The 55,301-nt window shown below is 62.4% G+C and carries 52 protein-coding genes and 1 pseudogene (2 of these 53 running past the window's edge); 28 read left to right on the forward strand and 25 right to left on the reverse strand.

Going from position 1 to position 55,301, the window contains the following annotated elements:
• Nucleotides 1–209, reverse strand: the beginning of a protein-coding gene (locus OIU19_RS03625) for a histidine phosphatase family protein (protein WP_264233378.1). 502 nt of this gene lie to the left of the window's left edge; the window shows 209 of its 711 coding nt (coding positions 1–209); the start codon lies at nt 207–209; its stop codon lies off the left edge, out of view.
• A 250-nt stretch (nt 210–459) separates the two neighbouring features.
• Here OIU19_RS03625 and OIU19_RS03630 point away from each other — a divergent pair.
• The 3 genes and pseudogenes from OIU19_RS03630 to OIU19_RS03640 all read left to right on the forward strand — a co-directional run.
• Nucleotides 460–777 (forward strand): annotated as a pseudogene (locus tag OIU19_RS03630) (hypothetical protein); the annotation flags it as partial.
• 139 nt (nt 778–916) lie between these two features.
• Nucleotides 917–1,762: a DUF692 domain-containing protein gene (locus OIU19_RS03635; protein ID WP_264233380.1), complete on the forward strand. Its 846-nt coding sequence runs from the start codon at nt 917–919 to the stop codon at nt 1,760–1,762.
• Nucleotides 1,743–2,447: a DUF2063 domain-containing protein gene (locus OIU19_RS03640; protein ID WP_264233683.1), complete on the forward strand. Its 705-nt coding sequence runs from the start codon at nt 1,743–1,745 to the stop codon at nt 2,445–2,447. Before OIU19_RS03635 ends, OIU19_RS03640 begins: the two co-directional genes overlap by 20 nt.
• 14 nt (nt 2,448–2,461) lie before the next feature.
• Here OIU19_RS03640 and OIU19_RS03645 read toward each other — a convergent pair whose 3' ends face one another.
• Entirely contained in the window at nt 2,462–3,418 is a 957-nt protein-coding gene (locus OIU19_RS03645; protein ID WP_264233383.1) for a DMT family transporter, read from the reverse strand.
• Between the two features lie 102 nt (nt 3,419–3,520).
• Between OIU19_RS03645 and OIU19_RS03650 the strand changes: the two genes are divergently transcribed.
• Nucleotides 3,521–4,405, forward strand: a complete 885-nt coding sequence (locus OIU19_RS03650; protein ID WP_264233385.1) for a LysR substrate-binding domain-containing protein — start codon at nt 3,521–3,523, stop codon at nt 4,403–4,405.
• Nucleotides 4,406–4,577: 172 nt separating this feature from the next.
• Nucleotides 4,578–5,753 carry a GGDEF domain-containing protein gene (locus OIU19_RS03655; RefSeq protein WP_264233388.1) on the forward strand — a complete coding sequence of 392 codons (1,176 nt, stop codon included), beginning with the start codon at nt 4,578–4,580 and terminating at the stop codon, nt 5,751–5,753.
• Between the two features lie 56 nt (nt 5,754–5,809).
• Here the strand turns inward: OIU19_RS03655 and OIU19_RS03660 are convergent, their stop codons facing one another.
• On the reverse strand, nt 5,810–6,586 hold the full coding sequence (locus OIU19_RS03660) for an IclR family transcriptional regulator (RefSeq protein WP_264233389.1): 777 nt from the start codon (nt 6,584–6,586) through the stop codon (nt 5,810–5,812).
• A 167-nt stretch (nt 6,587–6,753) separates the two neighbouring features.
• On the opposite strand from OIU19_RS03660, the gene OIU19_RS03665 reads away from it, so the two are divergent.
• From OIU19_RS03665 to OIU19_RS03685, 5 genes are all read left to right on the forward strand, one after another.
• On the forward strand, nt 6,754–7,512 hold the full coding sequence (locus OIU19_RS03665) for an ABC transporter substrate-binding protein (RefSeq protein WP_186555115.1): 759 nt from the start codon (nt 6,754–6,756) through the stop codon (nt 7,510–7,512).
• Between the two features lie 63 nt (nt 7,513–7,575).
• The gene (locus OIU19_RS03670) at nt 7,576–8,232 is read left to right on the forward strand and encodes an amino acid ABC transporter permease (protein ID WP_186555116.1); all 657 of its coding nucleotides are present in this window, start codon (nt 7,576–7,578) and stop codon (nt 8,230–8,232) included.
• Nucleotides 8,229–8,972 (forward strand): amino acid ABC transporter ATP-binding protein, encoded by a 744-nt coding sequence (locus OIU19_RS03675; RefSeq protein ID WP_186555117.1) that lies wholly within the window; start codon nt 8,229–8,231, stop codon nt 8,970–8,972. The genes OIU19_RS03670 and OIU19_RS03675 overlap by 4 nt, the downstream gene beginning before the upstream one ends.
• Nucleotides 8,969–10,255 carry an FAD-binding oxidoreductase gene (locus OIU19_RS03680; protein WP_264233392.1) on the forward strand — a complete coding sequence of 429 codons (1,287 nt, stop codon included), beginning with the start codon at nt 8,969–8,971 and terminating at the stop codon, nt 10,253–10,255. Before OIU19_RS03675 ends, OIU19_RS03680 begins: the two co-directional genes overlap by 4 nt.
• A gap of 18 nt (nt 10,256–10,273) precedes the next feature.
• Nucleotides 10,274–10,621 (forward strand): cupin domain-containing protein, encoded by a 348-nt coding sequence (locus tag OIU19_RS03685; protein WP_264233394.1) that lies wholly within the window; start codon nt 10,274–10,276, stop codon nt 10,619–10,621.
• Nucleotides 10,622–10,742: 121 nt separating this feature from the next.
• Here OIU19_RS03685 and OIU19_RS03690 read toward each other — a convergent pair whose 3' ends face one another.
• Nucleotides 10,743–11,198, reverse strand: coding sequence for a transposase (locus tag OIU19_RS03690; RefSeq protein ID WP_264233396.1), 456 nt, complete (start codon nt 11,196–11,198; stop codon nt 10,743–10,745).
• A 125-nt stretch (nt 11,199–11,323) separates the two neighbouring features.
• Complete coding sequence (locus tag OIU19_RS03695) at nt 11,324–12,139, reverse strand: protein phosphatase 2C domain-containing protein (RefSeq protein ID WP_264233398.1); 816 nt, start codon at nt 12,137–12,139, stop codon at nt 11,324–11,326.
• 184 nt (nt 12,140–12,323) lie between these two features.
• Here OIU19_RS03695 and OIU19_RS03700 point away from each other — a divergent pair, with 184 nt between their 5' ends.
• Complete coding sequence (locus OIU19_RS03700; RefSeq protein WP_264233399.1) at nt 12,324–12,821, forward strand: VOC family protein; 498 nt, start codon at nt 12,324–12,326, stop codon at nt 12,819–12,821.
• Here OIU19_RS03700 and OIU19_RS03705 read toward each other — a convergent pair.
• Together OIU19_RS03705 and OIU19_RS03710 are read right to left on the reverse strand one after the other, a co-directional pair.
• On the reverse strand, nt 12,799–13,272 hold the full coding sequence (locus OIU19_RS03705) for a sn-glycerol-3-phosphate transporter (protein WP_264233401.1): 474 nt from the start codon (nt 13,270–13,272) through the stop codon (nt 12,799–12,801). The genes OIU19_RS03700 and OIU19_RS03705 overlap by 23 nt on opposite strands.
• Before the next feature lie 224 nt (nt 13,273–13,496).
• Complete coding sequence (locus OIU19_RS03710) at nt 13,497–17,702, reverse strand: autotransporter outer membrane beta-barrel domain-containing protein (protein WP_264233403.1); 4,206 nt, start codon at nt 17,700–17,702, stop codon at nt 13,497–13,499.
• A gap of 156 nt (nt 17,703–17,858) precedes the next feature.
• Here OIU19_RS03710 and OIU19_RS03715 point away from each other — a divergent pair, with 156 nt between their 5' ends.
• Together OIU19_RS03715 and OIU19_RS03720 are read left to right on the forward strand one after the other, a co-directional pair.
• Nucleotides 17,859–19,589, forward strand: coding sequence for a response regulator (locus OIU19_RS03715; RefSeq protein ID WP_264233405.1), 1,731 nt, complete (start codon nt 17,859–17,861; stop codon nt 19,587–19,589).
• Nucleotides 19,590–19,707: 118 nt separating this feature from the next.
• On the forward strand, nt 19,708–21,642 hold the full coding sequence (locus OIU19_RS03720) for an ATP-binding protein (protein WP_264233407.1): 1,935 nt from the start codon (nt 19,708–19,710) through the stop codon (nt 21,640–21,642).
• Here the strand turns inward: OIU19_RS03720 and OIU19_RS03725 are convergent.
• Nucleotides 21,612–21,773 (reverse strand): DUF2986 domain-containing protein, encoded by a 162-nt coding sequence (locus tag OIU19_RS03725; protein WP_264233409.1) that lies wholly within the window; start codon nt 21,771–21,773, stop codon nt 21,612–21,614. The genes OIU19_RS03720 and OIU19_RS03725 overlap by 31 nt on opposite strands.
• Before the next feature lie 182 nt (nt 21,774–21,955).
• Nucleotides 21,956–22,873, reverse strand: a complete 918-nt coding sequence (locus OIU19_RS03730) for a LysR family transcriptional regulator (protein ID WP_264233411.1) — start codon at nt 22,871–22,873, stop codon at nt 21,956–21,958.
• A gap of 129 nt (nt 22,874–23,002) precedes the next feature.
• Here OIU19_RS03730 and OIU19_RS03735 point away from each other — a divergent pair, with 129 nt between their 5' ends.
• From OIU19_RS03735 to OIU19_RS03750, 4 genes are all read left to right on the forward strand, one after another.
• Nucleotides 23,003–23,761 carry a 5-oxoprolinase subunit PxpA gene (locus OIU19_RS03735; protein ID WP_264233412.1) on the forward strand — a complete coding sequence of 253 codons (759 nt, stop codon included), beginning with the start codon at nt 23,003–23,005 and terminating at the stop codon, nt 23,759–23,761.
• A gap of 136 nt (nt 23,762–23,897) precedes the next feature.
• A complete protein-coding gene (locus tag OIU19_RS03740; RefSeq protein WP_264233414.1) occupies nt 23,898–24,770 on the forward strand; it encodes an allophanate hydrolase subunit 1 in 873 nt (290 codons plus the stop codon).
• Nucleotides 24,767–25,738, forward strand: coding sequence for a biotin-dependent carboxyltransferase family protein (locus tag OIU19_RS03745; RefSeq protein WP_264233416.1), 972 nt, complete (start codon nt 24,767–24,769; stop codon nt 25,736–25,738). Before OIU19_RS03740 ends, OIU19_RS03745 begins: the two co-directional genes overlap by 4 nt.
• A gap of 199 nt (nt 25,739–25,937) precedes the next feature.
• Nucleotides 25,938–26,222: a helix-turn-helix domain-containing protein gene (locus tag OIU19_RS03750; protein ID WP_264233419.1), complete on the forward strand. Its 285-nt coding sequence runs from the start codon at nt 25,938–25,940 to the stop codon at nt 26,220–26,222.
• A gap of 216 nt (nt 26,223–26,438) precedes the next feature.
• Here the strand turns inward: OIU19_RS03750 and OIU19_RS03755 are convergent, their stop codons facing one another.
• The 3 genes from OIU19_RS03755 to OIU19_RS03765 all read right to left on the reverse strand — a co-directional run bounded on the left by OIU19_RS03755 (nt 26,439) and on the right by OIU19_RS03765 (nt 30,851).
• Nucleotides 26,439–28,622: a TonB-dependent siderophore receptor gene (locus tag OIU19_RS03755; RefSeq protein ID WP_264233421.1), complete on the reverse strand. Its 2,184-nt coding sequence runs from the start codon at nt 28,620–28,622 to the stop codon at nt 26,439–26,441.
• 175 nt (nt 28,623–28,797) lie between these two features.
• The gene (locus OIU19_RS03760) at nt 28,798–29,640 is read right to left on the reverse strand and encodes a TIGR03915 family putative DNA repair protein (RefSeq protein ID WP_264233422.1); all 843 of its coding nucleotides are present in this window, start codon (nt 29,638–29,640) and stop codon (nt 28,798–28,800) included.
• A complete protein-coding gene (locus OIU19_RS03765) occupies nt 29,631–30,851 on the reverse strand; it encodes a putative DNA modification/repair radical SAM protein (RefSeq protein ID WP_186555132.1) in 1,221 nt (406 codons plus the stop codon). Before OIU19_RS03765 ends, OIU19_RS03760 begins: the two co-directional genes overlap by 10 nt.
• Nucleotides 30,852–31,137: 286 nt before the next feature.
• Here OIU19_RS03765 and mqo point away from each other — a divergent pair, with 286 nt between their 5' ends.
• Nucleotides 31,138–32,727 carry a malate dehydrogenase (quinone) gene (gene mqo, locus OIU19_RS03770; protein WP_264233424.1) on the forward strand — a complete coding sequence of 530 codons (1,590 nt, stop codon included), beginning with the start codon at nt 31,138–31,140 and terminating at the stop codon, nt 32,725–32,727.
• Between the two features lie 53 nt (nt 32,728–32,780).
• Here mqo and OIU19_RS03775 read toward each other — a convergent pair whose 3' ends face one another.
• Nucleotides 32,781–33,692, reverse strand: a complete 912-nt coding sequence (locus OIU19_RS03775; protein ID WP_264233426.1) for a LysR family transcriptional regulator — start codon at nt 33,690–33,692, stop codon at nt 32,781–32,783.
• Nucleotides 33,693–33,788: 96 nt separating this feature from the next.
• Here OIU19_RS03775 and OIU19_RS03780 point away from each other — a divergent pair, with 96 nt between their 5' ends.
• Nucleotides 33,789–34,094, forward strand: a complete 306-nt coding sequence (locus tag OIU19_RS03780) for a putative quinol monooxygenase (RefSeq protein ID WP_264233428.1) — start codon at nt 33,789–33,791, stop codon at nt 34,092–34,094.
• Nucleotides 34,095–34,108: 14 nt separating this feature from the next.
• Nucleotides 34,109–34,960 (forward strand): type 1 glutamine amidotransferase domain-containing protein, encoded by an 852-nt coding sequence (locus OIU19_RS03785; RefSeq protein ID WP_264233429.1) that lies wholly within the window; start codon nt 34,109–34,111, stop codon nt 34,958–34,960.
• Nucleotides 34,961–35,307: 347 nt separating this feature from the next.
• On the opposite strand, the gene OIU19_RS03790 is transcribed toward OIU19_RS03785, so the two are convergent.
• A complete protein-coding gene (locus OIU19_RS03790; RefSeq protein WP_264233432.1) occupies nt 35,308–35,811 on the reverse strand; it encodes a signal peptidase II in 504 nt (167 codons plus the stop codon).
• Nucleotides 35,812–36,066: 255 nt separating this feature from the next.
• On the opposite strand from OIU19_RS03790, the gene OIU19_RS03795 reads away from it, so the two are divergent.
• Complete coding sequence (locus tag OIU19_RS03795; RefSeq protein WP_264233434.1) at nt 36,067–37,113, forward strand: class I SAM-dependent methyltransferase; 1,047 nt, start codon at nt 36,067–36,069, stop codon at nt 37,111–37,113.
• A 53-nt stretch (nt 37,114–37,166) separates the two neighbouring features.
• On the opposite strand, the gene OIU19_RS03800 is transcribed toward OIU19_RS03795, so the two are convergent.
• Both OIU19_RS03800 and OIU19_RS03805 read right to left on the reverse strand, forming a co-directional pair.
• Nucleotides 37,167–38,411, reverse strand: a complete 1,245-nt coding sequence (locus tag OIU19_RS03800; protein WP_264233435.1) for a saccharopine dehydrogenase family protein — start codon at nt 38,409–38,411, stop codon at nt 37,167–37,169.
• 32 nt (nt 38,412–38,443) lie between these two features.
• A complete protein-coding gene (locus tag OIU19_RS03805) occupies nt 38,444–39,541 on the reverse strand; it encodes a carboxynorspermidine decarboxylase (RefSeq protein WP_264233436.1) in 1,098 nt (365 codons plus the stop codon).
• Nucleotides 39,542–39,801: 260 nt separating this feature from the next.
• Between OIU19_RS03805 and OIU19_RS03810 the strand changes: the two genes are divergently transcribed.
• The gene (locus OIU19_RS03810; RefSeq protein WP_264233439.1) at nt 39,802–40,074 is read left to right on the forward strand and encodes a PepSY domain-containing protein; all 273 of its coding nucleotides are present in this window, start codon (nt 39,802–39,804) and stop codon (nt 40,072–40,074) included.
• Between the two features lie 204 nt (nt 40,075–40,278).
• On the opposite strand, the gene OIU19_RS03815 is transcribed toward OIU19_RS03810, so the two are convergent.
• The 3 genes from OIU19_RS03815 to OIU19_RS03825 all read right to left on the reverse strand — a co-directional run bounded on the left by OIU19_RS03815 (nt 40,279) and on the right by OIU19_RS03825 (nt 43,808).
• Complete coding sequence (locus tag OIU19_RS03815) at nt 40,279–41,199, reverse strand: pyridoxal-phosphate dependent enzyme (protein WP_264233441.1); 921 nt, start codon at nt 41,197–41,199, stop codon at nt 40,279–40,281.
• Nucleotides 41,200–41,215: 16 nt separating this feature from the next.
• On the reverse strand, nt 41,216–41,926 hold the full coding sequence (locus OIU19_RS03820) for a transcriptional regulator (protein WP_264233443.1): 711 nt from the start codon (nt 41,924–41,926) through the stop codon (nt 41,216–41,218).
• 178 nt (nt 41,927–42,104) lie between these two features.
• On the reverse strand, nt 42,105–43,808 hold the full coding sequence (locus OIU19_RS03825) for an amidase (RefSeq protein ID WP_264233445.1): 1,704 nt from the start codon (nt 43,806–43,808) through the stop codon (nt 42,105–42,107).
• A 263-nt stretch (nt 43,809–44,071) separates the two neighbouring features.
• On the opposite strand from OIU19_RS03825, the gene OIU19_RS03830 reads away from it, so the two are divergent.
• Nucleotides 44,072–46,042 carry a choline BCCT transporter BetT gene (locus OIU19_RS03830; RefSeq protein WP_264233447.1) on the forward strand — a complete coding sequence of 657 codons (1,971 nt, stop codon included), beginning with the start codon at nt 44,072–44,074 and terminating at the stop codon, nt 46,040–46,042.
• A 39-nt stretch (nt 46,043–46,081) separates the two neighbouring features.
• On the opposite strand, the gene yghU is transcribed toward OIU19_RS03830, so the two are convergent.
• Nucleotides 46,082–46,921 (reverse strand): glutathione-dependent disulfide-bond oxidoreductase, encoded by an 840-nt coding sequence (gene yghU / locus OIU19_RS03835; protein WP_264233449.1) that lies wholly within the window; start codon nt 46,919–46,921, stop codon nt 46,082–46,084.
• Between the two features lie 243 nt (nt 46,922–47,164).
• A complete protein-coding gene (locus tag OIU19_RS03840) occupies nt 47,165–48,070 on the reverse strand; it encodes an AraC family transcriptional regulator (RefSeq protein ID WP_264233685.1) in 906 nt (301 codons plus the stop codon).
• A gap of 179 nt (nt 48,071–48,249) precedes the next feature.
• Between OIU19_RS03840 and OIU19_RS03845 the strand changes: the two genes are divergently transcribed.
• Entirely contained in the window at nt 48,250–49,302 is a 1,053-nt protein-coding gene (locus OIU19_RS03845; RefSeq protein WP_186555147.1) for an NAD(P)-dependent alcohol dehydrogenase, read from the forward strand.
• An 89-nt stretch (nt 49,303–49,391) separates the two neighbouring features.
• On the opposite strand, the gene OIU19_RS03850 is transcribed toward OIU19_RS03845, so the two are convergent.
• Complete coding sequence (locus OIU19_RS03850; RefSeq protein WP_264233452.1) at nt 49,392–50,708, reverse strand: hypothetical protein; 1,317 nt, start codon at nt 50,706–50,708, stop codon at nt 49,392–49,394.
• Nucleotides 50,709–50,908: 200 nt separating this feature from the next.
• On the opposite strand from OIU19_RS03850, the gene OIU19_RS03855 reads away from it, so the two are divergent.
• Nucleotides 50,909–52,114: a sugar transporter gene (locus tag OIU19_RS03855; protein ID WP_264233454.1), complete on the forward strand. Its 1,206-nt coding sequence runs from the start codon at nt 50,909–50,911 to the stop codon at nt 52,112–52,114.
• A gap of 18 nt (nt 52,115–52,132) precedes the next feature.
• Here OIU19_RS03855 and OIU19_RS03860 read toward each other — a convergent pair whose 3' ends face one another.
• Complete coding sequence (locus OIU19_RS03860) at nt 52,133–52,717, reverse strand: LysE family translocator (protein ID WP_264233456.1); 585 nt, start codon at nt 52,715–52,717, stop codon at nt 52,133–52,135.
• A gap of 50 nt (nt 52,718–52,767) precedes the next feature.
• On the reverse strand, nt 52,768–53,598 hold the full coding sequence (locus tag OIU19_RS03865) for an AraC family transcriptional regulator (RefSeq protein WP_264233460.1): 831 nt from the start codon (nt 53,596–53,598) through the stop codon (nt 52,768–52,770).
• 185 nt (nt 53,599–53,783) lie between these two features.
• On the opposite strand from OIU19_RS03865, the gene nfsB reads away from it, so the two are divergent.
• The 3 genes from nfsB (at nt 53,784) to OIU19_RS03880 (ending at nt 54,973) form a co-directional block, all read left to right on the forward strand.
• Entirely contained in the window at nt 53,784–54,434 is a 651-nt protein-coding gene (nfsB, locus tag OIU19_RS03870; protein ID WP_264233462.1) for an oxygen-insensitive NAD(P)H nitroreductase, read from the forward strand.
• Nucleotides 54,435–54,539: 105 nt separating this feature from the next.
• The gene (locus tag OIU19_RS03875; RefSeq protein ID WP_264233464.1) at nt 54,540–54,695 is read left to right on the forward strand and encodes a hypothetical protein; all 156 of its coding nucleotides are present in this window, start codon (nt 54,540–54,542) and stop codon (nt 54,693–54,695) included.
• A 68-nt stretch (nt 54,696–54,763) separates the two neighbouring features.
• Nucleotides 54,764–54,973, forward strand: a complete 210-nt coding sequence (locus tag OIU19_RS03880; RefSeq protein ID WP_264233466.1) for a hypothetical protein — start codon at nt 54,764–54,766, stop codon at nt 54,971–54,973.
• Between the two features lie 62 nt (nt 54,974–55,035).
• Here OIU19_RS03880 and OIU19_RS03885 read toward each other — a convergent pair whose 3' ends face one another.
• Nucleotides 55,036–55,301 carry the final stretch of a cysteine desulfurase family protein gene (locus OIU19_RS03885; protein ID WP_264233467.1) on the reverse strand. The gene runs 889 nt beyond the window's last position, so the window shows 266 of its 1,155 coding nt (coding positions 890–1,155); its start codon lies beyond the right edge, outside the window — the gene reads right to left on this strand; it ends in the stop codon at nt 55,036–55,038.

The raw sequence follows: 55,301 nt of genomic DNA on the forward strand, positions 1-55,301 counted from the left end.
GCGTGGCCGCTCATCGCGTGCAGGGCAAGACGCGCGGTGTCTTGCTGACGGCGCAGGCTGCCGGCGACGCAGCGGTCAAGGCGCAAACCGAGCTGGGCCAGGTGCTCGCCCAATGCTTGGCTTTGGCGCTCGCCTACCGCTGAGAGGACGTCATAGTCGTCAGCGCCGAAGGAGGCTTGGCCATGTCGGATCAGATAGAGGTTGCCCACAAAAGTGTCCGGCCCGGTGGAAGTTGCTGGGAGGTTAGGATGCGGCTGACGGGCTGTCAACGAAAAAACATACAAGCGTTTGAAAAGGTTGTTTGAACGGCAGCCAGGCCTGGGCCGATGCCTTTGTATCCCACTGTATCTTCTGTGGAGCGAGACCGACTTTCATACAAAACCGCGCCACTGGCGATACACCTGCGACACACCGTTGCGGCGAAATGGCTCCATCTCACAACCGAAGTGGAGCACCACCATGAAACAATCGAAAAATACCCTTGGTCTGCTGGGCGCTGCTCTGATCGGCGGCATGGTAATGGGCGGTAGTGCATTCGCCGTCGAGCCTCTGTCCCACGGCTACCAACTGGCTGCGGCCAAGACGGATGGCGAGGGCAAGTGCGGCGAAGGTAAATGCGGCGCTGATAAAGCCGGCAAGCACGCCGAGGGCAAAAACGCCGAAGGCAAGTGTGGTGAAGGCAAGTGTGGCGGCGATAAAAAAGCCGCCGACAAGAAAGCTGCTGAAGGCAAGTGCGGCGAAGGCAAATGTGGTGGTGAGAAGGCCGCTGAAGCCGACAAGGCCTGAGCCAATGCGCTGATGTTGGCGCAAGGTTAAGGGGGCTGCCGGAGCAGAGGATCGATCTGTCCGGCAGCGCTTGTTTGTCCTCTGCCGACGTTCTGCCCAGAGCGTCCCGTGCTCCTGGAGAGCGCTTACTATGAACCCTGCATCTTTACGTACCGGACTTGGCTTGCGTCGTGGTTTACTGCCGCAATTGCTGGCAATGGAGGTGGGCGCAGTCGATTTTCTCGAGTGCGCGCCGGAAAACTGGATCGGCGTTGGTGGGGCCTACGGCAAAGCGCTGGCGCAACTGGCCGAGCGTTTCCCCATTACCTGCCATGGCTTGTCGTTGTCGCTGGGCGCCAGCGCCCCGCTGGATCAGGCATTCCTTGGGCAAACCCGACAGTTCATCGAGCGTTTCGATGTACCGCTGTACAGCGAACACCTGAGTTATTGCAGCGACGACGGGCATCTGTATGACCTGATGCCAATCCCTTTTACCGAAGAAGCGGTCCGCCATGTCGCCACCCGTATTCGCCAGGCCCAGGATCTGCTGGGCAGACGTATCGCCGTGGAAAACATCAGCTACTACGCAGCGCCTTACCAGGCCATGAGCGAGCTGGCGTTCATCCAGGCTGTGCTGGAGGAGGCTGACTGTGACCTGCTGCTGGACGTCAATAACGTCTTCGTCAACGCCTGCAACCACCGCTATGACGCGGTGACGTTCCTTAACGGGCTGCCTCGGCAGCGAGTTACGTGCATGCACGTGGCCGGCCACTATGACGAAGCGCCAGACCTCAAGGTGGACACCCATGGTGCTGCGGTAAAAGAAGATGTCTGGGCCCTGTTCGCTTTGGCGTGTCAGCGTTTTGGAGTCCAGCCGACGGTGCTTGAGCGTGACTTCAACTACCCACCGCTTGCCGAACTGCTTGAGGAGACCGCACGTATTGGTAGCGTGCAGCACACGCACGGAGGTCTACATGATGGGCGAGCCGTTGCGTGACCAGCAATTCACCCTGTCCCGATACCTGCGTGACCCCGAGTACAACCCACCGCCACCGGGTATCGAAGCACGGCGCCTGAAGGTCTACCGGGAGCTGTTCTACAACAGCATCGAAGGCCTGCTGGCAGGAAGTTTCCCGGTCATGCGCCAGACCCTCGGTGACGTCCTTTGGCACGCCAGGGTGCGCGACTTCTATGCCAGGTACCGAAGCCAGACGCCATTGTTCACGGAAATCTCCGAGGCGTTCATCGATTACCTGCAGGGCATCGAAGCAGACGCGCCGTGGCAACTTGAGCTCGCCCACTACGAGTGGATCGAGGCGCAGTTGTACCTGAGTGATGCCGAGGATCCGCCCCATCTGTCTGGTGGCGATCTACTCGAAGGCGAGCCATTGCTGTCATGCGTGGCGCGCGTGCTTGCCTATCGCTGGCCGGTCGAGCTGATCGGCCCCGATTACCAGTCCCAGAGCGCCCCCCAAGCGCCAACCTTGCTGCTGGTGTACCGCGATGCCGATCTCCAGGTGCATTTCGCCCGTCTGGCGCCGATGGCCTATCAGTTGCTCGCAGGCCTTAGCGGAACGGGCCGCCAGCGCTTGCAGGCGCTGGGCGATGAAAACGTTCAACGCCAAGGCCTGGCGATGCTGGAAGGCTTGCGCGAGCAGGGGATCATCGTCGGGACGCGCTGAACGCCCAAGCCTGCTCAGGCTGCCGCCTCCTTGGCAGCGGGCAGGTCGGTTTTCTTCGCCGTGGGTTTCAAGCGCGTCACCCCGAACAACACCAACGCCAGCCCTAGCACCTGATACGTCGAGATTTCTTCGCTGAGAATCGCCCACGACGCCAGCACCGTCAGCACTGGCCCCAGGTTGCCCACCGCCGCCGTTTGCGTGGGCCCCATGCGCTGAATCGCCAGGGCCACCCAATAGATCGGCAGCACCGTGGAAAAGATCGCCATCAATCCCGCGTTGAGCCACACCGCCGCAGGCAGCTGCCACAGTTGGCTGATGTCCGCCACCCACAGGTAGTGAGCCAACACCATCAGCGACGACGCCGTACCGCACAAGCCCGCCATGCGCATCGAACCCATGCGTTTGAGCACAATGCCTGTGCCGGAGTAGTACAGGGCGTAGGTTACTGCGCTGGCAAACACCCACAGCGAGCCGAGAATCACTTGCTGGCCCACGCCGGAGACGCTCACGTCATGCACGAAGGCGATGCCCAGGCCCAGATAGCACAGGCCCATCGCCGCCAGGGTACGCGTGGTGGGTCGTTCGCGCAGGGCGATGGCCTGGAAGATCAGCACAAGGGTTGGGTAGGTGAACAAGATCAGGCGCTCCAACCCTGCGCTGATGTATTGCAGCCCGTAGAAGTCGAACAGGCTGGACAGGTAGTAACCCAACAGCCCCAGCAGGGTAACGCGCAGGGCGTCGGCGGGTGTCAGCCGAGAGGGGGATTGCCGGCCGCTGAACCACACCAGCCAGACGAACAACGGCAACGCCATGGCCATGCGCATGGCCAGCAGGCTGATCGCATCGACCGGCCCGGCCGCATAGGCGAGTTTGACGAAGATGGCTTTGAAGCTGAAACCCAAGGCCGCCAGTACGGCAAACAAACTGCCGCTGTGGATCTGGCGCGTGAGCAGGGTGCGCAAAGAGGTCATGGTAAATCCAGGCAGTTATCAATGGGCTTATTCTGTGCAGAACGCAATCCCCGTTAGAATCGCTTTTAATCGAACATAGCGTTCGCATTTAGAGAAAGCCCAATGCATTTCGATCTTGCGGATCTGCGTTTGCTTGCCGCGATTGCCGCTACCGGTAGCTTGAGCAAGGCCGCAGCGACGTTTCCGGTGGCCGTTTCTGCCGCCAGCAATCGCCTGCGCTTGTTCGAGCAACGCTGCGGCTTGAGCCTGTTCACCCGGCGCGCCGACGGTATGCAACTCACCCCAGCCGGCCGGCTGGTATTGGAAGCGGCGCGAGGAGTGCTGGGCGAAGCGCGCAAATTGCAGGACACCCTGCACGAGCTGGCCGGGCAACGGCGCATCACCTTGCACCTGGCCGCTTCCACAGTCACCAACAGCACCTTGTTGCCCGCCGTGCTCGGGCCGTTTCTAGCCGACTATCCAGAAGTCGACCTGCAGTTGGTCGAGCACAAAAGTGTCGATGTGCTGCGTGTGGTTTTGGCTGACGAGTGCGAGATCGGCGTTTATGATGGCAATTTGATAAGCGACGGTTTAGTGTCGCTGCCTTTTCGCACCGAGCGCTTGGTCTTGCTGGTGCCCGCTGACCACCCCCTGGCCGGGCGGGAGCTGCTGCGGCTGATTGACGCGTTGGGCTTTGCATTTGTGTGTTTGCCGGGCGAGCGGGCGATGCAGCGTTTCGTCGAAGAGCTGGCGATGAACCTGGCGATGCCGCTCAAAGTCCGCGTTCGCGCGCCCAGCTTTGAAGCCATCGCCCAATTGGTCGCCCAGCACGCAGGCATCGCCATTGTCCCGGAAACTGCGGCGCTGCGCGCCGAGCAAGAGCTGGCGGTACGCTGGGTCGCGCTTGAGGAACGCTGGGCGACCCTGGAACTGCGCGTGTGCTTTCGTGGCTGGGAGCGGCTCAGTTCACATGGTCGGCAACTGGTGAGTTTTCTCGCTGAGCAGTAATGCGCCAGGCGCTATTTTTCGCTTAACAGCGACAGGGTATTAGCCGCTGGTGCGGATGATGCATGGGCAGTAAGCCTCGACGGAAATCGTGGGCGTGCAGTACAGGCGCAGGGCCGCGCAAACTGGTTTTGAACATTTCTCCATTCTTAATTTCAGGCAGGCCCGTCATTCCATGGCGCTCGATCCACCTACCATGCTCACTATCACGATTGCCCTGGCCGCCGCTGCGGCGCTGTACCTGGCGGTCGAGTGGCGCACCGTGCGCGAATCATCATTGCTTTACTGGGCAACCGGTTTCGCCATCATCAGCGTGGGCAGCACCCTCGCTTTACTGCGCAGCAACGGCTTTTTGCTGATTGGCATCTGGTTTGCCAATGGCCTGTTGATCACTGCGCATTTCTGCTTTTTGCTGGGCGTTGCCCGCTTTACTGAAACCCGTCTGTCGCGGGCTTGGTACCTGGTGTTCATCACGTGGCTGGTGATGCTGCTGCTGCCGGAAGGGCCGCTGTGGTCAAAAGTGATGCTGCTGGTGCAATCGCTGCTGGTTGCGCTGCCGACACTCAGGGCTAGTTTTCTCCTACGCCCACATGGCATGTCATTGAGCGTAGGTGCGGTGCAACTGCGTTTTGTGTTGCTCGGCCACGGCCTGTTTTATCTGGCCAAAATGATCCCGCCGCTGGTGCCCGGGACGTTGATCGACCTGGCCGCTTTCCGAGGCGAAATCATTCAGGTCTCGCTGGTCGAAGGGGCCATGGCGATCATGCTGATCGCGCTGTCGATGACCGGCACCGAGCGCTACCGGCGTGAGCAGCAGATCGCCCGGCTGGCCGCGCGTGACCCGCTGACTGCCCTGTATAATCGGCGCGCCTTGGAAGTGCGGGCGCCGCGCCTGATCAATGAGGTGAGCGCGGCCCGGCCGGGCGCATTGCTGCTGATCGATATCGACAACTTCAAACTGGTCAACGACCTGTATGGCCACACTGCCGGTGACAGGCTGTTGGTCGGGTTGAGCGAAATGATCCGCGCCCTGTTGCCGGCCAGTGCGCTGGCCGCGCGCTTGGGCGGCGATGAGTTCGTGATCCTGCTGGGCAATGCCTCGCCTGCGCGGGTTCATGAGTTGGGCAGCAGTCTACGAGAGCAGTTCTTGCTGCTCACTTCGCAATCATTTGCCACGCCAGCAGCTGTCACCTTGAGCATCGGTGCCAACCTTTTCGACTGCCCCCCCGCGAGCCTGGCGGCATTGATCGAGCAGGGTGACATTGCCCTGTACGAGTCCAAGCGCGGCGGCCGCAACCGCATTCAGTTGGATGACCAAACCTTGGCCGCACCTTCTGCCCAGCAAGGATAATCGGCCCGGCAACGGCCTGTTTCACAGCAAACCACTGGATACAGGCCAGCGCTCACTCACAGCGTCCTGATCGATGTACTGATCGCACGAGCACACTCGATTGCCGCAGGTGCCAACCGCCGCTCAGCCTCTTCCAGCGACCAGCGACTGGTCGGTGCGACCACATGCACCGATGCCACTGGCCGGCCCTGACTGTTGCGCACCGGGGCGGCAACTGCCATGTCGCCCAAGAACAACTCTTCACTGTTGATGGCAAAGCCCTTGCGGCGGATCTCGGCAATTTCGCCGAGGATCTCTTCCAGCGATGTGCGGGTGTACTGGGTGTGCCGAGACAGATCGCTGGCGCGCAGCACGGCCATCGCCTCATCCTCGTCCAGAGCGCTCAAGTACGCGCGCCCCGAGGCGGTGCAATACATCGGGATACGACTGCCAATCGGCAAATGGATAGGGATGAACTTAGGCCCGACGAAACGCGCTACGTAGAGCATATCGTTACGCACGGGCTCGGTCAGGTTGGTGGTTTCCCCGGTAGTCTGCGCCAGCTCGGCGAGGAACGGGTTGGCGACGTCCACCAGGGTGTCGGCAGCCAGGTAGTTGTAGCCGATTTCCATCACATCAGGGGTGAGCTGGAAGCGCTTGGTCTGCGGGTGCTTGCTCACATAACCCAAGGCTTCCAGGGTATGGATCATGCGCTGCGCCGAGCTTTTATTGATGCCAGCGGCTTCAGCCACCTCGGCCAGGTTCATGGTGCGCCGGCGGGCGTTGAAGGCGCGCAGCACCGCCAGGCCCTTTTCCAGTGACTGGTTGAACAGGCTGTTGTCGTTATCGTTCATGGATCATCCCTTGGACAGGACCACTGGTTACTATCGATATGCGATATTTATAAATCTCTTTACGATTTTTGTAAATCAATTATATTGGGTCGCAAGGCCTCCTGCCGATACCCGAGGCATCCATAACGCATAACGACAACAAACCGCGTCAAATGGGAGTGTTCACCATGTATCCACGCCTTCGTGTGTTCACCTGCGCCCTGGCCCTGGCCGCCAGTTGCGTCACCTCCTTGGTCGCCCAGGCCGAGACGTACAAAGTTGGCGCCACCGCTACCGGTGTGCCGTTCACGTTTCTCGATGTGAAGAGCAACAGTATCCAGGGCATGATGGTCGACTCCGCCCAAGCGGTGGCCAAGGCCTCCGGGTTTGAGGTGGATATCGCCCAGACCACCTTCGCCGCACTGATCCCTTCGCTGACCGCGAAAAAGATCGACCTGATCTCCGCCGCCATGCTGCGTACCCCCGAGCGAGAAAAGGTCGTGCAGTACTCCGACCCGGTGTTCGAATACGGCGAAGGCCTGATCGTGCGCGCCGACGACGCCAAGGCCTACAGCCACATGGATGATTTCAAAGGCGAAGTGGTAGGCGCCCAGGTCGGCACCATCTTCCTCGACGAGCTCAACAAACGCGGCATTTTCAAGGAAGTGCGCGGCTACGATTCGCTGGCGGACCTGACCCGCGACCTGGCCCTGGGCCGGATCAAGGCCGGCTTTGGCGACCATCCGATCCTCGCCTACCAGATGGCCCAGGGCACCTTGAAAAAAGTCCGTCTGGTCGACAGCTATCAGCCGCAGATCAAGGGTGAAGTGTGCCTGATCATGCGCCAGGGCGATCCGCAGATGCTTGCCCGGGTCAATCAGGGCATCGCCAGCATCAAGGCCGACGGCACCCTGGCCGGCATCATCGACAAGTGGCACCTGGACTGATCGTCGCCTCACGGCGCCCGCAGCGGGCGCCTCTTCCCTGATTGCTCTCTCGCGGACTCGCTTATGTTCTTCCAGAATGCTCTGGACTTCCTGCCCATTCTCTTGAGTGGCGCGGTGGTCACCGTGCAGGTCACGATTGCCTCGTTCCTGCTCAGCTCCCTGATTGGCCTGGCCTTCGCCCTGATGATGGTGTCCAAGGTTCGCTCGGTCGCCCTGTTTGCCGTGTCGGTGGTGAACATCATCCGTGGCCTGCCGATCATCGTGCAGCTGTTCTATATCTACTTCGTCCTGCCGGAATTCGGTATCCAGCTCACTGCCCTGCAGGCCGGCATCATCGGTTTGGGCATCGCCTACTCGGCGTATCAGGCAGAGAACTTCCGCGCAGGTATCCAGGCTATTCAGCAGGGTCAGATCGAAGCGGCAGAATCACTGGGCATGCGCGGGCCGATGATCATGCGCCGGGTGGTGCTGCCACAGGCCTTCCGGATTGCCTTGCCGCCGTATGGCAACACCCTGGTGATGATGCTCAAGGACTCATCATTGGTCTCGACCATCACCGTCGCCGAGATGACCCGGGCCGGCCAGCTGATTGCCTCATCGACCTTTGAAAACATGACTGTCTATACCCTGGTGGCGCTGCTCTACCTGGCTTTGAGCCTGCCGCTGTCGTATGCCTTGCGCCGTCTCGAGGCGCGGATCGCCACGAGGAAGCACGCATGATCAGCATTCAGTCGCTGCATAAAAGCTATGGCAGCACCCGCGTTCTCGAAGGCATCGACCTTGAGGTCCAGAGCGGCCAGGTGGTGTGCTTGATCGGCCCATCGGGCTCGGGCAAATCGACCCTGCTGCGCTGCATCAATGGCCTGGAAACCTATGAAGGGGGCGACATCCTGGTCAGTGACGAGCGGGTCGATCGCAATGCCAAGACCATCCATGAGATTCGCACCCAGGTGGCGATGGTGTTTCAGCGCTTCAACCTCTTTCCCCATCGCACCGCGCTGCAGAACGTCATGGAAGGGCCGATCTATGTAAAGAAGGAAAGCCCCGAGGCGGCCCGCGAACATGCCAAGGCCCTGCTGGAAAAGGTCGGCCTGGCCCATCGCATGGAGGCCTACCCGGATGAGCTGTCGGGCGGCCAGCAGCAGCGTGTGGCCATTGCCCGGGCCTTGGCCATGCGGCCCAAGGCCATTCTGTTCGACGAGCCGACCTCAGCGCTGGACCCGGAGTTGGTCGGCGAAGTGCTGGCGGTGATGCGCAAGCTGGCCGAGGAGGGCATGACCATGGTCGTGGTCACCCATGAAATGGGCTTTGCCCGCGAGGTCGCCGACAAGGTGTGCTTCCTGTATGGCGGGCGAATCGTCGAGGAAGGCCCGGCGCGCGAGGTGCTTGGCGCGCCGCAGCAGCCACGTACCCAGGAATTCTTGCGACGCCTGCTGACCACTGATGGAGGCGTGGCATGAGTGCACGACCTTTGGCGCTACCGCCTTCCTTGTGGGCGAGTACTGCCGCACCGGGCGTCCACACCCCGCCGTTGGCCGAAGACAAGCAAGTCGATGTGGCCGTGGTCGGCGCTGGCTACACCGGCCTGGTTACCGCCCTGCACTTGGCGCGTGAGGGGGCGCGGGTCTGTGTGCTGGATGCCGGCGAGCCCGGCTGGGGCGCTTCCGGACGCAACGGCGGGCAAGTGATTCCGGGGCTTAAGCACGACCCCGACGAGTTGCTGCGCATGTACGGTGGCGAGCAAGCCGAGCGCTTGATCGAAGTGGCCGGGACTGCCGCCGATGAGGTGTTCGAGCTGATCCGCCACTACGACATTGCATGCGACGCCACCCGCAAGGGCTGGATCCAGCCCGCGGCAACCCCGGCCGCCATGCGCGCGGTCGAGCGCCGCGCACAGCAATGGCGCAGCCGCGGGGTGCCGGTGGAGATGCTCGACAAGGGCAGCGTGGCCCAGCGCATCGGCAGCTATGACTACCTGGGCGCCTGGGTCGACCCGCGTGCCGGTAGCGTGCAGCCGCTGAGCTACGCACGCGGCTTGGCCAGGGCAGCCATCGCCGAAGGCGCGCAGATCCATGGCCACAACCGCGTCACCGGCCTGCAGCGCGACAGCCGTGGCTGGACCCTCACCACCGATATCCGGCGCACGGTCAGCGCCGAGCGCGTGGTGCTGGCCACCAATGGCTATACCGACGATTTGTGGCCAAAGCTGCGTCAGACGGTGCTGGCGGCTAACAGTTTCATCGTTGCCACCCGGCCGCTGCCGGACGCACTGCGGCGCACGGTGCTGCCTGGCGGTGAGGTGTGTTCCGATGCGCGCCGCTTGCTGCTGTATTTCAAGCAGGATGCCCAAGGCCGACTGCTGCTCGGTGGGCGTGGGCCGTTTGCCGAGCCCAAGGCTGCCAGCGACTGGAACCACCTGCGTCGCTCGGTGCTGGGCTTGTTCCCGCACCTGGCCGGGGTCGAGTTCGAATACCAGTGGAGCGGGCGCGTTGCCCTGACCCAGGATTTCATGCCGCACCTGCACGAACCGGCGCCGGGTCTGAGCATCCTGCTCGGTTACAACGGTCGCGGTATTGCCATGTCGTCCGCACTTGGCCGGCACCTGGCACAGCGACTGCTGGGCCAGGCGCAGCAGTTTCCGTTTCCGCTGTCACCGATCCGACCGATTCCGTTCCATGGCCTGCAGCGTTTGTACCTGGGCGTGGGCATTGCCTGGTATCGCTTGCTCGATGCCGTTCTCTGACTTATTAGGAGGTAGTTGATGCAACCGGTATTGATCAAGGCGGTAACCGAGGCGCAGTTTTCGCAACCGGCGCCGGTGGCCCAACCCGTGGGCGAAACCATTGCCCAGGCGAGCACAGCAGGTGAGCACAGCCTGATTGGCGCTGCGGCTGAAACCGGTATTTGGCAGTGCACGCCGGGCAGTTTTCGGCGCGGGGTCAAGCAAGCCGAGTACAGCTACATCATCAGCGGGGAGGGGAGCTTTACCCCCGATGGCGGGGCGCCGTTGGCGTTTCGTGCGGGCGATACCTTGTGCTTCCCGCCAGATAGCCAAGGGACATGGGTGATTCGTCAAACTGTGCGCAAGAGTTATGTGATTTTTGGCTGAGGTCCGAGATTTAGGGGCCGCTCTGCGGCCCATCGCAGGCAAGCCAGCTCCTACAAAGATTGGCGTTGGACCTGTAGGAGCTGGCTTGCCTGCGATGGGCTGCAACGCAGCCCCAAAATGCTCAAACCCACACCGCATCCCAATGCGAATACTCTTTAATCGTACGGGCTAACCCCGCCCGAACAGGATTCATCACGATATAGCGGGCAATACCTTGCAACTCCTCCTCTCTACGCACAGCCCGGTCGTAATACCCGCGCTGCCAAAGCGCTCCATCCCTACCTAATGCGCTATTGATCGCACGCGTACTGCGTGACTTCATTCTGCCCATCAGTGTGCTGAGCGTCGCATCCTGTAACTGCACCAGCCAATGCACGTGATCAGGCATCACCACCCAGGCAAGCGATTGCGCGAGGTGCTCGGCCTGCGCCAGGCGCAACTGGGCGATGACCAACCTTGCCAGTTGCAGATCAACAAAGAGTGGCAGCCGATTCTTGACGACTGTAGTCAATGCATAAATACGCCCGGCTTCAGAAAACCGGCCCAGGCGAAGATGTACGGCGTGGGGACTGTCCATGTCCATGACCTCAGATATGAGTTCTCAAAGGTAGCCAATAGCATCTCATCGTACCCATGCCGATGTATGAGCAAGCTTTTCAGCGGATCTCTCGCGAACAGTGCTGGCCGCCCATCGATCGGCTATCAGGCGACCCGCAACCAGATCGCCGAGGCATCGTCACTGGCCTTGAAGCGCGGATAGCGCAGGCATGCTGCGTCCTCCTGTTCTATGGCGCGCAGCGTCTGAGCCAGAGCGGCCAAGCCATGCGCCTCGAGCTGCGCGATAAAACCTGCCGGGTCGTAGACATCATAGGTATCGAACAGCGCGGCGAAACCGTCGCTCATCAAGATCACCTCATCGCCCGCGGACACCGCACTGCGCACATAGCGCGTGCCCTCCCTGGCTTGCTGCGCATCGATGCTCAAGACGGCCTTGGGTCGCTCACGGGCAGCCCGGCGGTCGGCCACCACCGCTGGCGTGCGCACCCCGAATGCTCCGGTGCCCGGGCCCAGGGCTGCGGCTTCAGCACGTTCCGCCTCACGGTCAGGCTCGGGGGTGAGGAAGGCAATGCCCTGAGCACTGCGGTGCAGCACGACACAATCGCCCATGTAGGCACAGCTCAGTTCGCCACCCTCGAGGGCAACAGCGGCGAATGCAGCGCGCGGCAGCTCCCAGGCTGCGACCGGTTCGCGTCGCTGGGCCTGGGCGTAGTCGGTTGCGACAGCGACAAACACCGATTCACACACCTGCTGCAATGCGCCGGATGCCCCGTGAAAAGCCCGCTGCGCCGCTGCCGCCAGCCAGGCCGCACCACCGCGCTCACCGAGCAGCCCCGGTGGGCCCAGGTCTGTCGCGCCGTCGATGACCCAGGCATGCTGCTCGGCGCAGCCGATCCGGTCATCGTTGGGTACCTCTGGCTTCCCGGCCAGGCTCAAGCTTTGGATCAGGTCGAAATGCATGGTCGATGGGTCTTCTGGTCGCACATGGGAGCAGGTTGGACAGGCCTGTCGGCGCGGGGTTCGCTCAGCGCTCGGCCACCTCGATGATAGCGTTGAAACCGGCCCATGCGCGCGGCCTTAGCGCCTGGCTGCCGGACATCGAGCGACTAGACTAATGCCTCTGTCCCGATCGAGGAGTACCGCCATGACCAGCAAGAACACTATTTGCCTGTGGTATGAGGGGGCGGCGCAGGAGGCGGCCGAGTTCTACGCCAAGACCTTCCCGGACAGCAAGGTACTGGCCGTGCATAAGGCCCCAGCCGACTATCCCTCGGGGAAGGCGGGCGATGTGATTACTGTCGAGTTCAGCGTGATGGGCATTCCCTGCATCGGCCTCAATGGAGGGCCGGTGTTCAAGCACAACGAGGCGTTCTCGTTCCAGGTTGCTACCGACGATCAGGCCGAAACCGATCGTTTGTGGAATGCCATCGTCGGCAATGGTGGCGAGGAAAGTGTCTGTGGTTGGTGCAAGGACAAATGGGGTATTTCCTGGCAAATCACCCCAAGGATTCTCATCCAGGCCATTGCCCATCCTGACCAAGCCGCCGCCAAGCGGGCGTTCGAGGCGATGATGCAGATGGGCAAGATCGACGTCGCCAAGATTGAGGCGGCGTTGCACCCTAGAACCGAAGCCCCACGTTGACCATTCCCGCTGCCGCGCCGAGCACCACAAACTCTGCGGCCACCGGCCCCCAATGCGCACCGATGCCCGGAATGATTACCGGCGCAACGCCCAAATGGTTGAGCGGGATCTTGTCTTTGTATTCGCCTTTGTAGCCCTGGATCAGGCCTGCACTGAACTTGGCATGGAGCGGAAACCGCTCATGCTCCCAGACTTTGCCGACGTAGCCATAGTAGGAGCGCTGGTTGAACGAGTTCTTGAATGTCGCCCCGCCCCAGAGCAGCCCATCGCTGTACACCCGTTCGATACCGATCAGCCGTTGCTGATTGTTGTGCTCTGGGTCGGGGCTCCAGTGGCGGGTATAGGCGCTGGTCTGGATGTACCAGTAATCACCCTGTGGCTCGCTTTGCCCAGCGCTGGCTGCGGTGCTCCAGAGGAGGAGGGCAATAGCTAGCAAAAATTGTCTGCTCATGTTCAACACCTGGCGCAACGGGCGTTATGGACACTCGCCACGCCTGCATTGGAAACTTGTCTCTGTCGGCTTGGCTGATTGTGGGAAAGGGCGCGTATGGTAGGTAGCTGACTCGCTATCGAGTATCGGATTTGTCTGATAATGGCGGGTTGCAGAGGGGTATAGAGGCGCCTGCGCGATGAGGCCCTCGATAAAAAACGCCCGGCTGAGCCGGGCGTCGTCGATCAGAATTTGACCTTGATACCAATCATCCCTTCATAGCTTCTGCTGTCCTTGCCAAACGCCTTCTGATAACCCAACGAGCCAGTCACTGTGGTGCGTTCATCGACCTGGTAGTCGACACCCAGGTTCAGCTCACCCCAGGTCCCGCTCATGTCGGTGCCAAAGGGAATGTAGCCATCGGCCGAAGAAAACTCGGTTTTGCTCTTGCCCTTGAACTCGTGCCAGACGCTGGGGCGCACCCAGACGTTGGTGCGGTGCAGCTTGCCCTGGTCGTCTGCACGCAGGCTGTCCTTGTCGATGCGCACCCCCAGGCGGGCAGTCAGCGAGTCGACGTCTTCGAAGCGCACATCGGAGGCGTCGTCGTGGCTGTCATCGACCTTGATCTTGCTGACGATCACCTGGGCCTGCGGCTCGATGTGCAGGTTCTTGTCCTCATTGAGATTGAACGGATAGCCCCCTTCGAGCGAGGCGGTCACGCCGCGACCGCGGGTTTTCATGGTGTCCATGTCGCTAGGGTTGGCTTGCACGTCGAAGCGGTTGAACTGCAGCACACCGTCGAGGTACCAGCCTTCCGGCCCAAAGTGGGTCCAGTAGCCGCCGACCCCGTAGGCGCGGATCACGTCGTCGCCAGCGCTGTTGCCATTGGTGTGCTCGACGTCACCTGCGATACGCCCAACGTTGAGCGACAGACCGGCCTGATCGGTACTGCCATCGACGTCTTCGTGGCGATACAGGTCAGTGCCGACCTGGAAGGCCTGGATCCGGTAGTCGTAGCTGGCACCTTGGCCCAGCTCGTCCTCACCCTTGCGGTAGATCAGTCGGCCCCAGCCCAGTGACGGGCCGTATTGCTCGGCGGCCTGTGCGGGCAGTGGCTCGGTGCTGAGCCTGCGCTCTTCACCGACTCGCTCATGCAGGGTATCGACCATGGCGTGGCTGTAGTGCAGCAACATCGAAGGCAAGGCGCGGTATAGGGTCGTTTCCGGGCGATAGTTGGGCACTTGTGGCCGAACTGGAACGATGGGGTGCTCGGGCTCAGTCGGATCGACAGGGTCCACTGGGTCGACGGGTAGCACCGGATCTACAGGCTTCACCGGATCTACCGGCTTCACTGGGTCGACAGGTTTCACTGGCTTGACTGGATCAACAGGGTCAACCGGACCCACATCAGCAGTAGAGCGCAGGTACCAGGCCTGGCGATTGCTGCCATCCAGGCTGGCCCGGTGCAGGGTGTATTCATAAGGGCCGGCCTTGACCCGGCTGAGCAAGCGGAAGGCTTGAGCCTCGGTGGTCGCGCCATTGATGGCATCGACTACAAGAATCCCATTGCCTTGGGTCAGCGCGCCGGGGCCACCTGCGTTCTTGATCAACAGGTTGCTGCTGCCGTCGGCCTTACCGCCATCCACCACCAGCTTGTCCGAGGGCGAACCGTCGCTGTACAGGTACGTGTTCAGGGCAAAGGTGCCATTGGCGCCGTGGTAGTTGTTGACGGTCAGGTGCTTGTAGCTGCCGCCGACTGGCGCGCTGAAGTCGATCAGGCTGGCCTCGTTGCGCAGGGTGCTGAGGTTCGAGTCGCCGGTCAGGTTCCACAGGCTGCTGTCGCGCAGATTGACTTGGGCACTGCTGCCCGCAGCGGTACGCGCAGCGCCGTTGAGCACCGAGCCTGCGACATCGATGTTGGCGTTGCCGGCACTGGCCAGCGAGCTGCCGACACCTTGCCACTGGCCGGTGCCCATGTCTGGGATGCTGCTGCCATCGCTGGCCACGGCGCTGTCGACGTTCAACCATTGGCCGCTGCCACCGACGATACTGTCAGTCAGGCTGATGTCGGCGACGCCTGCGACAGCCACCGTGGCCCCGTCGCGGTTGTGCAGCACGCTGCTGTCGAGATTGGCCTGACCCTTGAGCAGTTCAGTGCCTTGCGCATAAAGCGCTGCGGCCTGGTCACCGCTGGCGTTGATCACACTGCGTTGGGCGTCGAGGCGCGCACCGTTCTTGGCCACGGCGGCGTGGGCCAGGTTGCCGCTGGTGTTGATCCCGACCTGATCGAGCTGAACATTGGCCTGGTTGTTTGCCAGCGCTCCCAGGGCACGCTCGCCGTAGGTAGTGACGGCGGTGTTGCTGGCACTTAGTAGCGCGGTGGATTCGGCCTGCAAACCATGGGACAACACCCCCCTGGTTGTGATACTCGAGTCGCTCAATTGCAGGCTGGCCGTATCGCTCTGATACTGCCGGCTGACCATGGCGCCGGTGGCTTGATCGCCCAGGGTCTCGACGCTGACATTGCGCGCTACCAGGCTGACCTGGCCTGGCTTGAGGGTGCCGATGCCGGCATACAGGCCCATGGAATACTGCCCCTCGGTCTTCACGCTCAACCCTTCCAAATACAGGCTGCCGCCATCGTCTACCGCAGCGCCGTAGGCCTGCGTGCCGGTGGTATGCACGGCGGTGCCGTAGACGTTGAGCACAGCCCCTGGATTGCGCGAGGCCAGGGCGTGCGGGAAGGTCAGGTTGGAACGTACCGGTGAGCCATTACCTGTGGTGGTTACCGAGCCGCCATACAGGGTGATGTTCGCACCGCCATCGGCGACCACGCCCATGGCGTTGTCGTCGCCCGAGGTGGTCACCGTAAGATTACGCGCCACCACCGTCGAGCTGCCTGCACTCAGGCCTGCTGAGTAATTGCCCTGGGTATCGATCAGGCCATTGTTGATTAGCAGCTCGGCGCCGCCCAGGGCCCGTACCCCGTAGCTGGTTTTCTGCGTGGTGTGCACTTGGCTGTCGTTGAGCAGCAGGCGTGAGCCACTACCTTCGACCAAGGCGCCGAGGCCCCAAGGGCCTGCTGCACTGCCTGCCGGGGCGAGGCGGATGGCACTGTCGCTGATCTCGGCAGTGGCGCCTGCATTGACGTAGAGACCGTGAGCGCGGTTACCGCCGACCTCGACCCGGCTGGCGCTGACATTGGCGTGTGAGCCGCTGCCTTCGACTGACACGCCGTGACTATAGGTGCCTTCGGCGCTCAGGGTGCTGTTGTCGATCAGCACGGCGCCGCCGCTCATGGCCCGCGCGGCTGAGGCGAAGTCATTGACGCTGCCCGAGCCTTTGACTGACACGCTGCTGTTGCGCAACGAAACCTGGCTGGCGCTGCCTTCGGCGCGGGCGCCGCCGATGTAGTTGCCGCTGGAACTGACCGTTACCGCATCGGCGTTGATGCTGGCGCCGCCGAGCGCATGCAACACGGCAGTACTGCTGGTGCTGGTGGCGGCGGAAGTATGGCTGAGGCTGGTGCGCTGCAGTTGAATCTGCGCGCCGTCATCTGCCCGGGCGCCGCTGGCGGCGACCGCGCCAGTGCGTATCTCGCTGTCGCTGACAGCGATCAGGCTGGCGTTGCCGGTGGCTTTCAGGCCATGGCTGGCGCTAGTAGGGCTGCTGGCGCCAGTGGTACTGATCACGCTGGCACCGCTGATGCTGATAGTGCCGCCGCCTTGGGCCAGCACGCCAACCGAACCTTTGGACAGGGTGCTGACCTCGCTTGCCACCAGGTCGATCTGGCTGCCAGCGCCAGTGGCGACCAGGCCCTGGTTGTTTATCCCGTTAGCGCCGCCACCGACGCTGATGGTGCTGTTGTTCAGCCTCACTTGGCCGGCATTCTTGGCGCTGACGCCGGTCAAGTTGCTGGCGGTGATCAGCGCACTGTTGGCCGCTTTGGGTATCAGCGTGACCCTCACTCCGGAGCCATTCAACTGGCCGCCATCGCTGGCCAGCCCAGTTTGGCCGTTGGCGTTGGCGGCCGTCAGGGCGCTGCTGTTGACGCTACCGCGCTCGAAGCCGACGCTGCTGCCCAACTGCGCATGCACCCCGGTGGTGCGGGCCGCGCCCAGGTTGACCGTGGCCTCGTCATGCGCACCTGCGCTGGAAACACCAATGCCATCGGCGCTGTTGACGTTGATTGGCGCGGGCGCCCCCAGCAGCCGGTTGGCAAATAAATGTGGGGCCTGCTGGCTGGCTTGCAGGGCGATCTGCAGGTAGTCAGGGGAGGGCATGGCACCCGCTGCCGAGGGCGGGTCGATAGCCATCAGCGGTGGGTCGAGGGCGCTGTCCTCGGCTTCGGCCTCGATCAGGCTGAAGCTGAACAGGCCCGCCAGAATCAGGCCAATGGCCCGGCCCAGACGAGTACGTTGGAAGTGTGCAGGACGCTTGATGGTGTTCATGGCAGCCTCTTGGGCATCTGAAGTGGGATGCCTGAAGTCTGCGCGGGACGCCTGCTGGCGAATGTCGGAGGCGTTGCAACCTACTTGTAGGAGTGACTCTCGTCCACGGCTCTGGTCTATGCTTGGCATCGGCCATTGCCGCAGAGGGAAGGCGCCATGAGCACGCTACTGTTGGTCGATCACCTGCCGATCGTGCGTGACGGCTTGCGGGCTGTGCTTGAGCGTGCTGGCCACCAGGTGCTGGGCGAAGTCGACAACGGCCTGGATGCGCTGGAGCAGTGCCGGCTGCTGCACCCGCAGGTGGTCATTATTGAGTTATTGGTGCCGCAGCTGGGTGGGCTGGATTTGCTGCGCCGGCTGCGCGCCAGTCATCAGGGCATCAAACTGCTGGTGTACAGCGTGCAGGAGGCCAGCCTGTATGCCGCCCGTTCCTTGCAGGCCGGCGCCGATGCCTATGTGTGCAAGAGCGAAGCGCTTGGCCAATTACACAGCGCCCTGCAGGCGCTCAGCCATGGACGCAGCTACTTCCCCCGCGAAGTCGCCCGCCAGGACCTCGACGGTGCAGGCGAAGATGACTTGACCCAGCTCTCCGGGCGCGAACTTACCGTGTTGCAGATGCTCAGCCAAGGGTTGAGTAACAAGGACATCGCCGAGCAGCTCAGCCTCAGTTACAAGACCATCAGCACCTATAAGGCGCGTCTGCATCAAAAGCTCCATGTCGGCAACGATTTCCAATTGCTCGAAGTCGCCCGCAGCCATGGCTTGGTTGTCGGCGACGAGGCGAGCAGGGCGCAGGCGTCTTCCAGCGACCCGCAGCTGCTACGCGAGCACGGCTTGTTACGGGCGCTGCTCGACGCTGCCCCCTACCCGATGTTCGTGCGCGACCTCGCAGGCCGCCTGCTGATGTGTAACCGCCGCTACCTGGCCTACGCCGGAGAAAGTTTCGAAGCGATCCACGGCTCTACCATCGACCAGGCGCTGTGGTTGCCAGCGCCATTGCGCGAGCGTTCACGGCAGCGCTTCGCCGAGGCGGTTGCGCGGCAAGAGCCGTTTCTGGCCGAAGCGGTAATCGAGCATCTGGGTGAAGTGGTTGCCATGCACATCTGGTGCACACCGTTTCGCGACCAGAGCGGTCAATTGGTGGCCATGCTGGGCGGCATGCGTGACCTCACCGAGCGCGATCGGCTGCTCTCGACATTGCGTCACGAGGGCGCCGAGGCGCGCTATGAAAGCCACCTGAAGAGCTCCACCCTGGCCGCTGTCAGCCAGGAACTTGGGCAAATGCTGGCGGTGTTTCGAACCACTGTGCAACGCTTGCTTGCGCCAGGCGATGAGCCCTTGCGCCCAGCTTTGCAAACCCTGGCAGAGCACGTTGAAGGCATGTACCAGTGCCTGGCCAAGGTCGATGCCCTGATGGATCAGGATGACCACCCAGGCCAGCCACAACGCGCCGCGCATGACCTGGGCAACCTGACCGAAGCGATCCTGGCACCGTTGCGCCTGCAACTGCAAGCGCGGGGCTGTGAGCTGGACCTGGGGCCAGGGCTGCGTGCACTGCAAAGCGCGTGGATCGACGCCCGCCACTACCGGCACTTGCTCGAGGGCCTGTGTACCTACCTGCAACTGCGGCCACTGCCGGCGTACCTGAGCTTGCGTCTGGCTACCCAGATTCAACCGCGAGGCTTGTTGCGCTTGAGCCTGGAGCTGGCGCCCTGGTCTCCACCGGCAGAACAAGCGCCGTCTGAAGTGTCGGCGTATGCCACTATCCAGCGCCTGCTTTTGCGCTTGCAGGGCCGCGCTCAGACCATCGCCGCTGATGGCGGTGACACGCTGGTGCTGCGAGTAGAAATGGACCTGCCACCTGTGCTCGCCGACAGCGCGCAATGAAACCAGGCGCTGGGCAAACCATCAAAGCCTCGAACGTCGTCGAAACGCCGGCTGTGTCGCACTACGGAGCCTATACTGATAGGCTTGATCCGTTAACCACTGCTCCCCAGGAGCCGTTATGACTGGCCACAACGTCTCCTTTCCAGTGGACTTTCCACTCCATGCCGGCGCATCGGATAGCGATCTTTGCGACATAGAGCTATTGCACAGCATCAGCGTCGCGCTGATCGGTGAGCAGGACCTCGAAGCGTTGTACGGCAAGATCGTCGATGCGGCGGTGGTCATTACCGGCTCGCAGTTCGGCACCATGCAGTTGCTGTGCCCTCAGGCGCATAGTTCTGGTCACGGCGGTGAACTGCAGCTGCTGTGCTCACGCGGTCTGCCCGCCGAAGCGGTCGGTTTCTGGCAGTGGGTACCGCCAACGGCCCACAGCAGCTGTACGCAAGCGCTCAAGCTGGGCAAGCGGGCGATCATCGCCGACTTCGAACAGTGGGCTGAGATCGCCGGTACTGAAGACCTGAACGCCTTCCGCCGCACCGGTATCCGGTCTGCCCAGTCGACGCCGCTACTGTCGCGCGATGGCAGGCTGTTGGGGATGATCTCGACCCATTGGAGTGCGCCCCATCAGCCCTCCCAGCGCGACTTGCGCTTGCTCGACATCCTCGCCCGCACCGCTGCGGACCTACTCGAGCGGACCATGGCCGAAGAAGCCCTGCGCGCCCGCGAGCAAGAGCTTGAACGTACCTGCGCGCACTTGCGGGCAAGCGAAGAGCAGCAGCGCAAGGCCAAAGCTCAGCTGCGTGAGTTGAATGAAACCCTTGAGCACCGGGTCGCCGCGCGTACCGCCGAGCTGATGCAGGCCGAAGAGAAACTGCGCCAGTCGCAGAAGATGGAAGCGGTCGGCCAGCTAACGGGAGGGTTGGCCCACGACTTCAATAACCTGCTCGCCGGCATCTCCGGCTCGCTTGAGCTGATCAGCATGCGCATCGCCCGTGGCCGCCTGGGCGATATCGACAAGTACTTGGTCGCCGCGCAAGGCGCTACCAAGCGTGCGGCCGCCCTTACCCATCGATTGCTGGCTTTCTCGCGGCGGCAGACCCTCGAGCCGCGACCGCTCAACGTCAATACCTTGATGTTCGGCATGAGCGAGCTGATCCAACGCACCGCCGGCCCCGGCATACAAGTCCAGACCCTCGGCGATGCGGACCTGTGGCCAGCGTTCGTCGACGCCAGTCAGCTGGAAAATGCGCTGCTCAATTTGTGCATCAACGCCCGTGATGCCATGCCTGACGGGGGGCGCATTACCTTGCACGCCAGCAATCAATGGCTGGACCCAGTGGCTGCCCTGGCACACGATGTCCCCGAGGGCGCTTATCTGTGCCTGAGCGTGACCGACACCGGCAGTGGCATGCCCGCGGACGTGATGGCGCACGTGTTCGAGCCATTCTTTACCACCAAGCCGCTCGGCCAGGGTACTGGCCTGGGCTTGTCGATGATCTACGGCTTTGCCCAGCAGTCTGGCGGCCAGGTGCGCATCTGCTCGACAGTCGGTGAAGGCACCACGGTGTTCATCTACCTGCCGCGCCACCACGGCGACGCCCCCGCCGAGGAGCCAGCACCCGGCACAGAGGCGGTGTCGATTGCCCAGCCTGGCGAGACCGTGCTGTTGGTGGACGATGAACCGACCATGCGTATGCTGCTGACCGATGTGCTCAGCGAGCTCGGCTATACCGTGATCGAGGCCGCCGACAGTGCCACCGGGCTGCAGCTGTTGCGCTCAGACGTGCATATCGACTTGCTGATCACCGATGTCGGCCTGCCCGGTGGCATGAACGGTCGGCAAATGGCCGATGCCGGGTTGCAACTTCGGCCAACCCTCAAGACCTTGTTCATCACCGGTTACGCCGAGCACGCGGTGATCGGCGAGGGTCAGCTGCAACCTGGCATGCAGGTACTGACCAAGCCATTTGCGGTCGACAGCCTGGGCGGGCGCGTGCGTGAGCTGCTGGCGTTGCAGCCGTATCAGCGCTCTGGGAGCGCGCCTGAGTCTTGATCGCCCAGGGCGGCCAACTTCGCCCGGTCAGCTTTGCAGATGTATTTAGGTTTGTTTTTGGGAGCCAGTTTGGCGCTGGCTTTTTTCGCGTGAGCCTTTAACAGCTGCTTGATTTTTTTCTGCCGATTCATGGTTTCAACTCGATTCGTGACTGGGTGGGATATCAACCCGATCCCAGGGTTCGGTCGAACGGCTGACTAGCCGGCGTCCGCGATGGCGAAATTCTACTCCATTGCTGCGAGATCGGTATCGATCTGCGTGGCGCGGACAAGCACCGCCGCTGACTGAGCAGCCTTCGAGCACCTCGACTCGCCTAGCGTCGAGCCACATGTTGCTGCGGCGCCATGAACGCTGCATGGAAGTAGCTGCGCAGCGCTTGCATCGCCGGGCTTAATTCGCGCTCGCGATGCCAGGCCAGGCCAACGCTCATGGGCGTGACCTGATCGCTGATCGTCACCGTTTCGATCCGCTTGCCTTCCAACGACCACGGACGGTGCACCAGATCCGACAGAATCGCCACGCCGCTGCCGTTGGCTACCATGCTGCGCACCGCCTCGACGGAGCTTGTGCGCACGCGCACGTCTGGTTGCTGCCCGGCTTGTTGCCAGTAACGCATCGCGCTTTGTTCGGCTTCATCGACTGTAAGCAGGATGTAAGGTTGCTGGGCGACATCGGCCAGGCTCACCGCCGAGCGTTCGCACAGTGGGTGATGGCTGGGCAGCCACAGTCGACGTTCGGAGTTGAACAGCGTCTCGGAAACGATATCCGGGTGGGTAAGGTTGGCGGTCAATACCACCGCCATGTCGAAGCGACCTTCGAGCAACCCCTGCTCGATGGCGCTGCGTTCCTGTTCATGAACCTCGATCAGCACATCGGGGTGCCAGTGCTCCAGGCGTTGCAAGTGATGCGGCAGAAAGTAACCAATGACCGTGTAGCTCGCCGCCAGGCGCAGCAGGCCGCTGGCGCGTACATCCGGCAGCGGGCTGTTCAGCGCATCGTCGACGCTGCGCAGGATCACGTAGGCGCGGTTGAGAAAATGCCGGCCAGCGTCGGTCAGGCTCATGCCTTGGGCCGAGCGCTGGAACAGCAGCGCGCCGAGCATGGCCTCCAGCTCCTTGATCGCGGTGGTCACCGCCGACTGGGAAATGTTCAGGTGCAGCGCCGCCTGGGAGATCTGACCGATCTCGGCGGTGGCAACGAAATAGCGCACCTGGCGTAGGGTCAGCGACATTTAGGCTCCGGTGAGGGGTATCTGTTTTTCAGAAGACAGCCCATCTGTTTATAGATCTTCCCAAGGGGTGCTGGGGAATTTAACGTGGGCTGCAGCAACCCACAAGCAGGCACCGTAGGAGAGCGCACAATGCAGGTCGTGGATTTCAACTCGGACATGGGCGAGGGCTTTGGTCCCTGGACCATCGGCGATGGCGTCGACCATGAGCTGATGGCCTTCATCAGTTCGGCCAACATCGCCACGGGTTTTCATGCCGGCGACCCCGGCACCATGCGCCGTACGGTGGAGCGGGCCAAGGCGGTGGGCGTGGCTATCGGTGCTCACCCAGGCTTTCGCGACCTGGTCGGCTTTGGCCGTCGACACATCAATGCCCCGGCCCAGGAGCTGGTCGATGACATGCTCTACCAGCTTGGCGCCCTGCGTGAGATCGCCCGCGCTCAAGGCATTGCCCTGCAGCACATCAAGCCCCATGGCGCGCTGTACATGCACTTGGCGCGCGATGAAGAGGCCGCACGCTTACTGGTAGAAAACCTGCAGCGACTGGAGCCTGAACTGCTGCTGTACTGCATGCCCGGCTCGGCGATCTGCCGCATTGCCCAAACGCTTGGCCAGCCAGTGATTCGCGAGTTCTATGCCGACCGCGAATATGACCTGAGCGGCTCGATCGTGTTCACCCGTAACGTTCGCGGCTATGAGCCAAGCCATGTCGCCGAGCGGGTCTTGCGGGCCTGCCAAGAGGGGGTAGTGCGCACGGTCGAAGGCCAGGACCTGCCGATCAGCTTCGATTCCATTTGCCTGCATAGCGATACCCCAGGCGCCCTGCAACTGGTCGAGGCCACACGCAAGGCCCTGGATGCTGCCGGAATCAGCGTGCGCGCGCCGCGCTGACGTCAACGGGCACCTGGCGCATACAGACCAGGGTCCGCAGCGTTGTTTTTGCCTGCCTTTCTACAAGTATTCCAAGAGGAACAGTCATGGCCGAGCATGCTTTCATCATTCCACTGCCTCGCCCCGGAGGCGCGAAATGAACGCGCCGATCCGCTACAGCTTTGGCGCCGACGAACATCTGTTTGCCGAGGTCAGCGACAGCATGTCGCTGGAAGCCTTCTTCAAAGGCATGGCCGTGACCCGCGCGGTCGAGCGCCTGCAACTGGATGGGGTGCTCGATGTGTGCCTGGCCAACGCCTCGTTCCAGATCCGCTTCGATCCTGATCGCATCGCCCCGCAGGCGCTGCTCGAAGCGGTGCAGGGCGCGGAGGCCGAGGCCGTCGCCGAGCGCTCGTTGCACACGCGGATCATCGAGATCCCGGTGCTGTACAACGATCCCTGGACCCATGAAACGCTGATGCGTTTTCGCGACCGGCATCAGGACCCAGACGCCACCGACCTTGAATACGCGGCGCGGATCAATGGCTTGGCCGATGTCGAGGCATTCATTGCCGCCCACAGCGGTGCGCCGTGGTTCGTGTCGATGGTCGGTTTCGTTGCCGGCTTGCCGTTCATGTTCCAGATGGTCGAGCGTGAACGTCAGCTGCAAGTGCCCAAGTATTTGCGTCCACGAACCGACACGCCGAAGCTGACCCTGGGCCATGGCGGGTGCTTTGGCTGCATCTACTCAGTGCGCGGGGCGGGTGGCTATCAGATGTTCGGCGTAACCCCCGCGCCGATCTACGATCCGCAGCAGCAGTTGGATTACCTCAAGGAACACATGGTGTTCTTCCGGCCGGGCGATATCGTCCAGTTCAAACCGATTGACCGCGATGCCTACGACCAGGCCGTGGATGAGGTTGAAAGCGGCCGGTTCACTCTGCGCATCCGTTCGGTGGAATTCTCCCTGGATGCTTTTTTAGCCGACCCGGTTGGCTATCCCCAGTCGCTGCAGGAGGCATTGGCATGATCAAGGTACTCAAGCCTGGCCTGGCCACCTCGGTGCAGGACCTGGGCCGTGAAGGCTACTACCACCTGGGTATCCCGCCATCGGGTGCGCTCGACCAATATGCGCTGCGCGCGGCTAACCAATTGGTCGGCAACTCGGCCGGCGCAGCCGGGCTGGAATGCACCCTGGTAGGGCCGGAGCTGGAGTTCCAGGCCGATGCCCTGGTGGCGGTGTGCGGCGCGCAGATGCCCGTGCGCCTGGACGGGGTGGAGCAGTATCCGGACACGGCGTTCAAGGTCCGCGCCGGGCAGGTGTTGCGCTTTGACTTCCCCCGCGCCGGCGCGCGCGCCTACCTGGCGGTGGCCGGTGGCATCGATGTCCCGCAGGTGCTGGGCAGTCGCTCCACCTACGGGCTGGGCGCGCTGGGGGGGTGGCAGGGGCGCAAGCTGGTGGCGGGCGATCTGTTGCCGGTGGGTGTGGCCAGCGGTAAAAGCCGCGCAGGCGCCAGCCTGCCGATGGCCTTGCGGCAGAGTCTGGGCGGGGAGGTGCTGCTGCGGGTGGTGCCCGGTCTGTACTACGACCGCTTGACGGCGACGGCCGCGCGCGACTTCTTCAGCGATGCGTGGACGGTGGGGTCCGAGGCGGACCGAATTGGCTATCGCTTCAAGGGCGGTAGCGCGTTGAGTTTCCAGCCGCGCGAGCAACCTTTTGGTGCGGGCTCCGATCCTTCGAATATCGTCGACAGTTGCTACCCAATTGGTTCGATCCAGGTACCGGCAGGCTTGGAGCCGATCATCCTGCACCGGGATGCGGTATCCGGTGGCGGTTACGCGATGATTGGCACGGTGATCAGTGCTGACCTGGATTTGATCGGGCAGATGCAGCCCAACCAGCAGGCGCGGTTCGTTGAGGTGACGCTTGAGCAGGCGCTTGAGGCGCGGCGCTCATACAAGAAGCGCCTGGCGTTTGTGGAGCGGCTGTTTACCTGAAAGCCAGCGCTTGTTGGTCAGTTGTGACGCTAACGCGGGGCAAGCCCGCTTCTACACGATCTGCGCAGCACGCATCGATCGTGTAGGCGCGTCGCGTGCTGCGCCCTACAGAGACGGCAGGTCGTCAAACGCGCAAGAACGATCAAATCCCCACCCAAGACATTTGCTACTGTCGGCGCTGCTTGGGAGGAGCATCGTCATGCGCAGTATCGAAAATAGCCTGTGGTTCATCGAGTCAGAGTTGCAGTCGGAGCTCGACCTGGGCCGCGTTGCCCAGCGCTTCGACCTGTCGCCCTTCGCCCTGTCGCGTTATTTCTCGCTGACCACCGGTTGGCCGGTGATGCGCTACATCCGTGCCCGTCGGCTTAGCGACGCCGCCCTGGCGTTGCGCAACGGCCAGCCAGATATCCTGCAGGTGGCGTTGACGGCAGGCTATGGCTCCCACGAAGCCTTCACCCGTGCGTCGCTTTGCCGATGCGCCTGAGTTGGCCTACAGCCCAGACTTTGATCCGGGGCGTGAGACCGGTTACGTCGACGTGTGGATTCCGATAGCCCGCCGTTGAGGCGTGCGCCAAGCGAGGCTCAGACGTACAAGCAGCTGATCAAGGGGGGCGCGTGGCCTGACAAAGGCCAGCGATTGCGGAGCTAAGCGAGGAGGGTGAGGTGCGCGTCCCTGCGCAGAGTGGATAGGGGCGATGACTTAGAAGCTGTATTTGGCCGTCAGCATCATGTTGCGTGGGGCGCCATAAGTGTCGCCGCCGTACTGCCAGGAAGAGGAGATCGACGAGTAGTATTTGCGATCGAAGATATTGTTGGCATTGAGTTGCAGGTCCAGGTGCTGGTTGACCTGGTAGCCGGCCATCACGTCAGTGACGGCATAGGCGCCCTGGATCAAGCGGTAGTTGCTGCCGTCGCTAAGTGCGATGTCGTTGTACATACGGCTCTGCCAGTAGACGTTGCCGCCGACGCGCAGTTTTTCCAGCGGACCCTGGAAGCGGTAGACGGTCGAGAGCTTGAACATGCGCTCGGGCAGGTCGGTGGTCAGCTGTTTGTTGACCTTCTCCGGGCTTTTTTCATCCTTGATGGTGTGCGCGCGGGCATAGGTGTAACCGGCGCCGACCTGCCAGTTCTCGGTCAGTGCGCCCTGCAGCTCCAACTCGATACCCTGGCTGCGAACCTCACCGGAGGCCTCGTAGCAAGCCAGTTGTGGGCACGGTACGTCGACTTGTACGGCTCGGTTTTCCTGGTCGATGCGGAACACCGCCAAGCTTGCGTTCAGGGCGCCGTCGAAGTACTCACCCTTGATGCCGACCTCGTAGTTCTTGCCCACGATCGGCTTGACCGGCGTGCCGGAGACGTCCTTGGAGCTCTGCGGGTTGAAGATGTCGCTGTAGCTGACATACACCGAGTGATGCTCGTCCAGATCGTAGATCAGGCCGGCATAGCGGGTGACGTTGCGGGTCACCTTGTAGCTGGCGTCGGAGTCGTCACGGTTGTCGTAGTCGTACCAGTCCAGGCGCCCACCGAGGATCAGTTTCAGCGGGTCGGCCAGGCTCAGGCGGGTGCTCATGTAGACCGCATCCTGGGTGGTGACTTCACGGGTGTTGTCGGTGTGGACGAAGTTCGGCTTCGGCCCATTGAGCGGCCAGAACATGTTGTAGGGGCTGTAGTTGTTGGTGGTCATGTCATAAATGCGTTTGCTCGCACCCACCACCAGTTCGTGGCTGCGACCAAAGGCTTGGAATGGGCCGCTGGCAAACGCGTCCAGGCCGGCCTGGTTTTCTTCCTGGCCAGACTGGTAGACGGTTCTTTGCAACGACTGGTCGGCGGCCCAGCGCGACTGATAGGAACCTGAGAACAGCGCATCCTGCTCGCTATAGGTGGCATTGACTTGCAATTTCCAGTCGTTGGCCAAGCGCTGGCGCACCTCGGCGAACACTGTGTTGATTTCCTGGTCTTTGTTTTCCCAGTCAGTGCCTGGGTTGTACGAGCGCGGCAAATCCAGGTGGTGGCCGTCCAGGCCCACCATCGACGCGCCCCAGAAGTAATTGGTCTTGTCTTTCTGGTTGGAGAAGCCCAGCGTCAGGGTGGTGTCGTCGCTCAGGTCCGCTTCAGTGATCGCATAGAACAGGCCATGGCTTTCCTCCATGCTGTCGACGAAGCCGTTGGCATCACGATAGGAGGCGACCACTCGTCCGCGCAGTGTGCCGCTGTCGTTGAGCGGGCTGGAGGCGTCGATCTCGCCGCGGTAGTTGTCCCAAGTGCCGGCAGCCCCGGTCAGGGTGACTTTCTGTTCGGCCAGCGGGCGCTTGCGGACCAGGTTGATCGCTGCCGAGGGGTTGCCGCTGCCGGTGACCAGGCCAGTTGCGCCACGCACCACTTCCACCCGGTCGAACATTGCCAGGTTCGGCTGGGCGCCGACCGTCCAGCCCTGATAGTTGCTGGGGATGCCGTCGTACATCAGGTTATCGATATCGAAGCCGCGCGCCGAATACGTCTGGCGCCCTGGGCCGCTGGATTGGCTGAGGAACAGGCCTGGGCTGTACTTGACCACATCGTTGATGCTGGTCATGGCCTGATCGTCCATGCGCTGACGGGTGATCACGGTCACCGCTTGTGGGGTCTCGCGCAGGCTCAAGGGCAATTTGGTTGCAGTCGCCATGGCGCCGGTGGTGTAGGAGGTCGTTCCTTCTGTCGTGCTGCCCAGACCGGTAGAGCTGACCTCGGTAGCGCCGAGCTCCATTACCGCACCATTGGATTGCGCCTGATCCTTAGGCTGGTCGGCTTCCTCGGCCAGCGCCGGAGCGACGGTCGCCATACAGATGGCCATGGCCAGTAGATTGCGTGAGGGGCTGAAGCGGCGTTGCGAAGAAGGGCGCGACATGAGCAGCGGTTCCTGACGGGTTAAAAGAGCAAATAATTCTGCGTCTGAGAATGATTAGCAATTAGTGTGTCAGGATTTGTCGCGGTAGAGAAGACAGGTCCCCTACAATTTTTTAGGAAATTTTCACATTTGCAGGCGAAGGCTGGGAAAGCGGAGGAGAAGGTTGGCCGCAGGCCTAATCGCGAGCCTTGGCAATCCGCTTGCCAGCTTGTTGCGCCACTTCCAGCGCCTGGCCATCGCGCTGCTTGCCTTGGCGAGCCTGGCCCATCAGTTGCGGGATCAGCATGCCCTCGGGCAAGTGCCGCCAGAACCTGCCTGGCATGTGCAGGCGCAGGGCATCAGGGTTGAGCCGGGCCGGATTGAAGGTGTGTCGGTAGTAGGTGCGCCACAGCTCTGCGCCGGGATCTTCGGCGTGCCGCGCCCACTGGCGCCACTGCTCTGGACAGTGACGACGGTAATCCAGGGTTTGCCCATCGAAGCGCACAGCGTCGCGATCGGTTGCAATCAACCAGCGCTGGCGGCCGAGGCGATCGGCGAAGTGGCTGCTGGCACTTTCAAGGATGTCGTGCGCCGGTTCATGGTAGGCGACCAGGTCAAGCTGCAGCTGCTCGGCGAGCAGCACTGGAAGCGGTACGAAACGCACGAAGGCGTGCAGGTGGTGGGCTTCACGGCTGACCTGCTTGATCCGCCGGTGCAGTTCGCTCCCTAGGCGATCACCTGCGAGCATGGCAGTGCGGTCGCCGTGGGCAACCCGCCAGAGCACCTCATACAACAGGTTCCAGCGCTGCTCGCCGTGGTAGCGGGCCGCCTGCTCCAGCTGGCTCAACAGGGCCGCCGGTACTTTCGCTTGGAATGGCCCACGGCGTTCTGGCAATGGCGTTGGCACGGCGAGCAAATCGTCGATCGGACCTTGTGCCCAGCTGACCTGGGCGGGGTCGATGCCGTGGCTGAGCAGCGTGCGCGCCTGTTCGCGCCACAGGGCAAAATGGTTGTCGCAATCGAGCGCGATCATCCCCACAGCCCCATCTGCACCGGGGCCTGCGGTTCGCGCAGGCGTGCGCGCAACAGGCCGCTGCGCAGCTCGGCTTGAGCCGGGCGGTAGTCACTGGTGACGATGAATGGGCGAGCCTTGTCCAGCACACACCGCAGCTGGATCAGGTCGTCATAGCGGATGCGCCGTTCCCGGCGCAGCGCGACCAGCCGCTGCACGCTGCGCAGACCGATGCCGGGGATGCGCGCCAACAGCGCAGGTTCGGCGCGGTTCACATCGAGCGGGAATACCTCACGGTTGGCCAAGGCCCAGGCGAGCTTTGGGTCTATGTCCAGATCCAGGTTGCCTGCCTGGCTCAGTAGCTCACCGGCCTTGTAGCCATAGCCGCGCATCAGGAAGTCGGCCTGGTACAAGCGGTGCTCGCGCAGCAGCGGCGGGGCTGCCAACGGCACGCTGTTAGGGCTGTCGGGTATCGGGCTGAAGGCCGAGTAATAAACGCGCTTGAGGCCATAGCCTTGGTACAGCGATTCGGCATTGCCCAGCAGGGTGCGGTCATCGGTGTCGTCGGCGCCGACGATCACTTGGGTGCTTTGCCCGGCCGGGGTGAAGCGCGGCGCGCGAGGTTCGCCCGCTACTGCCAGCTGGCCTTGCTGGATGGTGCCCATGGCCTGGCGGATGGTATGTGCGTGCTTCTCCGGAGCCAGGCGTTTGAGGCTGGCGTCGGTAGGCAGTTCGACATTGACGCTGAGCCGATCGGCCAGGCGGCCGGCTTGTTCGATCAGTAGGGGGTCGGCATCGGGAATGGTCTTGAGGTGGATGTAGCCTCGGAATTCGTGCTCCTCACGTAGCAGGCGCGCCACCTCGATCAATTGCTCCATGGTGTAGTCGGCCGAGCGGATGATGCCGGAGCTGAGAAACAGGCCGCTGATGCAGTTGCGCCGGTAGAAATCCAGGGTAAGGCGCACCACCTCCTCAGGGCTGAAGCGCGCTCGCGGGACGTTGCTGGAGCGGCGGTTGACGCAGTATTGGCAATCGTAGAGACAGAAATTGGTCAGCAGTACCTTGAGCAACGAGACGCAGCGGCCATCAGGGGTGTAGCTGTGGCAGATGCCCATGCCATCGGTGGCGCCAAGCCCCTCGCGGCCACGCGAGCTGCGCTTGGGTGCGCCGCTACTGGCGCACGAGGCGTCGTATTTGGCAGCGTCGGCAAGAATGCCGAGTTTGGCGATGAGTTGCATGCGGTCTACTCAAAACACTGAATATTCATACAGTATTTGCAGAAGGAGTTGGATGCAAGTGCCTGTTGTCGTCTGTGTTCGCCGGATTCCGAAAACCGCAGGTGCCGCGATAGCGTCTACAGGGTACGCAATCGCGGGGCAAGCCCGCTCCGGGTTCTTGGGTGCTGGCAAATGATGCCCGAGTGAATTGCTCAGCTAAGCTTGATTCCAGGCTGAATGTGACGGAGCAGGGCATGGAGAAGCACGCAGAACAGATCGAGGCCCGCTGCGCCTCGTGGGAGAGGACATGAACATCATGATCAAGTCGAAATGGGCGTTGGCCAGCCTGGTCATGGCCTGCGGCCTATTCAATGCCCAGGCGGCAGAGACCAAGCGGGTCGATGTGTTGCTGGTGGGTGGCGGCATCATGAGCTCGACCTTGGCCATTTGGCTCAATGAACTGGAGCCGGGGTGGTCGATGCAGATGGTCGAGCGCCTGGACAAAGTCGCCGAGGAAAGCTCCAACGGCTGGAACAACGCCGGCACCGGCCACTCGGCGTTGGCCGAGCTTAACTACACGCCGGAGAAGAACGGCAAGATCGACATCTCCAAGGCCATCGAGATCAATGAGTCGTTCCAGATCACCCGGCAGTTTCTGGCCTGGCAGGTCAAGAGCGGGGTGCTGAAGAACCCGCGCTCGTTCATCAATTCCACGCCGCACATGAGCTTCGTCTGGGGCGATGACAACATCCGCTTCTTGAAACGTCGTTACGAGGCGCTGCAGGCCAGCCCGCTGTTCCGTCCCATGCAGTACTCCGAGGACCCGGAGCAGATCAAGAAGTGGGTGCCTCTGATGATGGAAGGACGTGATCCGAATCAGAAATTGGCGGTGACCTGGACGCCGATCGGCACTGATGTGAATTTCGGCGAGATCACCCGCCAGTACGTCGGCTACCTGCAAAGTCGACCGAATTTCGACTTGAAACTGTCGACCGAAGTGGAAGACATCACCCGTAACGACGATGGCTCTTGGCACGTCGAGTACAAGAACCTCAAGGACGGCAGCAAATCAGCCACTGATACCAAGTTCTTGTTCATCGGGGCAGGTGGTGCGGCGCTGCCGCTGCTGCAAAAAGCCGGCATCGATGAGGCCAAGGATTACGCAGGTTTTCCGGTCGGCGGCTCGTTCCTGGTGACCGACAACCCGGCCATCGCCAAGCGGCACATGGCCAAGGCTTACGGTATCGCCTCGACCGGTGCGCCGCCGATGTCGGTGCCGCACCTGGACACCCGCGTGCTCGATGGCAAGCAGGTGATTCTGTTCGGGCCGTTCGCCACCTTCTCCACCAAGTTTCTCAAGGAAGGGTCGCTCCTGGACCTGTTTGCCAGCATGTCTACCCATAACGTCTGGCCGATGGTTCGGGTAGGGGTGCGTGAGTTCGATCTGGTGCAGTACCTGATCGGCCAAGTGTTGCAATCGGATGCTGATCGCTTCGATGCGCTCAAGACCTACTTCCCCAACGCCAAGCAGGAAGACTGGCGCCTGTGGCAGGCTGGCCAGCGTGTGCAGATCATCAAGAAAGACAAGGATCAGGGCGGTGTCCTGAAGCTGGGTACCGAAGTGGTCGCCGCCAAGGATGGCAGCATCGCCGGCTTGCTCGGTGCCTCGCCGGGCGCCTCGACTGCACCGCCGATCATGCTCGATCTGATGCAGCGGGTGTTCAAGGACAAAATGGCCTCGCCGGCCTGGCAGACCAAACTGCGTGAGATCATCCCGTCCTATGGCACGCGGTTGAACGACCACCCAGACATGGTCGAGAAAGAGTGGGCCTATACCAACGAGGTACTGCAACTGGCAGTGCCGAGTAGTGCGCCAACGCCCGTGGCCACGCCCTGATCGTTAGCTTATTGCGGGCACGTCGGCCCCCGGCTGTGCCCGCAATCGAGTATTCAGGCCTTAGCGGCCACCTCCCACACTTGCTGACGGAACCATTTGCGTAATGGGTCGGTGTGGGTGCGTTCGTGCCAGATCTGCATGAGCTCGATTGTTGGTAGCGCCAAGGGCATGGGGTAAATGCACAGCTGCGGATCACGCTCGACGGCTTCGACCGCCACTGCCCGCAGGCAGGTAAGGAGTAGATCGGTGCCGCGGATCAAGCGGGCCGGCGCCAGGAAGCTGGACAGTCCGGCCACCACCCGCCGGCTGCGCCCCTCAGCGCGCAGCGCGCGGTCGACCAGGCCGTCGAGATCACCGGTCAGGGTGGTCAGCAGATGCTCGCAAGCAAGAAACGCCTCCAGGCTCATCCCTGCGCCAAGGCGCGGATTGCTGCGTGCGGCCAGCACCACGAAGTCTTCACTGAGCAGGCGCTGCTGGTGGAAGGTGTCCGGCAAATCGGTGTAGAAGCCGGCGATGGCCAGGTCGCAGGTGCCTTTTTCCAGGGCTTCGCGTGGCAGTTGGCCACGGGTGTTGTGGGTGATCAACACCAGGTTGGGCGCCTGGCTGCGGATGATCGGCAGCAACCGAGGTAGTAGCGTCTGCTCCATGTAGTCGGTGCTGTACAGATGCAGGCGGGCAGGGCGGGTGAGGAAGTCCAGGTCATCGCAGCGTTCATAGAAACCCTGTAGATCTTCAACTAGACGCTGCACTTGCGGCGCCATCTCGTGAGCCCGGGGTGTCGGCGTCAGGCCGCGTGGCGCACGCACGAACAAGGGGTCGCCGAACTGATGCCGCAGTTTGTTGAGCTTATGGCTTAGCGCCGGTTGGCTGAGGGCCATGCGCTCGGCGGCCAGGGTGGCATTGCGCTCTTGATAGAGCACGTGGAATACCAGCAATAGATTGAGATCTTTGTGAGTGATATTCATTTTTTGGATCGCAGGCATAAGCGCTTTCGAATTATCGAATCATAGCGCGCTAGTTAGCATAGGCCCACTGATCGTTACCACTCACTGGGAGGCCCCATGCCTATCAGCATTTTTGCCACCATCTGCCCCAAACCCGAGCATCGCGACGCGCTAGAGCAAGCCCTGCGTTCATTGGTTGCCGATTCGCGCGCCGAGCCCGGCAATCTGCGCTACGACCTGTTCGTTCGAGAGGGCGATGAAGTGTCGTTCGAGCTGTTCGAGCTGTACACCGACCACGCTGCCATCGAGGCGCACCGGCAGAGCGCTCACTATCAGGCTTATCGCGCCACTGTCGCCGACTGGCTGGTTAGCGCCCCGCAAGTCCATCTGGCTCGTCCACTGGACACCGCTCCTTTCGCCTGAATCTGGGAAGACTGATGAACAAGACCTCTACTCTGGCGCTGGCTATTGCCGGTGCGCTGTTTGCCGGTGGCGCCGCCGCCGCGCCCAAGGGCGAAGTGCTGGTGCTGCTGTCCAGCGAAAATCAACTGCCGTTGCAAGACGGCAAGCAGTACTCCACCGGTTATTACCTCAACGAATTCGGCGTACCAGCCGACCAGTTGTTAAAGGCCGGTTACACGCTGGTGTTGGTCACGCCCAAGGGTAATGCGCCCAGTGTCGATGTACGCTCGGTCGACCCGCAGTACTTTGGTGGTGACACCGCAGAAATGCAGCGTATCGGCAAGCTGGTGGACAGCCTGCCTGGGATCAAAGACACCCTGTCAGTGAAAGAAGTGCTTGCTGGGGATTTGCATCGTTACGCGGGGCTGTTCATTCCAGGTGGCCATGCGCCGTTGATTGATCTGGCCAATAACCCCGATGTTGGCGCGCTGTTGCGTCATTTCCATCAAGCGGGCAAGCCAACCGCGGCCATCTGCCACGGACCGATTGCGCTGTTGTCTGCCCAGCAGGACCCTGCCAGCTACCAGGCAGCGTTGGCTCGCGGCGACAAACCAGCGGCCAGTAACTGGATCTACCAGGGTTATCGCATGACCATTTTCTCCGACCCCGAGGAACAGGTCTTCGAAGGCTCGCTGAAGGATCAACGGCTGTTGTTCTACCCGGCCAACGCCATGGCTGGCGCGGGAGGCCAGATGAACTACGCCAACGCCTGGACGCCCCACGTGGTGGTCGACCGCGAGCTGATCACTGGGCAGAACCCGTTCTCCGACAAGGCGCTGGCCAAAGCGTTGGTTGAGAGCCTGGAAAAGCGCGGGGGAACTAACTGATTGAGTCTGCTGAACCAGCAGCACGGCGGTGACCTGCTGTTGGTTCATGCGACGGCTTTATTGATTATCAAGCAGATGCCGATTTGCCACGTTTAACAGGGCGTCCTGCTTTGGGGCCGCTTTGCGCCCCTTCGCGGGCAAGCCCGCTCCCACAGGTACCCCACCAGCCTGAAGAGCGGTGGAGACCCTGTGGGAGCGGGCTTGTCGGAGCGCCGAACCGCCGCAAAGGGGCGCAAAGCGCCCCCCTAATCTTGAGTGAACAGCATTAGGCTAGTGCCAGGTTTTTGTTGCTCATCTCCAGCACCACTTGATCCATAGCCCAACTCTCCAGCTTATATAGTCCTAGTCTAAACCTTAGCCTTGCTCGGTTTCGTCAGCCCATCCACCGCCAATACCACCGCGCCGGCCATGATGGCGATATCGGCGAGGTTGAATACGCCGGTGTGCAGCGACCCGAGATTGAGCACCAGGTAGTCGACCACGTGGCCGTCGCGGGCGACGCGGTCGATCAGGTTCGATACTCCACCCAGGGCGATGAAATACACCGACACCGCCTTGAGCGGTGCGCGTGTCCAGCGCGACAGGGCCCAGCCGATCGCCCAGCAGCACACCACGCCGACGGCAACAACGAAAATCAGTTGCTTCAAGCCTGGGGCAAGGTTGGCGCCCAGGCTCAGAAACGCACCCGGGTTGAGGCTCAGGCCCACATCCATCCAGGCGACGCTGTTACCGAAGCTGTAGCTCTGCGCCTTGAGGGCGACCAGTGCGAGCAGTTTGATCCATTGATCGAAGATGACGAAGGCGACACCGATGAGCACGGCGACGAGGCGGCTTTGCGACAGCTGGGGCATTGAAGGCAGTCCTTTGCTGCGCCTGGTCGGTCGGAATTGGCAAGTGGGCGCGCAGCGGCGCGAAGATAGCGCAGGCCGCCCAGCGCGTCTATCCGGCAACCGCCCGGTCGCACAAGCCGAGGGCTAGACTTAAAGCCTTGGGCTGTTGCACAGCACCCGGCAACAGTCGCCACTATCGATCCGACCACCGCCTGTAGCCGCGCGCAGTGGGTGCTCTCTGGCTGACGGTGGCCTTCGCGTAGAGGAGGTCAGGTCATGGACGAGGCAAAGCTGCAAGACTTCATGGGCAAGCTGGTCGGCGACATGGGCGCGGCGGCAACGCTGGCGAATGTCATTCTTGGCGATGAGTTGGGGCTGTATCGGGCCATGGCCGACAGCCAGCCGGTCACGCCCCAGGCACTGGCGCAAAAGACCGGCTGCCACCCACGCCTGGTGCGCGAGTGGCTCAACGCCCAGGCTGCCTCCGGCTACATGCGCCACGACAACGGGACTTTCCTGCTGCCAGAGGAGCACGCCTTGGCCCTGGCCATCGAGGATTCGCCCGTGTACATGGCGGGCGGGGCAGCGGTGGTGGCGGCGCTGTTTCATGACAAGGACAAGCTGGTGAGCGCCATGCGTGGTGACGGTGGCCTGGCCTGGGGCGATCATCACCCGTGCATGTTCAGCGGCACCGAGCGTTTCTTCCGGCCGGGTTATCGCACGTTCCTGGTGGCTCAGTGGCTGCCGGCACTCGAGGGGGTAGTCAGTAAGCTTGAGAAAGGCGCGAAGGTGGCCGATATCGGTTGTGGCCACGGCGCCTCGACCCTGGTCATGGCCCAGGCGTTTCCCGCCTCGCGCTTTGTCGGCTATGACTACCACGCGCCTTCGATCCTCACCGCCCGGGAGCGGGCCAAAGAGGCGGGGCTTGAACAGCGTGTCGCGTTCGAGCAGGCCACTGCCAAGGACTATCCAGGCCATGACCACGACCTAGTGTGCTTCTTTGACTGCCTGCATGACATGGGCGACCCTGTGGGGGCGGCGCGCCACGCCTATCACGCGCTCAAGGACGACGGCACGGTGATGCTGGTCGAGCCCTACGCCGAAGATACCCTGGACGGCAATATCAACCCGGTCGGGCGCTTGTTCTATGCAGCTTCCACGTTCATCTGCACGCCGAACTCGCTATCCCAGGAAGTGGGCCTTGGATTGGGTGCGCAAGCGGGCCAGACGCGGCTCAGGGCGGTGTTCGAGGAGGCAGGCTTCAAGCAGTTCCGGCGTGCGACGCAGACGCCGTTCAACTTGATCCTGGAGGCGCGCAAGTAAGCGCAAGGGACATGCAGAAGGGGCGCCATGATGGCGCCCCTTCAGTTTGCTGCTTAGGCTTGCGCGTCCCAAGGACGATCGCCTTTTTCATCTTTGACGCGGGTCGGCAGGCCCATCACGTCCAACGCCTTGAGGAACGGCTCAGCTGGCAGCTCCTCGACGTTGACCATGCGCTGCACGTCCCACTGACCGCGGGCGACCAGCAGCGCCGCCGCCACTGGCGGAACGCCGGCGGTGTAGGAGATACCCTGGCTGTCGGTCTCGGCGTAGGCTTCTTCGTGGTCAGCTACGTTGTAGATGAACACTTCGCGCGGCTGGCCATCCTTGGTGCCCTTGACCAGGTCACCGATGCAGGTCTTGCCGGTGTAGCCCGGGGCCAGCGAGGAGGGGTCAGGCAGTACGGCCTTGACCACTTTCAGGGGCACCACTTCCAGGCCTTCGGCGGTCTTGACCGGTTGCTCGGAGAGCAGGCCGAGGTTCTTCAGCACGGTGAACACATTGATGTAGTGCTCGCCGAAGCTCATCCAGAAACGCACGTTGGCAACGCCGAGGTTCTTCGACAGCGAGTGCACTTCGTCGTGACCGGTCAGGTACAGGTTCTGCGAACCTACTATCGGCAAGTCGTCAGTGCGCTTGACCTCGAACATGGTGTTGCTGGTCCATTGGCTGTTCTGCCAGCTCCAGACTTGACCGGTAAACTCGCGGAAGTTGATTTCCGGGTCGAAGTTGGTGGCGAAGTACTTGCCATGGGAACCGGCATTGACGTCGAGGATGTCGATCGAGTCGATCTGGTCGAAATACTGCTGCTGTGCCAATGCGGCATAGCTGTTCACCACACCCGGGTCGAAACCGACGCCGAGAATGGCGGTAATGTTCTTGTCTTGGCACTCTTCGAGGTGTTTCCACTCGTAGTTGCCGTACCAGGGCGGAGTCTCGCAGATCTTGCCCGGCTCTTCGTGAATGGCGGTGTCCAGGTAGGCGACACCGGTATCGATGCAGGCACGCAGCACCGACATGTTGAGGAAGGCGGAACCCACGTTGATCACGATCTGCGATTCGGTTTCGCGGATCAGCGCTTTGGTCGCCTCGACATCGAGTGCATTGAGCGAGAAGGCCTGGATGTCGGCGGGTACCTTGAGGCTACCCTTGGCCTTGACGCTGTCGATGATGGCCTGGCATTTGGAGATGTTCCGCGACGCAATGGCAATACGACCGAGTTCGTCGTTATGCTGCGCGCACTTGTGGGCCACCACCTTGGCGACACCTCCTGCACCAATGATAAGAACGTTCTTCTTCAATTTATCCCTTGCTCCTTACTAAATGGCCTGTCTTACGACAGGCTCGAAACGTAGTCTTCAAAACCGAACTCGCGCACCACTTCGACGCTGCCGTCGAGTTGCTTGACCACGATGGACGGCATCTTCAGACCGTTGAACCAGTTTTTCTTGACCATGGTGTAGCCGGCCGCGTCAACGAACGACAGGCGATCGCCGATGGCCAGCGGACGCTCGAACTGGTACTCGCCGAAGATGTCGCCGGCCAGGCACGATTTGCCGCAGACCATGTAGGTGTGCTCGCCATCATTGGGGGCCATCTTGGCGTCGAGGCGGTAGATCAGCAGGTCGAGCATGTGCGCTTCGATCGAGCTGTCGACCACGGCCAGGTTCTTGCCGTTGAACAGGGTGTCGAGCACGGTCACTTCGAGCGAGGCGCTCTTGGTGATGGCGGCTTCGCCCGGCTCCAGGTAGACCTGCACGCCGTATTTCTCGGAGAAGCCCTTCAGGCGCGCGCAGAACTCATCCAGCGCATAGTCGGCGCCGGTGAAGTGGATGCCGCCGCCCAGGCTGACCCACTCGACCTTGTGCAGCAGATGGCCGAAGCGCTCTTCGATGTGCGCCAGCATCTTGTCGAACAGGCTGAAGTCGCCGTTCTCGCAGTTGTTGTGGAACATGAAGCCGGAGATCTGCCCGATGACCTTTTCGATCTTCTCCGGGTCCCACTCGCCGAGGCGGCTGAACGGCCGCGCGGGGTCGGCCAGCAGGTAGTCGGAGCTGCTCACCTGCGGGTTGACGCGCAAGCCGCGGACCTTGCCTTCGGACTGCTCGGCAAAGCGCTGCAGCTGGCCGATCGAGTTGAAGATGATCTTGTCGCAGTTGACCAGCATGTCTTCGATTTCATCGTCGGCCCAGGCCACGCTGTAGGCGTGGGTTTCGCCGGCGAACTTTTCGCGGCCGAGCTTGAGCTCGTAGAGCGAGGACGAAGTGGTGCCGTCCATGTACTGCTGCATCAGGTCGAACACCGACCAGGTGGCGAAGCACTTGAGTGCCAGCAAGGCCTTTGCCCCGGAGTTTTCGCGCACGTAGGCGATCTTCTCCAGGTTGCCCAGCAGCTTCTGTTTGTCGATGAGGTAATACGGCGTCTTGATCATTTAAAGGCCCCCGGCCAGGCCGGCCAAAAAAAGGACACGCATTGTGCCTTCCCGCGCCGCATATCGAAAGGGTCGAAGACGCATTTCGTCTGAGTTGCGTAACACATTGCTACTGCGGTGCCAGCAGTGGAGCACAGCAATGTGACCATCCTAATCGTGGCACCGGTCTGAGCCGTGAGAATCCGACCGGTGCAAAGAATGAACCTTCGTCGAAAATCTCCAGTCGCACCTTGTACCTTCACGCAAAAAGGACGTTCATGATGAAAGCACTGACACGACTGTTCACAGGCCTCGCATTGGTTAGCGCACTCGGCGCGAGTGCGGCTTGGGCTGACCAGCCTGGCGCTGACTGGAAGGTCACCAAGGATCAGGCCGAAGCCAGTCTCAAGGCTGCTGGCTATACCCAGATCACCAAGATCGAGGCCGACGACGGCCATTGGGAAGGTGAGGGCATGAAGGCCGATGGCATGAAGTATGAATTCCATGTCGACCCACACACCGGCAAGATCACCAAGGATGAGATGGATCACTAAACACCCGCTGGCGGCTAACCGATTGTGCGGTGGTGTTGTTTTGCCCGTGCCTGGCACGGGCTTTTTTTGCCTGGGCAAGCCCGCTCCCATAGGCTTAGCCATAGCGTTTATGGCCGGCGTTGAGTCAGAGAAATACAACCTCCAGGTCCACGCGGATCCTGTAGGAGCGGGCTTGCCCGCGAAGACGCCAGTGCAGCCATGACATCACTCAGGACACGCCGCCAACCACGCCTGGATCTGTTCCAAGGTAGCGGTAGCACCGCCACACACCACGACCATCACCTGCTTATAGTTGCCCAAAGCTTGAGCGTTATAGGCCAACGCCAGCGCCGCCCCACAGGCGGGCTCTACCAGCAGCCGGTGATCGAGCAAGAACCGCTCGCAGGCTTGCAGCGCTTCGCGGTCACTGACCAGATGACTCTCGACCGGGTGAGTGCGTAGGCACTCCATCGCCTGTTCCGCTACACGTTTGGCGCCAAGAGAGGTAGCCACCGACGCGATCCGCTGCAGCTCTACCGTGTGTCCAGCCTGCGCGGCAGCATGTAAAGAGCCAGCACCTTGAGTTTCCACCGCCAGCACCGGCACATCCTGCCAGCCATTGCGCTTGAGCCCCTCGACGACGCCGCTGAGCAACCCCCCGCCGCCGACCGACAACACCAGCGCATCGGGCTTGAAGCCCGCCTCGGCAACTTCGTCGATCATGCTTGCGTGGCCGGCCCACAACAGTGGATCGTCGAACGGATGGATGAAGGCGTCGTTCGGCCCGATCAAGGTTTGCGCCAGTTCGTTGGCTTCCTGCCAGGAGCCGCCATGTACCACCACTTTGGCATCCTCCAGGCGCAGCAGCTCCTTGGCGCGTTCGGTGGTGGTTTCCGGCACCACCACGGTCACCGGCACGCCCAGCAGACGCCCGGCATAGGCCACTGCCAGGCCAGCGTTGCCGCCTGAGGACGAGACAAAGTGGCGCGCGCCACGAGCGTGGTGGACTTCGCAGGCGTGGCCAACCCCGCGCAGCTTGAACGAGCCGCAAGGCTGCAAGGCATCGAGCTTGAGCCAGACAGAGCGGCCAGCAGCCAGCGACAGAGGGCGTGATTCGATCAGCGGGGTGTGGATGTGCAAGGGCATGGCGGTCTCCGTGAAGTCAGTCGTCACGAGCAGCGGACGAGGTTTCGCCACGCAATTGCTCAAGGTAGTTGTAAACGGTGTAGCGGGACACACCGAGCGCTGCGGCGGCTTTTTCCACGCCGCCTTTGACGATGAACAGACCGCGCTCCTGCATCACCCGCACGGCCTCGACTTTGGCCTGTTTGTTCATCCGGCCGTGACCGCAAGACTGCAGCGCGTTGGCAATGATCTCGGCCATCAGCACGCTCATATCGGCTGGGTCGTCGACTGGCAGGGGCGTGCTCAAGACCTGATGTGCGCCCAATGGCTGCAGTTGCCGGAGGAACTCAAGGGCGGCATCCAGGCCACTGTGGTCGACATTGACGCACAGGCTGGCGAACGGATGCCCTTCGCTGTCGCGCAGGATAGCGGTGGCGCTGCGCAGGCTGCGGCCTTTGAGGGTGGTGGGGTAATCAGGCAGGACCACCGGCTCGCAGCCTGGCGTGTGCGCGGCGCGCATCAGCGCCTGAAAGCCTTGATCCTGTTCGGGTGCGGCGAGAATCGGGCTGCCGACGACGCGTCCGGAAAGGTGGCCGTTGACGATTGCCACCACCGATTGCTCGGGTTGGTCGAGGTCGTGCAGGAGGATCTCCATGTTGCGCCCGGCAACGCTGCCGATCGCGGCGATAGCAGCCTTGAGGGTGGACAGGACCAGTTGGCGTTCGCGTTGGAGGTGAGTAACGGACATAATTTATTCAACAAAATGTTATTTTTATACAGTTTGTTGAATTTTGAGCGATGAGTCAACGAGGCTAACAGTACCGGCCTTATCGCGGGCAAGCCCGCTCCTACAGGTACCCCACCAGCCTGAAGAGCGGGGGAGACCCTGTGGGAGCGGGCTTGCCCGCGAAAAGAGCGACGCGATATCAGCCCAGCGCAGGCGTGCGCGGCGGCACGATACGACGTGAGCCAGTCGACTCGAAGGCGGCGGCGAAGCTCAGCAGGGCCGAGTCATCATAAGCCCGGCCGGCAAAGGTCAGCCCCACGGGCATGCCGATATCAGCCATCACGCCCATCGGCACGGTGACCGTAGGCACGCCCAAGTGACGGATCGCCAGGTTGCCGTTGGCCACCCAGATGCCATTGCTCCAGGCGATGTCCGCCGACGCAGGATTGACGTCGGCATCCGCAGGACCCACGTCGGCCACGGTGGGGAACAGCACGGCGTGCAGGCCGAGGTTGTCCATCCAGTCTTCCAGGTCGAGCTTGCGGGTCTGCTCCAGGCCGCGCAGACCGTCCGGGACGGTCGCGATCTGATCCCAGCTTTTCAGGCCGCGCTTGGCCATGTTGACGTACTCGTCCATGCCGGCGGCCAAGTCATCTTCGCGGTTTGGCAGGGTGCCGGGGTCGTGGGGGAAGATCTTCGACCCATCGACATCAGCCAGGCGGTTGAGCTTAGGATCATCGTTGGCCCGCAGGAAGTCGTCGAAGGCCCAACCGGACAGCTCCCACAACTCGTCGTGGAGGAACTCCCTGGAAACGATGCCGCGGTTGTACACGGTCGGTGCACCGGGGCGGTCGCCTTCGCAGTTGGAGACCAGCGGGAAGTCCACCTCGACCACTTCTGCGCCAGCGGCCTCAAGGGCCAGGCGCGCTTGCTGCCAGAGGTCGATGACGCTGGCGCGGGTGTTGATACGCTGGCCGGTCGGGCCGCCGATACCCGGTTTTTCCGAGGTGCCGGCCAGTTCATCGGCATTGATGTACATGCGCGGCACACCGAAACGCTTGCCCTTGAGCGAGCTGGCATCGACCGCCAGGTCAAGGTAGGAAGCCGGGCGAACCGAGGACGCCGCAGGGATTGGCACCCAAGGTTGCAGGCGCCACAGGTCGCCGCGTGGGTCGGCATCGTCGGCCACCACGACATCGAGGATCTCCAGCAGATCGCTCATGGTCCGCGCATACGGCACCACCACATCCATGGTCGGCGTCAGCGGCCAGTTGCCGCGCACCGAGATCACCCCGCGCGACGGGGTATAGGCGCACAGGCCGTTGTTCGAAGCAGGGCCACGACCGCTGGACCAGGTTTCTTCAGCCAGGCCGAAGGCCGAGAAACTGGCGGCGGTAGCGGTGCCGGCACCGTTGGACGAGCCGGAGGCGAACGGCGCGGTAAGATAGGCGGCGTTGTACGGACTTTCGGCGCGGCCATAGACGCCACGCTGCATGCCGCCGTTGGCCATCGGCGGCATATTGGTCTTGCCCAGGCAGATGGCGCCGGCCGCGCGCAGGCGCTCGATGGTGAAGGCGTCGCGCTGGGCGACCAGCTCGGCGAATGCCGGGCTACCGGAGGCAGCGGTCAGGCCTTTGACCAGGTAGCTGTCCTTGGCCGTGTAGGGAATGCCATCGAGCGGGCCAAGGCTTTCACCACGGGCGCGCCGGGCGTCGGAGGCCTCGGCCTCCTTGAGTGCTTCAGGGTTGCGTACCACCACCGCATTCAGCGCGGTGGCGGTGTCGGCGCCGTCGTAGGCGTCGATGCGGGCCAGGTAGGCCTTGACGAGTTCGACTGCCGTGGTACGGCCAGTCGTGAGCGCGTCGCGCAGCTCGGCAATGGAAACCTCGGTTACCTCGATCATGCTGTCACCAAAATGTACAGGTGGGGGCTAGTGAGGCGAGTGTACAAGAAGCCCACAGCCGACGCAGGCTTGCGCGGGGGAAAAGCATTTTTGCAGCGCGGCAGTCTTGCTTACGAACCCTGTCAGGTAAACGCGTTCGGAGAGTAGGTAGAAAGCCTCACACCTGGCTTTTTTCCTACAGACTAAGTCGGTAATTCTCATCAGGATTTACCCTTGTTTGTGAATAAAGTGCGCATGAAGCGCCCCGTTGGAGCCTGCCATCGATGTCGATACCGCCAGACAAAATCCCCAAATCCACGATCAACCCTCCGGTTTTCTGGGTGTCCGCCGTCCTGTTGCTGCTGCTGGTGCTGTATGCCAGCGTGTTTCAATCCCATGCACAGAACCTGTTCGCCCAGGTCCAAGGGTGGATCATCGGCAATGTCAGCTGGTTCTACATCCTGGCGGTGGCGGTCATTCTCGGCACGGTGGTGTTCCTCGGCATCAGCCGCTATGGCGATATCAAGCTTGGGCCCGACCACAGCACCCCCGATTACAGCAGCACCACCTGGTTCGCCATGCTGTTTTCTGCCGGCATGGGCATCGGCTTGATGTTCTTTGGCGTGGCCGAGCCGGTCATGCACTTTCTCAATCCGCCGATGGGCGAGGGCGGTACGGTGCAGGCCGCCGGCGAAGCCATGCGCATCACCTTCTTCCACTGGGGCCTGCATGCCTGGGCGATCTATGCCATCGTGGCGTTGATCCTGGCCTACTTCAGCTACCGCCAGGGTTTGCCGCTGACCTTGCGTTCGGCGCTGTACCCGCTGATTGGTGAACGCATCTACGGGCCGATCGGTCATGCCGTGGACATCTTCGCCATCATCGGCACGGTGTTTGGCGTGGCCACTTCGCTGGGCTTTGGCGTGGCGCAGATCAACACCGGGCTCAATGCGTTGTTCGGCGTGCCGGTGTCGACACCGATCCAGATCGGGCTGATCATCGGTACTACCTTGCTCGCCACCTTGTCGGTGATGTCGGGGCTGGACAAGGGCATTCGCCGGCTTTCCGAGCTCAACCTGGGTCTGGCGGTGCTGCTGTTGCTGATGGTGATGCTGCTGGGGCCGACTGTGCTGATCTTGCAGACCTTCGTGCAGAACACCGGCAGCTACCTGGGCGAAATCGTCACCCGTACGCTCAACCTGTATGCCTACCAGCCGACCGACTGGATCGGCGGCTGGACCCTGTTCTACTGGGGCTGGTGGCTGGCCTGGTCGCCCTTCGTCGGGCTGTTCATCGCGCGCATCTCCCGCGGCCGCACGATCCGCGAATTCGTCACCGGCGTGCTGCTGGTGCCGACCGCATTCACCCTGCTGTGGATGACGGTGTTCGGCAATACCGCGATCCATATGATCCTCAACGAGGGGCTGAACGACTTGGCCATGGCGGTGAACAAGGACACCTCGCTGGCGCTGTTCGCCTTCCTTGAGCACTTCCCGTTCGCCAGTGTGATCAGCACCCTGGCAGTGATCATGGTGGTGGTGTTCTTTGTCACCTCCGCCGACACCGGGGCGATGGTGGTCGACATGCTCGCCTCGGGCGGTCAGGAGAATACGCCGATTCGCCAGCGAATCTTCTGGGCGTCGAGCATGGGCCTGGTGGCGATCGCACTGCTGCTTGCCGATGGCCTGAAGGCGTTGCAGACAGCGACCATCGCCAGTGCCTTGCCGTTCACCATCGCCTTGCTGTGCAGCACCCGTGGCTTGCTCAAGGCGCTCAAGCTCGATGCGACCAAACGCAACTTGCGCTATCAGGCACTGGCTATCTCGCCGACCGCTTCACGTGCTGCCGGTAACTGGCAGCGGCGCCTGCGCACGCTGGCGATGTTCCCGCGTCGTGCGCATGTCTCGCGCTTCATTACCGAAGTCGGATTGCCGGCCTGTGAAGCGGTGGCCGAAGAATGGCGGCGCCAGGGCTATGAGTGCAGCGTGGAGCAGGGCGAGGAGGGCAGTGTGACGCTCAAGGTCGGCCCGAGTGACGATACCTTCGTCTACCAGATTCGTCCGCAGGCCTATGCCATGCCCAGCTTCGTCAGCAGCGATGCGCCGGGCGATGAGCGCAAGTACTTCCGCGCCGAAGTCCACCTGCGCGAGGGCGGTCAGGATCATGATGTGATGGGCTGGTCGAAGGACGAAGTGATCGGGGACATTCTCGATCACTTCGAACGGCATATGCATTTCCTGCATCTGGTGGGCTAACGCGCTGGGTGGGGCCGCTGTCTGGCGGCCCCACGTGGGTCAATCCAGATCCGCTGCCGAATGCCGCTCTGGCACCTGGCTCGCTTCATCACCCCAGGTGCGATTGACCCGGGTGCCACGCTGCACCGCGGGGCGTTGGGCGATTTCTTCGGCCCAGCGCTGCACATTAGGGTATTCCTGCACCGCGAGAAACTCGGCGGCGTCATACAAGTTGCCGCGTACCAGCTGGCCATACCACGGCCACACGGCGATGTCGGCGATGCTGTAGTCATCGCCACCCAGGTAGCGGCTCTCGGCCAGGCGTCGGTCGAGCACGTCCAATTGCCGTTTGGCTTCCATGGTGAAGCGGTTGATGGCGTATTCGATTTTCTCCGGCGCATACACATAGAAGTGGCCGAAACCACCGCCCAGGTAGGGCGCGGCGCCCATCTGCCAGAACAGCCAGTTCAGCGTTTCGGTACGCGCGGCAGGCGCCTTGGGCAGAAACGCGCCGAACTTCTCGGCCAGGTAAACCAGGATCGAACCAGACTCGAACACGCGAATGCCAGGCTCGACACTGCGATCGAGCAGGGCAGGGATCTTGGAGTTGGGGTTGACCTCGACGAAGCCGCTGGAGAACTGCTCGCCGTCGCCGATGCGGATCAGCCAAGCATCGTACTCAGCCCCGCTGTGCCCCAGTGCCAGCAGCTCTTCGAGCAAGATAGTGGCTTTGACGCCATTGGGCGTTGCCAGCGAATACAGCTGCAAGGGCTGCTTACCTACCGGTAGCGCTTTGTCATGGGTGGCGCCGGCAACCGGGCGGTTGATGCTGGCGAACTGACCGCCGGAGGCTGCGTCGTTGCGCCAGACCTTGGGCGGGACGTAGGGGGATTTGCTCATGCACGAAACTCCTCGATGGCGCAAAGCGGACATGTAAAGGCAGACCCGCATCTATGCCACGGGTTCGCGGCAAAGGGCAAATGCATTGGTTGCATGGCTTGGTATGTCCACTAAAGGTCTTGCTATGGGGCCGCTTTGCGGCCCTTCGCGGGCAAGCCCGCTCCTACAGGTACTACGCAGAACATCAGGCTGGAGTGAACCCTGTGGGATTGGGGCCGCCGCTGGGCCGCGCCGATTGGCTACTTAGACCGGAAGGCTCTGGTAAGGCTGCGCATCGCCCGGGCTGTGGGCAAACTGGCGCTTGTACTCGCGGCTGAACTGCGAGGTGCTCTGGTACCCCACCCGGTGCGCGGTCTGTGCCACGCCCAGGCCTTCGCCGATCAGCATTTGCTGGGCCTTGAGCAGGCGCAGGCGTTTGAGGTACTGCATCGGCGCCATGTCGGTGCAGCGCTTGAAGTGCTCATGGAAGGTCGACACGCTCATGTTGGCGCAACTGGCCAACGCCTCCACGCTCAACGGCTCGGCGTAGTGCTCGCGCAGGTAAGCCAGCGCAGCGCCAATCCGGGCGAAATGCCCCTGCTGTTCGACCAGCGCCCGCAACACCCCAGCCTGTGGGCCGCGCAAGGCGGTATAGAGCACCTCGCGCACCCGTGCCGGCCCCAGCACCTTGGCGTCCAGTGGATCCTGCAGGCACTGTAGCAAGCGCTCGACGCTCTCGCGCATCGGCGCGTCCAGTGCTGCCGAGGTCATCGACTGGGGCGTCTGCGCCTCGACCGCGGCATCGGCGGCAAGGCCCATGTTCTGCACCAACTCGCTGAGCATGCCACGATCGATATCGACGGCCACCCCTAGTAACGGCGCCTCAGCGGTAGCGAAGGTCTCGCACATGAACGGCACCGACAGCGCCTGCACCAAGTAATGTCCGGCGCCGTACTCCAGGGTGCGTGGCCCCAGGCGCGCCAGCTTGCTGCCCTGGGCCAGGATCATCAGGCTGGGCTCGTAGAGCTGCGGGCTGCTGGCCACGTAATGATCCCAACTCAATACCTGCACCTGGGGCAAGTGAGTCGGTACAAAGCCTGGGCGCGTGGCCAGGCTACGGATCAGGGCGCAAAGCGGGGCATTGGCGTCGACGTGGCGAGTGAGCTGCATGATGGACCAGGGCAGAGGATCAGACACTGGCATCTTCGCAGATTGCAGCGCCAGCGCCAGATGCTTACCGCCAGGTTCGGAGAATCAGGCATGCATGCCGGAGAATCTGCTGTGGGCGAAGCGGCTTTTGGCGAACAAAATGTGCCGCCTGAATCGTTTCACTTTTTGCGAGGTCCTGCATGTATACCGCCATCGGTTACGCCGCCCAAACCCCAACCAGCCCGCTGGCCCCCATGACCTTCGAGCGCCGCAGCCCGCGTGCCGATGACGTCGCCATCGAGATCCTCTACTGCGGTGTGTGCCACTCTGACATCCACCAGGCGCGCAACGAGTGGGGCATTGCCGTATACCCACTGATGCCAGGCCATGAGATCGTCGGTCGGGTCACTGCGGTCGGTGCCAAGGTCACTCAGCACAAGGTCGGCGACCTGGTGGGCGTAGGCTGCATGGTCGACTCCTGCCGGCATTGCGAGGCCTGCGCCAAGGACCTGGAGCAGTACTGCCTGGAAGGTCCGACCATGACCTATGCCACCCCTGATCGGGTCGACGGCAGCAACACCATGGGTGGCTATTCCAACAGCATCGTGGTCAGCGAGCACTTCGTGCTGCGCATTCCACAGGGCCTGGACCTGGCCAGCGCGGCGCCGATCCTGTGCGCCGGTATCACCACCTACTCGCCGCTCAAGCACCATGGCGTCGGCCCTGGGCACAAGGTTGGCATTCTCGGGATGGGCGGCCTGGGCCACATGGGCATCAAGTTCGCCAAGGCGCTGGGCGCTGAAGTGACACTGTTCACCCGGTCAGCGGCCAAGGCCGAAGAAGCCCGTCGCCAGGGCGCCGATCACGTGATCGTGTCCACTGACCCGGAGCAGATGCGCGCTGCAGCGGGGCGTTTTGACTTCTTGCTCGACACCATTCCGGTACAACACGATCTCAATCCCTACCTGGAAACGCTGACCTTCGATGGCGTGCACATCCTGGTCGGCTTGATCGAGCCGGTCGAGCCACCGCTGCATGCGGCCAATCTGGTGATGAAGCGCCGGGTGCTGGCGGGTTCGCTGATTGGCGGTATCGCCGAGACTCAGGAAGTCCTGGATTTCTGCGCCGAGCATGGCATCAGCTGCGATATCGAGATGCTCGATATCCGCAACATCAACCAGGCCTATGAGCGGATGATCGTTGGCGATGTGAAGTATCGCTTCGTGATCGACATGGCCACGCTCAAGGCCTGATGGCGTCGGCCCCGGCCTCATCGCGGGACCGCGCCTACCCGATCGCTTTAGGAGCGGGCTTGCCCCGCGATGAGTCCGGGGCAAACTGGCTACCAGGCCAGCGGCTTGTCCAGCCCCTTCCAGAACAACCAGCGGCGCACCTCGGCATGCTCGCCGGTGCCGATCTGCCAGTCAGGCCGGCCACTGTCCAGGGCGATCAGCGAGATGAAGCCGGCGTAGCTGGCGGCCACCAGGGTGCGCCCATCGGCACTGATATCCATCGCGCAGAGGGTCGAGCCCAGGTGATGCTGCCAGTGCTCACGACCATCCTCGCCAAAGGCCCGCAGGTAACCATGCGCATCGCCGACGATGTATTCGTGCTCGCGTGCTACGCCGGCGTAGATCCGCGCGCCCTCGTGCAACAGTGGGGTACGCGGGTCGTCGCTGTAGTGCTCGGTGTCCAGCCCAGGCAGGTCGGCCGTGCGCACCCCGAGGGTGGCGCCGTTGTAGAAGTGGCAGGCGTTGAGCAGCACCTGATCGCCGCGCTGGTTGAACAGGGCGAAGTGCGGGTATTCGCTCACCGGGCCGATCTCGGCGAGCAGCCGCAGCTGTTGGTCCAGGATCCGGTGGCGGCCGCACTGTTCGCCGATGGCGATCAGGCTGCCGTCGGCGGACAGGGCGCCGTGCTCCATGCTCAGCCCCAGGTTGATGTCGTCAGGGTCGATGCCTTGAGCCAGGTCTTCCAGGATCGCTTGCTCATCGGGCAGTAGCCGGGTGGCGCCAGTGGCGGCCAGCACGAACACGCCTTCGCTGCTGACCAGCAGCAGCCGTTGGCCATCGGGGAATGGCGTGATCGCGGTCGGCGTTGGCGGCAGGTCGAACGGCTCGAACGGATAGCCGGCAGGCAACCCCTCCAGGCCATTAGGCCAGGCAAACCGGGCGACCTGTGGCCCGCCCCAGCCATCGGTGACGCGGATACCTTCAGCGTTGGTCAGGGCAAAGTAGCGGCGTTGTGGGCACCGGCCGAAATGCTCGACACCGATCACCGGGGTCACGCTGTAGCCATCGATGCGCACCACCTGGCCGCGCTCGAACGGCGTGCCAATGCGTGCCAGCAGGCTGCCGTCATCAAGCAGCAGCACATTGGCGATAGCCTGACCGTGTTGCTCGAGCAAGGGCAGCAGCGGCTGGTGCGCCGGCGGCCAGGCCTGGCGAAACGCCTGGCGCTGGGCGTCACTGACGCCGGGTTGGTTAATCGCTTGCAAGGCTGCCTGCCAGGCGGGGAGCAGATGTTCGGTGGGCGGCGCTTGCGGCTCTTGGAGATCGTCCCAGCCTTGCGCCTGCCCTTGGCTGACGAAGCGATTGATGGCCTGGGCATAGCTACTGACCGCCTGTTGCCATTGCTGCTGGGGGTGTTGCTTATCCATGGGCGGATCGGACTCCTTGTTCCGCGGTCTATCAGAAGCGCGCATGGTACTCCGGTTGCGCTGCGGTTGTGAGGCCCAGGCTTGACGCGTACCATGCCGGGCATCCTTCCAATAATTTTTGTCCACACCCGCCAGAGGGCCGACTCGCTGGCTGGCGGGGGTGTCGTCGTCTTTTTTCTTTGGAGCTACACGCCACTTCCATGAATGGTCCCATTCCTACATCCATGCCCGCACCGGTGGGCGGCGGCAGTTGGCTGAGCGTGATCGCGCTGGCCCTGGCGGCGTTCATCTTCAACACCACCGAGTTCGTCCCGGTGGCGCTGCTCAGTGACATCGGCCGCAGCTTCGACATGACCACCGCCCAGGTCGGCCTGATGCTGACCATCTATGCCTGGGTGGTCGCCCTGGCGTCGCTGCCGATGATGTTGCTGACGCGCAACGTCGAGCGGCGCCGGTTACTGTTGTTCGTGTTTTTGGTGTTCATCCTCAGCCACTTGTTGTCGTGGCTGGCGCAGAGCTTTGCCATGCTGCTGGTCAGCCGGATCGGCATCGCCTTGGCCCATGCGGTGTTCTGGGCGATCACCGCCTCTCTGGCGGTGCGCGTGGCACCTCCAGGGCAGCAGGCCAAGGCCCTGGGCTTGCTGGCCACCGGCACCACGCTGGCGATGGTGCTCGGTATCCCCTTGGGGCGCGTGGTAGGCGAGGCGCTGGGTTGGCGGGTGACCTTCCTGAGCATTGCTGGGGTGGCGCTGGCGACCATGCTTTGCCTGATGAAGTCGCTGCCGCTGCTGCCGAGCCAGAACTCTGGGTCGCTGCGCAGCTTGCCGATCCTGTTCAAGCGCCCGGCGCTGGTGATTACCTACCTGCTGGTCACCCTGGTGATCACTGCGCAGTTCACCGCCTACAGCTACATCGAGCCGTTCGCCCTGCATGTGGCGCAGATCGGCGGTGAGCGCACCACCTTGTTGCTGTTGTTGTTCGGCGGCGCCGGTGTATTGGGTTCGGTGCTGTTCAGCCGCTATAGCGATCGCTTCCCGCATGGCTTTCTGGTCGGCTCGATCGGCTGCCTGGCGGCATGCCTACTGTTGCTGTTGCCGCTGTCGGGCACCTTCACAGCGTTCGCTGTGCTGAGCATGGTCTGGGGCGTGGCGATTCTGAGCTTCAGCCTATCGCTGCAGTCAAAAACCTTGAAGCTCGCATCTGATGCCACCGATGTGGCCATGGCGCTGTTCTCCGGCATCTACAACATCGGCATCGGCGGCGGGGCATTGCTGGGCAGTATCGTCAGCAGCCAGATGGGTGTGGCCAATATCGGTCTGGTCGGCGGCAGTGTTGCCTTGGTTGGGCTGGTGCTGGCCGTGGCCAGCACCACGCTGTTTCGCCAGGCAGTGCCAGCGCCACACTGAGAGAGTCGGCTTTCTTGCTCAGGCCAACAGCGCCGACCAGGCCGAGACGATCAGCAACCACGCCAGCAGCTGATTGAACCGCCGCAGCCGCTGCGGTGACTGCAACCAGCGGGCGCTGCCGACCCCGAGCAGCGCCCAGGCAGTCATGCACGGCAGGGCGATGATCAGAAAGATCAGCGCCAACTGCCACACCGGCTGTCCAGGCGCGGCAAACACGCCGATGATCGCGATTGCCATCATCCATACCTTGGGGTTGATCAACTGCAAGGTGGCCGCGCTCACTGCCCCAAAGCGTGCCCGCTGGGTACCGTGCAAAGGCGCAGCGGCGCTGCGCAGCAACTGCCAGCCGAGCCAACTCAGCCAAAGCACTCCCAGCCAACTCATCAGCAGCTGCGCGACGGGGTGCTGCAACAGCACTTCGGCCAAGCCCAAGCCCACTACCCAAACCATCCCCGCTGCAGCCAGGCAGCCGCTGAGGATCGGCGCCACGCTGGCGCGCAGGCCGCGCTGGGCGCCGTGGGCGAGGATCAGCAGATTGGTCGGCCCCGGGCTGATACTGGCGACCAGGGCGAACAGAACAAAGGGCAACAGCGACTGCGCCATGACGGGGTACTCCACAAAATTGGAGCACCATGCTCGCCGCTGGCGGCGGATCAGTCTGGAACGATTGAGCAGCGGCGGCGGTAGTCTGCCGGGGTCAATTGATACGCCCGCCGAAACCAGCGCCCCAGGTGACTCTGGTCGGCAAAGCCCAGGGCGCTGGCCACCTCGGCGGGCGTTTGGCCTTGCGCCAGCAGGCGGCGGGCGCGGGCGACCCGCAGCTGGATCAGGTAGGCATGCGGGGCCAGGCCAAAGGCGGCCTTGAACGCCCGGGTCAGGCGGAAGCGGTCCACGCCACAGGTGCGCGCCAGGTCATCCAGGCCGATGTCCTGGTCCAGATGCGCATGCAGATAGTCACGGGCCACCTGCGCGGTCAGCGGCAGGCGCGGGTCGGGGTTGAGCCGTTTGCGCCAGTGCAGGTGCTGGGTGAGGCAGGCGAGCAGGTCGTCCATGGCGGTTTGCCGAACGATGCGCAGCTCTTTGCCGTGCATGGCCTTGAACGCTCGCAAGGTAGCCCCCATCAGGCGTTCGTCGCGGCACAGCGTATCGGCGAAACTGGGCAGGCCATCGGCAGGCGCGTGCTCGAACAGGGCGCGCACTTCGGCCTCCATCCAGTTGGGGTCCAGATACAGCGTCGAATAGGTGAAACCGTCCTCGGTGGGTGCCTGGCCATCGTGGATTTCGCCAGGCTCGAGCAAGAACACCTGGCCCGGCGTACTGCGATGGCGGGCGCGGCGGCAGTGGAACTGCTGCACGCCTTGTTCGGTCACGCCCACCAGGTAGCTGTCGTGCCAGTGCGGGTCGTAGGCATGGCCGATGAAATGCGCCCGTACCGACTCGATGCCGGTATCGACGTCTTGGGCAAGATCGATCCAGTTGCTCATGGCCATGGCCGCTTGTGAGGAGTCTTTAACCTTATCCCAGATGCAGGCGGCAGGTTTAGAACGAATGTGCAGCGACTATCGATTTTCGTCATCGGCTTGAAAGTGTTGCTGTATTTAGCTGGTTTTTCTTGTTTTCAGTAACGCTAAGATGCGCCTCAAATCCGTACTCCCAAGGAGCTCAATCGATGGACACCGTGACCCTGGCCAAACGCCGCTACACCACCAAAGCCTACGACGCCGCCCGCAAGATCCCCCAGGCGACCGTCGATACCTTGCTTGAGCAACTGCGCCACAGCCCTTCGTCGGTCAATTCGCAGCCGTGGCACTTCATCGTTGCCGACAGTGATGAAGGCAAGGCGCGTATCGCCAAGAGCACCGAGGCGTTCGCCTACAACACGGCGAAAATCCTCAACGCTTCGCACGTGATCGTCTTCGCCACCCGTACCGAAATGCCTGATGCGCATCTGCAGGCAGTGCTGGAACAGGAGGCGCAAGATGGCCGCTTCCGTGACGATCAGGCCCGCGCAGGGCAAGATCAAAGCCGCCGTTTCTACGTCAATCTGCACCGTTTCGATCAAAAGGACGTGCAGCACTGGATGGAAAAGCAGACGTACCTGGCGCTGGGCACGGCGCTGCTCGGTGCCGCCGCGCTGAATATCGACGCTACGCCAATAGAAGGTTTCGACAGCAAGGCGCTGGATGCAGAGTTGGGCCTGCGTGAACAGGGCTTCACCAGCGTCGTGCTGTTGTGCCTGGGCTACCGCAGCCCGGAAGACTTCAACGCCGGTCTGAACAAGTCGCGCCTGCCCGCCTCGACGGTGTTCACCTTCCTCTGAAGGCCAAGGTGATGGCATTGTGCAGTTAGGACACCCGCCCTAGAGTCAAAGGCAGGGAGGGGAGCAATAATCGGGGCGTTTCATTGACCACAAGGAGTGTTGATCATGACTAGCCCTGATGCCTTCAGCCATGACGCATTGCGTGACTTGAGTGAAGAGGAAACCGAGCTGATCAGCGGCGGTGCCGGCCAACCGGAAATTGTCCGCGGGCCGCCGCCGCAGTTTCCCGAATGGCCTGAGCTGTTCGGCGACAACTATTGATTGGCGACGTGCCTGGCCTCGGCTGATTCAGCCTCGGCCTGCCTCATCTACTTCAAGGAGCGTTATTTATGCCTTTTGTACATGCACAAACCCCGCGCGAGTTGAGCGGCGAGGAGCTGGATCAGGTCGCGGGTGGTTCGGATGCGACCATCATGCCGGTATTTCCGCCGGTGAGCAGGCCGATCTGCGGTGGGCCGGACGTGCCACCGCCGCATCTACCGCGCTATCCCGATGTGCCACCGCCCAATGATATTCGTGGCCCAACCCTGGGGCTTTGACAACAACGCCAGAACACCTGTCCAGGTTCATGCACAGCATGCACATGAACTTGGACAGGCAGCTACCACAATGCAGTCGCAGCAGCCGATACCACTCGCTTGAACACCTCCACGGCTTTGTCTACATCCGCTTCGCTGGTGTAACGGCCAAGGCTCAGGCGCACACTGTTGCGTGCCTTGCGCTCGTCCAGGCCGAGTGCCAGCAATACATGTGAGGCAGCGTTGCTGGCTGAGTTACAGGCTGAGGTGCTCGACAGCGCCAGCTCACTGGCCAATGCAGCGCTATTGAAACCACTGGCATCGATGCACAGGTTCAGGGTGTGGGGAA

The organism is Pseudomonas sp. BT-42-2 (assembly GCF_025847435.2).
Taxonomy (GTDB): Bacteria; Pseudomonadota; Gammaproteobacteria; order Pseudomonadales; family Pseudomonadaceae; genus Aquipseudomonas; species Aquipseudomonas urmiensis.

What these genes read in the sequence shown, in the direction of transcription:
- OIU19_RS03840 (WP_264233685.1), bottom strand. Translation starts at nt 48,070, where the DNA reads ATGCAGCTCACTCGCCACGTCGACGCCAATGCCCCGCTTTGCGCCCTG.
- OIU19_RS03675 (WP_186555117.1), top strand. Translation starts at nt 8,229, where the DNA reads ATGATCAGCATTCAGTCGCTGCATAAAAGCTATGGCAGCACCCGCGTT.
- OIU19_RS03725 (WP_264233409.1), bottom strand. Translation starts at nt 21,773, where the DNA reads ATGAATCGGCAGAAAAAAATCAAGCAGCTGTTAAAGGCTCACGCGAAA.
- OIU19_RS03810 (WP_264233439.1), top strand. Translation starts at nt 39,802, where the DNA reads ATGAAAGCACTGACACGACTGTTCACAGGCCTCGCATTGGTTAGCGCA.
- OIU19_RS03755 (WP_264233421.1), bottom strand. Translation starts at nt 28,622, where the DNA reads ATGTCGCGCCCTTCTTCGCAACGCCGCTTCAGCCCCTCACGCAATCTA.
- OIU19_RS03730 (WP_264233411.1), bottom strand. Translation starts at nt 22,873, where the DNA reads ATGTCGCTGACCCTACGCCAGGTGCGCTATTTCGTTGCCACCGCCGAG.
- OIU19_RS03715 (WP_264233405.1), top strand. Translation starts at nt 17,859, where the DNA reads ATGAGCACGCTACTGTTGGTCGATCACCTGCCGATCGTGCGTGACGGC.
- OIU19_RS03660 (WP_264233389.1), bottom strand. Translation starts at nt 6,586, where the DNA reads ATGAACGATAACGACAACAGCCTGTTCAACCAGTCACTGGAAAAGGGC.
- OIU19_RS03880 (WP_264233466.1), top strand. Translation starts at nt 54,764, where the DNA reads ATGCCTTTTGTACATGCACAAACCCCGCGCGAGTTGAGCGGCGAGGAG.
- OIU19_RS03740 (WP_264233414.1), top strand. Translation starts at nt 23,898, where the DNA reads ATGAACGCGCCGATCCGCTACAGCTTTGGCGCCGACGAACATCTGTTT.
- yghU (WP_264233449.1), bottom strand. Translation starts at nt 46,921, where the DNA reads ATGAGCAAATCCCCCTACGTCCCGCCCAAGGTCTGGCGCAACGACGCA.
- OIU19_RS03850 (WP_264233452.1), bottom strand. Translation starts at nt 50,708, where the DNA reads ATGGATAAGCAACACCCCCAGCAGCAATGGCAACAGGCGGTCAGTAGC.
- OIU19_RS03795 (WP_264233434.1), top strand. Translation starts at nt 36,067, where the DNA reads ATGGACGAGGCAAAGCTGCAAGACTTCATGGGCAAGCTGGTCGGCGAC.
- OIU19_RS03830 (WP_264233447.1), top strand. Translation starts at nt 44,072, where the DNA reads ATGTCGATACCGCCAGACAAAATCCCCAAATCCACGATCAACCCTCCG.
- OIU19_RS03750 (WP_264233419.1), top strand. Translation starts at nt 25,938, where the DNA reads ATGCGCAGTATCGAAAATAGCCTGTGGTTCATCGAGTCAGAGTTGCAG.
- OIU19_RS03670 (WP_186555116.1), top strand. Translation starts at nt 7,576, where the DNA reads ATGTTCTTCCAGAATGCTCTGGACTTCCTGCCCATTCTCTTGAGTGGC.
- OIU19_RS03745 (WP_264233416.1), top strand. Translation starts at nt 24,767, where the DNA reads ATGATCAAGGTACTCAAGCCTGGCCTGGCCACCTCGGTGCAGGACCTG.
- OIU19_RS03695 (WP_264233398.1), bottom strand. Translation starts at nt 12,139, where the DNA reads ATGCATTTCGACCTGATCCAAAGCTTGAGCCTGGCCGGGAAGCCAGAG.
- nfsB (WP_264233462.1), top strand. Translation starts at nt 53,784, where the DNA reads ATGGACACCGTGACCCTGGCCAAACGCCGCTACACCACCAAAGCCTAC.
- OIU19_RS03685 (WP_264233394.1), top strand. Translation starts at nt 10,274, where the DNA reads ATGCAACCGGTATTGATCAAGGCGGTAACCGAGGCGCAGTTTTCGCAA.
- OIU19_RS03860 (WP_264233456.1), bottom strand. Translation starts at nt 52,717, where the DNA reads ATGGCGCAGTCGCTGTTGCCCTTTGTTCTGTTCGCCCTGGTCGCCAGT.
- OIU19_RS03805 (WP_264233436.1), bottom strand. Translation starts at nt 39,541, where the DNA reads ATGATCAAGACGCCGTATTACCTCATCGACAAACAGAAGCTGCTGGGC.
- OIU19_RS03650 (WP_264233385.1), top strand. Translation starts at nt 3,521, where the DNA reads ATGCATTTCGATCTTGCGGATCTGCGTTTGCTTGCCGCGATTGCCGCT.
- OIU19_RS03665 (WP_186555115.1), top strand. Translation starts at nt 6,754, where the DNA reads ATGTATCCACGCCTTCGTGTGTTCACCTGCGCCCTGGCCCTGGCCGCC.
- OIU19_RS03765 (WP_186555132.1), bottom strand. Translation starts at nt 30,851, where the DNA reads ATGCAACTCATCGCCAAACTCGGCATTCTTGCCGACGCTGCCAAATAC.
- OIU19_RS03720 (WP_264233407.1), top strand. Translation starts at nt 19,708, where the DNA reads ATGACTGGCCACAACGTCTCCTTTCCAGTGGACTTTCCACTCCATGCC.
- OIU19_RS03825 (WP_264233445.1), bottom strand. Translation starts at nt 43,808, where the DNA reads ATGATCGAGGTAACCGAGGTTTCCATTGCCGAGCTGCGCGACGCGCTC.
- OIU19_RS03655 (WP_264233388.1), top strand. Translation starts at nt 4,578, where the DNA reads ATGGCGCTCGATCCACCTACCATGCTCACTATCACGATTGCCCTGGCC.
- OIU19_RS03645 (WP_264233383.1), bottom strand. Translation starts at nt 3,418, where the DNA reads ATGACCTCTTTGCGCACCCTGCTCACGCGCCAGATCCACAGCGGCAGT.
- OIU19_RS03875 (WP_264233464.1), top strand. Translation starts at nt 54,540, where the DNA reads ATGACTAGCCCTGATGCCTTCAGCCATGACGCATTGCGTGACTTGAGT.
- OIU19_RS03635 (WP_264233380.1), top strand. Translation starts at nt 917, where the DNA reads ATGAACCCTGCATCTTTACGTACCGGACTTGGCTTGCGTCGTGGTTTA.
- OIU19_RS03735 (WP_264233412.1), top strand. Translation starts at nt 23,003, where the DNA reads ATGCAGGTCGTGGATTTCAACTCGGACATGGGCGAGGGCTTTGGTCCC.
- OIU19_RS03815 (WP_264233441.1), bottom strand. Translation starts at nt 41,199, where the DNA reads ATGCCCTTGCACATCCACACCCCGCTGATCGAATCACGCCCTCTGTCG.
- OIU19_RS03820 (WP_264233443.1), bottom strand. Translation starts at nt 41,926, where the DNA reads ATGTCCGTTACTCACCTCCAACGCGAACGCCAACTGGTCCTGTCCACC.
- OIU19_RS03710 (WP_264233403.1), bottom strand. Translation starts at nt 17,702, where the DNA reads ATGAACACCATCAAGCGTCCTGCACACTTCCAACGTACTCGTCTGGGC.
- OIU19_RS03780 (WP_264233428.1), top strand. Translation starts at nt 33,789, where the DNA reads ATGCCTATCAGCATTTTTGCCACCATCTGCCCCAAACCCGAGCATCGC.
- OIU19_RS03700 (WP_264233399.1), top strand. Translation starts at nt 12,324, where the DNA reads ATGACCAGCAAGAACACTATTTGCCTGTGGTATGAGGGGGCGGCGCAG.
- OIU19_RS03865 (WP_264233460.1), bottom strand. Translation starts at nt 53,598, where the DNA reads ATGAGCAACTGGATCGATCTTGCCCAAGACGTCGATACCGGCATCGAG.
- mqo (WP_264233424.1), top strand. Translation starts at nt 31,138, where the DNA reads ATGAACATCATGATCAAGTCGAAATGGGCGTTGGCCAGCCTGGTCATG.
- OIU19_RS03785 (WP_264233429.1), top strand. Translation starts at nt 34,109, where the DNA reads ATGAACAAGACCTCTACTCTGGCGCTGGCTATTGCCGGTGCGCTGTTT.
- OIU19_RS03680 (WP_264233392.1), top strand. Translation starts at nt 8,969, where the DNA reads ATGAGTGCACGACCTTTGGCGCTACCGCCTTCCTTGTGGGCGAGTACT.
- OIU19_RS03705 (WP_264233401.1), bottom strand. Translation starts at nt 13,272, where the DNA reads ATGAGCAGACAATTTTTGCTAGCTATTGCCCTCCTCCTCTGGAGCACC.
- OIU19_RS03790 (WP_264233432.1), bottom strand. Translation starts at nt 35,811, where the DNA reads ATGCCCCAGCTGTCGCAAAGCCGCCTCGTCGCCGTGCTCATCGGTGTC.
- OIU19_RS03640 (WP_264233683.1), top strand. Translation starts at nt 1,743, where the DNA reads ATGGGCGAGCCGTTGCGTGACCAGCAATTCACCCTGTCCCGATACCTG.
- OIU19_RS03775 (WP_264233426.1), bottom strand. Translation starts at nt 33,692, where the DNA reads ATGAATATCACTCACAAAGATCTCAATCTATTGCTGGTATTCCACGTG.
- OIU19_RS03855 (WP_264233454.1), top strand. Translation starts at nt 50,909, where the DNA reads ATGAATGGTCCCATTCCTACATCCATGCCCGCACCGGTGGGCGGCGGC.
- OIU19_RS03845 (WP_186555147.1), top strand. Translation starts at nt 48,250, where the DNA reads ATGTATACCGCCATCGGTTACGCCGCCCAAACCCCAACCAGCCCGCTG.
- OIU19_RS03690 (WP_264233396.1), bottom strand. Translation starts at nt 11,198, where the DNA reads ATGGACAGTCCCCACGCCGTACATCTTCGCCTGGGCCGGTTTTCTGAA.